Consider the following 57,440-nt stretch of genomic DNA (forward strand, 5'->3'; position numbering starts at 1 on the left):
GCCGCAAAGCGGCGCCCGCCGTCTTGACCTCCTCGTGGAGCTTGTAACCTGTATGTGCCATAGATCTGCCTCCTTTCTTCCATCATAATTCTCTCAAGAATTCCCTGTCGAATCGCCGTTCTCCGACAAATCCTTGACAAAGCTCACGGTGTCCTTTATAATTTCTTTATTGCGCGATGCGATACATCGGCATTTTCGGGGCATGGCTCAGTTTGGTAGAGCACCTGGCTTGGGACCAGGGGGTCGCAGGTTCAAATCCTGCTGCTCCGACCATCGCGTCAGTAGCTCAGTCGGATAGAGCAACGGCCTTCTAAGCCGTGGGTCGGGGGTTCGAATCCCTCCTGTCGCACCATGAACATTGCAGGGCTTGGCATTTTGCCAAGCCCTTTTGTTTACTATGAAAGTCCAAGAAGTCAAGCCCGAAGGGCGCAGACTGATTGGGTAACTTTCATTAAGGGCGGCGCACAATGTCCACAAGGTGGACGTTTGTGCGTGTAGTTTACTCTTCGTGCGCACGCTTTTCCATGTGGCGAACGAGTTCGATGGCGCCGAGTCCGAGGCCCAGTCGTTGAGAAATTTCCTCCGCGCTCATTCCTTGGCGCAGAAAGGCACGGATCTGCTCTTGCTGACGGCTCGGAGGCGCATCCGGCGACGGGCTTTTCACATCGTCCGCCTCGTCCTCTTCCCGCACAGCGGTCAAATCCTCGTGCGAAAACTCCGGCGTCTCTTCCTCGTCCACCGGTTCGTCCTCTTCGTATTCGTCCGCCTCTTCTTCCATCACTGCCCCTTCGTCTTCTTCCTCCGACTCGTCCTCCTCGTACTCATACGCCTCATCGTCCTGCGTTTCATCGTCCTGCGTCTCATCGGGCATTTGCGCCGCCGACAACGCACGGGATGCGGTATCCTCTTGGACGGGAATCTCCCGGCGCATATTCTCCTGCGCCGCCTGAGCGCCATGCGCGATGTTCGCCGCCGTGTCCGTCCCCATTTCCTCAGGCGGCAGCTGCAAATCCACCGCACCGCCAATCGGGCTTCCGGCCATCTGCTTCATCAAGGCTGCCTGAAAGCTCGAAGCCGTCTCTCCCGCACCGGCGGTGGAAGCCACAGCAGGCGCAATGGCTGCAGCGGACGGTGCGGCAACTTCGACGGCAGAAGGGGAGGAAACAGCGGGCGCCGCAGTGACGGGAGAAGCAGTCGGGGGCGCCTGTGTCGCCGTGCGGGGCGCAGAAGACGCGAACTCCATCTGCTGCGGTAAAGCACCGAGCCGTGCGCCGTAGACCTTCTCCCACTGCGCGAGGGCAGCGAGGCGCTCATCCAAAGCCGCCTTCTGCGCGTTCGCCTCCGCCAAAATACGCTCCAATCGTTCGACATGGATCTGCATCCTGCCGATGACGGCGTCACCTGAGCGCTCGATCTCATAGCGCAGACGGCTCGCAGAAACTTCGACCGACTCCTTCTCCTTGGCCTTTCCCTTGCTTAAAAGGCGTCGCATGATGAGGACGAGCACCGCCCCCAAGACAATCAATGCGCCCAGAATTTCCGTGATCACTTCTCGCAGCTCCCCTTATCTCCAGGAATCGCTGACTTCAGCTTTCCCCTCAAAATGGGGCTGTCATATGAGTCGACTACGACTTATGACAGCCCCGTTTCATTACCTACGTAGATATATCGATATTGCGTCCGCGGAACACATCGACGGCGAACCTCTCTGTTGGCGCTTCCTCCTCCTGCTCGGCATGCCTGTCGCCGCCAGAGCCTCGCCGGCCGCGCCCCTGCTTTTTGCGTCGATCGGGATCGTCCTTGATGCGTTCTTCTTCTGCCTGATCCTTCTTCCTGACCTGCGTCTGTTTCAACGCCGTTTCCTGCTTGTCACGCACGGCCTGAAAATCCTGCTGCACAGCCGACTGCTGATTCATGTTATGCTGTACCTGCGTCGCTTCGGAAGTGCGCGGCACGATTGCTTGCAAACTCATCGGGGTTACATCCATGCATCCCACCATCCTTTCCAAGCGCAGTCAAGGGGACACGATCTGCAAGAACGTCGCTCGTATCAATAAGCGCCCGTGCGGATCTGATCGCCTTCCACGCTCAACGTGCAGCGTTTCTCCTCCGAATGAACATTCTTGATGACGTTGTTGATCTTGAGCTTCACGCCTGGATATATCGTATCGGCAGCACGAATACGGCCGCGCTTCATGCTCTGAATTTTCTCCTCAAGTCCGTCCATCTCTTCCAGAAGACTCTCCAACTGGCCCTCTACTTGGAAGCGCACCTTCCCCAACTGTGCGACCATTTCCTGCCTCTCGGGCGGCAGTTTGCTGATATCAACCTTGCCGAGCGTCGCGAGCGTCTTCTTGATCTCATCGAGCTTTTTCTTCGTATCGCCGTACTCCTGGCACACTGCCTTGTACTGACGCTGCACCATCGGATTGACGCCGACTTCAAGTTTCGTCGCGACATTCGCGGGATTGCCGATCTGCGTCGCCTCGATTTCTTCCCCGGCGAACGTCGATCCTCCCATGATCTGCCCGCGCCTGCCGAGCACTGTGACCTTTTTGCCTGCGCGCACCTGTGAATTCAGTACGACGTCGGCAATCGTGACATTATGTCCCGCTTCGATCTCTGCATTTTCTGCAAAAAATGCCATGAGCGTCCCCTTCGCCTTGACGAAGCCGCGATTCATGCCCTGGATACCGCCCTTGACGAGGATATTATTTCCCTCGACCTCGGCGCCCGAAACGATGCCGCCGACCTCGATGTCGCCCGTAGCCTTGACGACGAATCCCGCCTGCACGCTTCCCTGGACAGCGACCGCCCCCGTGAAGTCGATGTTGCCCGTGCCGACACCCACATCCTCCTTGATGACGAGGCGAGGGTCGACGCCGATGACTTTTCCCGTATCAACAATTTGACCGTCGATATCGGCATAGAGGAAATTCTCATCGCGAATCGAAGCGTTTTTCCCCGCCTTGAATACGAGCGGCCTCCCCTTCTTTTGGTTGACCTTGCCACCGAGCACGTTCATGCCCGGCTCTCCGTCCGTCTGCAGAACGCGTTCAGCGAGAAGCTCGCCCTGCTTCACGAGCACGAAGAGGTTCATATTCTTGTAGTCCGCACGATCATATTCGTCGGTCTTGGGGCATCCCTTGACCCCGAGGTCGTAGTTCTTCTTCAGATAGGCATCCTCGCCATGCTGAGGCTCCTTGCCAAGCGCCGCTTCGAAATCCTGGCCATCCTTCGCGCCCTGCTCGATCGCCGCCTCGTCGAGGCCGAATACGACACCCTTGTCCTGGAGCGCCTTCTTGATCATCTCCGCCGTCGGATATGCGTTGGAATCCGTGTGGTCAAACCCGACCGTAGCCACCATCTTGTCCGAACTGACATGGATATTGATCTTGCTGTAGACTGGACGCTCTCCGTCAACCCTTTCCTGTTCGCTCATGCCCTTTTTTGCCTCCTTCTTGCCTCACTCCATGAGGCTTTTTTTCCATCTCGCCAAAAAGCCCCGAAGCCGAAAGACAGCCTTCGTATGGAGCTGAGAAATCCGCGCCTCCGAAAGATGCAGGATGAGGCTGATTTCCTTTAAGGTAAGTTCCTCATAATAATAGAGAGAAACGACCGTGCGCTCCTTCTCCGGAAGCTGGTCGATTGCTTCCGCCAAGGTGTCACGCAATTCGTTTTTCTCGGCATTTTCTTCGGGATCGATCGTCTGTGAGGACGGGGATTCCGTGCGGACATACTCTTCAAGCGGAATGACCGTCGCGATATTCGTCTGCGAAACGAGATCGTGCAGCTCCTTCTTCGATATCTTGAGTTCCGCGGCAAGTTCGTCGTCCGTCGCCGAGCGCCCCAGGCGGCCTTCCAATGTCGTCACCGCCTGCTCATAGCGCCGAATCTTCTGCCTTTTCGATACGGGAATCCAATCCATCGTACGCAAATAGTCAAGCATGGCGCCGCGAATGCGCACGCCGCCATACGTTTCAAATTTGTTGCCGCGCTCGACGTCGTATCGCTCGATTGCGTCAAGCAAACCAAAAAAGCCGCTCGAAACGAGATCGTCCCGATCAACATGTGCGGGCAGGCCGACGACGACACGTCCCGCAATGATATTGACGAGCGGCAAGTACTTTTCGACAATCTTGTCACGAACTTCCGGTGCGCGCGTTTCCCGGTAAAGCGCCCAAAGATCTTGAATTTCTGCGGAGGGGGTCTCTGCCTTTTTCATCAATCAGCCGCCTCCTCGTCTAGTCATTCTCCGCGGGGAACCGCAGCGGCGGGCTCTTCCATGACCTCAAAATCCGCATCCTGCTCTTGACCGTCCGCTTGCGCGTCTGCTGCTTCCCCATCTTCTCCGGCATTTTCCGAGCCTTCCGACTCCTCTTTATCATTCGCCGTCTGCGTCGCTTTTCCCTCTTTCCTCGTTGGAATTTCCTCCGACTGCGCTTGCGCAAAAAGGGCAGGGAACTGCTTTTCTAAAAAAAAGGCAACGAGAAAGATGAGCGCGGTGACGACGAGAAACACCGCAAGGCTTCTCCCCGCTGCAGTAGAAAACCGTGCACCTGCCGAAACGGCCGTCAGAACGGTGAGGAAGGCAGCGAGGACGCCCGTGACGAGTGCTGTTCCAATCTTAAACAAAGTCCATCCCCCGTTAAATAATCTTTTCCCCGCGATCGATCGTCTTGACCTTGTAATCTCCCGTTGCCAAATCGACTTGTACCGTGCGGCCGTACGTGCCGCCCGTATCCTCGGCAACGATGCGTATGCCTTCCTTGGCGAGCGCCTTCTTTGCAGCCTCCGCATTTCTCAGACCCACGCGCATGACGTCGGACGCATTGGCGAACGAGAACATCTGTGCGCCTCCCGCGATCTTCGCGACGAGACGGTTCTTCGCCGCACCGAGTTTCAAGACCTCGCCGAGCAACAAAGGCACGCCCGTATCAGCAAACTTCGCATGATTCTCGTGCGCTCTCGCCTGCGTGCTGTCCGGCAGCATGATGTGCACGAGGCCGCCGACCTTCGTCTGCGGATCGTAGAGGGATATGCCGATGCAGGAGCCAAGACCGTAGCTGATGATCTGCTGCGGAGCCTTACCGACCTTGTAATCCGCGATTCCTACGCGTAACATATCAGCCATGTCATCCAACCCCCACTGCAGAAAGAATCATTTCCATGGAGCCTGGATCCGGTACAAGGAAGAAGTGCCCGCGCAACTCATCATCTTCGGCAAGGAACTCCGTCTCGATGACCATGGCGTGATCGCCCATCTGGCCGAGCTGTACGAGCACGACGTTCAAGATGGCGCCTGCCATATCCATAGCGAGCGCCGGAATCGACGGAATGAGCGAGAGGTTCGTGAAGCTGTAGAGCGCATTGAGGTAAGCTCCTGCCAAGATGTTGCCGATTTCCATCAAGGCGGACTCTGCCATCATGTCGAGATGCGTCGTCTCTCCCGACTCCTTGCCCATGAGGGCATCGACAAGGTAGAAAGCGCTGTCCTTCGGCATGAGGAACAGAATGTTGCTCGGCGCCTTGCCATAGACGCGCAGAAAAACACCGACGACGATCGTCTCCGGCCCGCCGACGAGGTCGGGAACCTCGTCGAGAGGGACGACCGAAACCTTCGGCACATTCATATCAATGCGGCGGTTGATGAGCTGCGACAAGGCCGTCGCAGAGTTCCCCGCACCGACATTTCCTATCTCCCGCAACACATCAAGCTGTACCGGGGAGAGATCGATAATATCTTCCGTCATAACTGCACCTCTAGCATACTGGCATGATCCGATAGAAATATCCATCTCCCGTCCTGCCGGGCAGGAGAAGGAAGCAACTTCTTATTTCATATCTTCCGGCAGGTCAACGATCTCATCGAGATTCAGCATGATGATCAGTCGTGCATCAATGTTGCCGATGCTGCTGACAAAGCGGTTGCTCGTGCTGTCGCTGACGTCCTTCGCCGGATTGATGTCACGTCCGGAGATCGTCAGCACTTCCGTCACAGCGTCGACGATCATGCCAATGGAGAACTCGCCGATCTTCATGATGATGATGCGCGTCGCATCCGTGTAGGGAGCGTCCTCAAGACCGATGCGGCGCTTGAGGTCGATGACGGGAAGGACGCTGCCGCGCAGATTGATGACGCCCTTGATGTAGTCGGGGGCGAAGGGCACGCGCGTGATGTCCGTCAAAACCTTGATTTCCTGCACGTTCAGGATGTTGACGCCGTACTCTTCCTTCAAGAGCTTGAACGCGGCCACCTGAACGTCTTCCATGATTGTCTTCTTTTCCTTAGCCATGTCTAATCCTCCCCCTTACTGCTGCACGACCGTACCGACATCCAAAATCAAGGCGACACGGCCATCTCCGAGCACGGTGGCTCCGGAGAAGAGCTTGAGTCCGGAAAGGAGTTTTCCGAGCGTCTTGATGACGATTTCCTGCTGACCGATAAGGTTGTCTACGACGATACCCGCCTTACGCTCGCCGACATAGACGACGACAACGAAGATGTCGTCGTTGTCCTCGTCCGTCGTGCGCGGCACCTGGAGCGCCGTGCTGAGGTTGATGATCGGGATGATCTGCCCGCGCAGTACGATGACCGCCTGATTCTGCACCGTCTTGATGTCGTCCGGATGAATGTTGATCGTGCTGTCGATCGAGCCGAGAGGAATCGCATACATCTCCTCCTGCACCTTGACGAGGAGAGCCTGGATGATGGCGAGCGTCAGCGGCAATTTGATTTTGAATACCGAGCCTTCATCAATCTTCGTCTCAACATCGACGTGACCGCCCAACGACTCAATCTTGCTGCGCACGACGTCCATGCCCACGCCGCGGCCCGAAATGTCCGTGATGTGATCGGCCGTGGAGAATCCTGGCGCAAAGATGATGCGCACAGCATCCGTATCGGAAAGTGCGTCAGCTTCCTCCTGCGTGTAGAGACCCTTCTCCACAGCTTTTGCGCGAATCTTTTCGGCGTCGATGCCCGCACCGTCGTCCGTGACCATAATGACGACGTTATTTCCCTCGTGACGCGCGATGAGTCCGACCTCGCCCGTGCGCGGCTTGCCCTTTTTCTCACGGTCGTCAGGATGCTCGACACCATGATCGAGCGAATTTCTCAGAAGGTGCATCAATGGATCGCCGATCTCGTCGATGACCGTGCGATCGAGTTCAGTCTCCTCGCCCTCGACCGTGAGGTTGATGTCCTTGTTGAGCTCCTTGGCGATATCGCGCACCATGCGCGGGAAGCGGTTGAACACCTGGCTGACGGGAACCATGCGCACCTTCATGACGACGTTCTGCAAGTCCGTCGTCACGCGATCCATCTGCTCCAACGTCTCCGTCAGTTCCGGCATGCGGTTCGTCGTGCCGATCTGCTCAAGGCGCACCTTGTTGATGACGAGCTCGCCAACGAGGTTCATGAGGTTGTCGAGCTTCTCAATGTCAACGCGCACGGACTGGCTCGCATGATGCTTCTTCTCCGCGGGCGCGTGCTTTGCCGCGGGCTTTGCTGCCGGTTTCGCCGCAGGCTTTGCCGCGGGCTTCGCCGCAGGAGACGCCGCTGCAGGAGCGGGAGCGGCGGCCTGCGCCGGCTCTGTCGCTGCTGCCGGAGCAGGCGCAGGCGCTGCGAGATTGTCGGGGTCGACTTCCTCGATCTTCACCTCTTCCAATTCAGAAACGGGTGCAAGCGCATCGGAAACCGCCTGCGTATCGGATGTCGTTACGAGAACGAGATCGAAATCATGATCGAACTTTTCCGCCTCCAGATCTTCCGCCGGCGGAACCGACTTGATGACGTCGCCGATCTCGTCGAGGGCGTTCATGACCATGTAGGTGCGCGCTGCCTTCAAAAGGCATGTATCGGCGAGACGGATGTGTATGTGAAAGACAGCCATGCCGCCCTGCTTCGCCGCGCGCATCGCATCCTTGTCATCCTCGGTATAATCGAGCGAGGAGGCGGGCGCTGCCTCAGCCGCCGGCGCATCCGCTGCGGCCGGCGCCGCTTGCGCCTCCGGCTGCGGCTCGCCCTTGGAAATGGACGAGAGCTTCTTCACGAGATCAGAAACGTCGACGAGATCCTCGGGGTCGCCGTTGCCGACGTTCTCGATCATCTCCTGCAGGGAGTCAAGGCACTTGAAGATCGTCTCGATGATGTCCTCCGTCACCTTGAGCTGGTTGTTGCGGATGAGGTCGAGGACGTCTTCCATCTCGTGCGTAAGTTCGGCGATCTTGTTGAACCCCATCGTCGCCGACATGCCTTTCAGCGTATGCGCGTTACGAAAGATCTCGTTGACGACGGACACCTCATTCGGGTCATTTTCGAGGCTCAGCAGACCATCGTTCAAGGACTGCAGATGTTCGCGCGACTCGTCCAAAAACATGTCCATGTACTGATTTGTTTCCATTTCAAATCCCCCTGTTTGTTTTCTGCCGCCTCCGGGCGTCTTGCTCATTGCAGTATCTGCGCAAGAGGCACAGCAGCCTGTCAGTTTGCTCCGCAACCTTCGCCAAGAGCCCTGGTACCAGCCAGGCAGAACGCGAATCGCGAATCACTTGCATCATTCTTTAATATTCTTCGCCGTCACCGCTAAAAATCCTGCTTTTATTCCCGAGCGGGACTGTCAGGGTGCAAGGTGAGTTGGCGGCGCAGTTCACTGAAAACGAAGTGAACAATTTTATTCATTGTTCCCCGATCAAGCTCCAGAAAGTGCGCCCCTAGCTGCCAGCCGCGATCGCTCGGCTCAAGCGGTAGGGAACGTACGATGCGAGCCATGACGGACAGCGTGCCGATATTGGGGAAGTTCGTAAACACGATGGACGCACGGCTGTTGACCTTGACGTGACGCGGCACAATGAAGGAAACACCGCCGCCACTGACGTCCGTAGTGTAAAGCTTCATAAGCTCGCTCTCGCGCCCCTCCGTATCGATGATCCGCACCTGAATCGGCAGGCGCACCATTGCACGCACAAAGCTGCGGTTCTGATGGCGCTCGACGACTTCCGGCTTCGTGATCATCCAGACAGGAATCGGATCGCGCGCCTTCCCCTTGAATACGGAAAAAAATCGGTAGCGACATGCCTCGCCCACAGCGAGGCCATAGAGCTGCTCACCCGCCGCCGGTATGATGGGGCGGCGCCTTTCGTCCACGGGCATGGCGACGATCAATCGGTCCGCAGTGATATCTTCTATGCGGCTCGTATATCTTATATCGTCATCTTCCAGGTAAAACTCAACCCTCTGCCCAATTTTCAACACCGTTGCCGCATTCATCAAATCGCCTGCCATGGCAAGGCACCTCCCCATCATCGTGTAAAATCAAGGAAATATTGCAGAAATGATTTCCAACCTTTTTTGATAAAGACCTTTTCCCCATAGAGCATTGCTCGCGCAATCGCCTTGATGCACTTTGCCGCAAGCGCGTCTGGATACGCCTCAAGGATCGGCTTCTGCTGACGCACCGCCTGGATCATCGTGCGATCCTCGTAAATCGCCCCGAGGGATTGGATTTCCATGTGCAGGAAACGCTCCGCCGTCTTCCTGAGCTTTTCCGCCACTTCGAGACCTTCTGCCTCGTCGTAGACACGATTGACGACGAGGCGCATGTTCGGCTTCGCCGCATACATGCTGTACGCCTTCATGACGGCATAAGCGTCGGTCATGGCCGTCGGCTCGGGCGTCGTCACAAGGATCACCTCATCCGCCGCCAAGATAAAATCGAGGACGTTTCTGCCGATGCCTGCACCTGTATCGATGAGGATGACATCGGCTAATTCCCCGCAGCCCGTGAGTTTTTCTTCGAGCAAATCCCGCTCGGCGGGCGTGAACTCGCCCGCCTGTTCCATGCCCGAGCCGCCCGAGATATAGCGAAGCCCATAAGGCCCCTTCAAGATCACGTCGTCGAGCACGACATCCTCATCCAACAGATGCAGAAGATTATATTTCGAAGAGGTTCCCAAAAGGACGTCGACATTCGCCATGCCGAGGTCAGCATCGATGACAAGCGTCTTCTTTCCCTCGGCAAGAAAGGCGAGCGCAAGGTTCACGGTCAGGTTCGACTTGCCAACACCGCCCTTGCCGCTCGTGACGGCAATGATACGTGCACCCTCCTTTGGCACAGGGCGCGCCGCACTCGGCTCTGGCCCCTCCCGGGCAGCGTCCGTGCCGGAATCCGCAGCGGCAGAGTCCTTTTTGTTTTCTACGAGCTTTCGAAGGCTCGCTGCCTGGTCCTGCATAATCTACCTCAAAAAAAGTTCCGCAAGCTTTCCGGCCTCTGCCGGTACAATGTCATCGGGAACGCTCTGTCCGTTCGTCAGATAGGAGAGCCGCATTTCCTTCCTGCGCAAGATGTTCAGAATGATGCCGAGGCTCTTCGTTTCATCCGTCTTCGTGAAGATTACCTTGTCTGGCTTGCAGACGGAGAACTTGTCGATGATGTCTTTCGCATCCTCATTCTTCGTCGTGGCACTGAGGACAAGATACTTCTCAATATTCTGGTTAACGGCAAGAAATTCCTTGAGTTCCGCCATCTGACGACGGTTGTGTTGACTGCGCCCCGCCGTGTCAATGAGAATCAACTGCTTCTGACGAAATTTCTGTATGGCTTCCTTGAGTTCATCAGGCGTATAGACGATGGCGATGGGAAGTCCGAGGATATCGGCATACGTCTTGAGCTGCTCGACCGCCGATATGCGATACGTATCCGCCGTGATGAACGCCGTGCTGATGCCCTTTTCCAAGACGCACTGCGCGGCGATCTTCGCGAGCGTCGTCGTCTTGCCGACGCCCGTCGGCCCCAAGAGAGCCGCGATCTTTCGCTTGCGGCTCTTGAGTTCAAGTCCATCCGCCATCTGCACGTTGTCGGCGAGATACTTCTTCAGCCCTTCTAAGGCAAGCGGCGTATCCCTGTCGGCCAGAATGGCTTCAGCGGGAAGCTGCAGTACGACGTCGTCGATGATGTCCGATTCGACCTCTTGCTGCTTCAACACCTGCTGCAGGGACATCTCGTCCTCGGGCGTCTTCTCCTTGCTGACGACCTGGACGAGCATCGCCTTCATTTGAGCCAGCTCGTTTTGCAATTCCTCGATGGTTTCGCGCTGGCGCTCTTCCTCACTCTTGGAAGACGGCGACTCGTCTTCTCGCCGCTTTTCCTGTGAAGATGCGGCTGCCTCGTCCTCCTCACGCTTCCCCCTGCGCGAAGATGACGCATCTCTTTCCACCTCTACTCCTGCAGTTTCTTTCGCCTCCGCTGCATGCACTTTTCTTCGCTTTGGCTGTGCAGGCTTCCTGCGCCGCGCCTTGCGTACGGGCGGTTCTTGAGGGGCTTCCCCGGCAGACGGCACGAGCGGTTGAAAGGGAGCTTCCGGCGTCTTTCCCGAAGGAAACGATGGTACGAACGGCTCAGCCGAAGCATCACCATGCGCGACGGGCGATGCTGCACGCGCCTGCCTCGCAGCCTCAGCAACCGCAGCTTCCGTGCCTGCCGTTCGGTAGCTTTTGGCCGCGCTCTGCGAAAGCCGAGGCTGCTGCATCGGCTGCTGTGACTCGATCGGCGGAGGCTGCTGCATCGGCTGCTGTGACTGCATAAGCGGCGGCACAGGAGCGACCGGCGAACCTGCAGGAACTGGGACAGGCGCCTGCTGGGCGGGAGCAACAGGCGCCGCTTGCGTCAGTGCAGCCGCATGACCTTGCGGCAGCGGCACCGTGCTCTTCGGCTTCGTTTCTCCGCCTGCTGCCTCAGCCTGCAGTTCGGCAAGCGTCGGCAAACGCTCAGACCGCTTCTTGGGGGGACGCCGCGTCACCTCGTCGAGAGCCGCCGTCACCTCGAAAATCTCTTTTGCACCATAGCCAAGGATGCCGCCCTTCTTTATTTTTTTTGTATGCAGAATCACCGCGTCGTCGCCAAGCTCATCTTTCACCTGAGCCATGGCATCCTTCATTGTGGCGGCCTGAAACACCTTGATGCGCAATTAAATTCTCACCGTCCCAAGAATCTGAAGTTCAACCGTCTGCTCAATTTCCGCATGCGAGAGTACGACGAGCCCCTGTACGGAACGTTCGACAAGCTGTCGGAAGTAGGTGCGCACGGCGGGGCTTGTTAGCACGATCGGTTCGTAGCCCATGTTCGTGAGCTTCGGCAATTCCGCATTGAGCGACGCCAAGAGGCGCTGCATCGCATCGGGATCGAGGCTGACGTAAGAGCCGTGCTCCGTGCGCTGCACTGCACCGGCGATTTTGTTCTCCAATCCCGGGTCGAGCGTGATGCAAGGCAGCACGTTGTTCTGCACATACTGCTGCGAGATCTGCCGCGCGAGTGCATGGCGCACATACTCGGTGAGGATGTCCGTGTCCTTTGTCGCGCGCCCGTAGTCGGAGAGTACTTCGAGAATCGTCTCCATGTCGCGTATGGAAACGCGTTCCGCCAGGAGGTTTGCGAGAACCTTCTGCACCTCGCCAACGACGAGAACCTCGGGCACAACCTCGTCGACAAGCGCCGGATTCGTCTTTTTCAAGTTGTCGAGGAGGTTCTGCGTCTCTTGACGTCCGAGGATCTCCGCAGCATGCATCTTGATGACTTCCGTCAGATGCGTCGCGAGCACAGATACGGCATCAACGACCGTATAGCCGTTGAGCTCTGCCTGCTCACGCTGATCTTCAGCAATCCACAGCGCGGGAAGACCGAAGGCCGGCTCCGTCGTCTCGATGCCCGGTACTTCTTCGAACACCGTACCCGAGTTCATCGCGAGGTAGTGATCGAGCATGAGTTCGCCGCGTGCTGTTTCGATTCCCTTGAGCTTGATGATATAGTTGTTCGGCTTGATCTGTATGTTGTCACGTATGCGAATCGTCGGCACGACGAGTCCGAGTTCCAACGCGCACTGCCGTCGGATCATGACGATACGTTCCAAAAGATCGCCGCCCTGCCCCGTGTCGACGAGCGGTATGAGACTGTAGCCGATCTCAAGCTCCATCGGATCAACCTGCAGCAGATTGACGATGTTCTCAGGCTTCGTGGCGTCCGCCTTAGCCTTCTCCGCCTTCTTCTGCTCGGGCACTTCCTCAACCACCTTTTCCGAGCCCTTGAGGCGGCGAGCCGCGATGAAGCATAGGACGGCAAGCGCCCCGAGTGGGATTCCCGGCATGCCCGGAACGATGGCGAGGAACAGCAGCACGCCGCTGACGATGTAGAAGATGCGGCTGCGGTTGAAGAGCTGCAGCGCCACGTCGAGTCCGAGGTTGCCCTTCGAGGATGCCGAGCGTGTGACGAGTATACCCGTTGCCGTCGAAATCATCAGCGCCGGAATCTGACTGACGAGACCTTCGCCGACCGTCAGCAGCGTGTAACTCTGCAGAGCCTGCAGCGCCGTCATGTTGCGCGTCAGCATGCCGATGACGAAACCGCCCGTGATGTTGATGATGATGATGATGATGGCCGCGATGGCATCGCCCTTGACGAACTTCGAGGCGCCGTCCATCGCGCCGTAGAAATCAGCCTCCTGCTGAATCTTCAAGCGCCTCTTGCTCGCCTCGGCGTCCGTGATGGCGCCCTGGTTCAGATCAGCGTCAATCGCCATCTGCTTGCCCGGCATCGCATCGAGAGTGAAGCGCGCCGACACCTCTGCGACGCGCTCCGCGCCCTTCGTGATGACGATGAACTGAATGATGATGAGGATTACGAAGATGATGAAGCCGACGAGTGCGTTACCGCCGACGACGAAGTTACCGAACGCCATGATGACATCGCCCGCATAGCCGTTCAACAAGATCAGCCTCGTAGCGGATATGTTGAGCGCCAGCCGAAAGAGCGTCGTCACAAGGAGCAGCGATGGAAAGACCGAAAAATCAAGAGCCTCCACATTGTAGATCGTCACCATGACGATGACAAGCGCCAGCGTGATATTCACGCAGATCAACAAATCAAGAAGAGCCGTCGGCAACGGGATGATCATCATGACGACGATCGTGACGATTGCCACAGCTATGAAGATGTCGCTGTATTTCGTTATGAAGCCATTGGAAAGCGTCGGATTTTCTGTCGCCATGCTGTTCTTGCTCCTCTATCCCTGGGAAACTTCTCCTCAAGCAAATTTTTTCTTTTTCAATCGGTAGACGTAAGCGAGCACCTCTGCAACCGCTTGGTAAAGTTCGGGCGGCACGATGCCTCCGACCTCCACCGCCGCATAGAGCGCCCGCGCCAGAGGCTTGTTTTCCACGATCGTCACGCGGTGTTCTCTCGCGATATCCTTGATCTTCTGCGCGACGAGATCCTGCCCTTTGGCAACGACTTCCGGCGCCTTCATGCCCGCCTTGTACTTCAAGGCGACGGCGTAATGCGTCGGGTTCGTCACGATGACGTCGGCTTCCGGCACTTCCTTCATCATGCGATTCATCGCCATCTGCTGCTGCTTCTGGCGGATCTTGCCCTTGATCTGTGGATCGCCTTCCGTCTGCTTGAACTCTTCCTTGATGTCCTGCTTGCTCATCTTGAGATCCTGCGTCGTCTGCCATTTCTGATAGGCAAAATCCGCTGCCGCCATGACGAAGTAGACGATGATGATCTGAAATACGAGTGAGAAAATGATGTCGCCCATACGCGCCATGCTGCTCTTGAGATCGAGATAGATAAACTCCGGCATATGCATGATCTCTCCGGACAAGTAGACGTAGAGAAACGCGCCGATGATCGCGATCTTCAAGAGGGACTTCAGCAGTTCCACGAGCGAGCGCTTCGAGAAGATGCGTCCGAATCCCGTGATGGGATTGAGCTTGTCCAGTTTGAAAGAAAGCGGCTCCGTCGTGAACATGAAACCGACTTGGTAGAAATTGATAGCCAGTCCCATGACGAGAATGGCGATCATCACAGGAAACGCCGTCTTCGCCAGAACGATCATCCCATCGATGATGAGGCGCATGACCGTTTCCGCATCGATCGTCTGGTTCATGTTTGCATAGATATGAATCGTGTACGTCTCGATTTCTGTTAAAATCGTGCTGCCGAGCGCGCGCATCACGAAGAATCCCGCCAAGAGCACGAAGGCGCCGCTGAGCTCCTGGCTTCTCGCGACCTGCCCTTTCTGCCGCGCATCATTGCGCCGTTTCGCCGTAGGCTCTTCCGTCTTCTCTCCGGCAAAGAGCTGAAGGTCGAAGACGAACTCGGTCATTTCGCTATTGTATTGCATGGAGGGCGGTAGTGATCTGCGCATACGTTTCATTGAACAACACATCCAGAAACAAGACGTAGAACGGCATGAGGATCGAGAGAACGAACATGCCGATGACAATTTGAAGTGGCAGGCCGACGACAAAGATGTTGAGCTGCGGCATCGTGCGCGCCAAGATACCAAGACCGACGTTCGTCAAGAGTATGGAGAACGTCACGGGCATCGCCAGCTTCATGCCCGTAACGAAAACGCCGTTGACCAGATTGACAGCAAACCCCGCAAGGTTCGACGAAGGAGAAAGCCCCATCATCGGCACGGATTGAAAGCTCTCAAACAGCGCCGCAATGAGCATATGATGTCCATTGACGACGAGAAAGACGATGATCGCCAAATTATAAAGAAAACTTCCGATAAGCGGAATTTGCTGACCGGAAGTCGGGTCCATCACATTGACCATTGCGAATCCAACCTGCATATCCATGACCTTGCCGGCGAAATGAATGGCCGAAAAAGTCACATATGCCACAAAGCCGATCAACCAGCCAACAAAGAGTTCTCCTGCTGCTGCCGCCGCATAAAGGAAGACATTGTCCGGCGCCGACACAGGGCCGTAGCTGTCCACGATGGGGAACAGCACGAAGGAAAACGCAACAGCAGTCCCCACACGAATATGCGCGGGGATATTCAGACTGCCAAAAAAAGGCGCGATGACGAAAATTCCCGTAACGCGCGTCAGAACGAGCAGATAAGCTGCCGCATGACCCTGGAGCAGGGTGTAAAAATCCACGGCGCATCTCCCCTCGTTATCCGATATAGAGCGGCAAGTTCACGAAAATATTCGTGAAGTATTCCACGAGGATGCTGAGCATCCACGGCCCAAAAATCAAGATGGCGACAAACACCGCAATGATCTTCGGAATAAAAGCAAGCGTAGCCTCCTGAATGGACGTGGTCGCTTGAAAGACGCTCACAAGGAGTCCAACAGCAAGACCGAGGCCAAGCATGGGGGCGGACACCAAGAGCACGATCCAAAGGGCGTTCTGCCCGATCTGTATGATGAGATCGCTGGACATCCGCGTCCCTCCTACCTAAAGCTCATGATGAGCGACTTAATCAGAAGATGCCAGCCGTCGACCATGACAAAGAGCAGGATCTTGAACGGCAGGGAAATCATGACAGGCGGCAACATCATCATGCCCATTGACATCAAGGTGCTCGCCACGATCATGTCGATCACGATGAACGGGATGTAGATCATGAAGCCGATCTGAAACGCTGTCTTGAGTTCGCTGATGACGAAGGCCGGTATCAAGGTCGCCGTCGAGACGTCCGCCTGCGACTGAGGCCGCTCGGCATCGGAAAGATTGACGAAAAGCGCCAAATCCGACTCACGCGTCTGGCGGAACATGAACTCCCTGAGAGGCGCAAGCGTGTTGTCAATCGCCTGCTCCTGTGTGATCTGCCCCGCAAGGTACGGCTGAATTCCCTGCTGATTCGCCTCGCTCCAATACGGCTGCATGATGTAGAACGTCAGAAAGAGCGACAGGGCAAGCACCACCTGATTCGGCGGCACATTCTGCGTCGACATGGCGTTCCTCAAAAAGCCGATGACGACAACGATGCGCACGAACGAGGTCGTCATGACCAAGATCGACGGCACAAGCGAAAGGATCGTCAGAAGCGCCAGAACCTGCAGGGAGGCCGCGACGTCCTGCGGCCCCGCCGCCTCGCCGACACTGACGCTGAAACTTGGAATCAGAGGCGCCGCAAGAGCTTCCTGTGCAATGAGCAGCAAGGAAAAGAAAAGGAAGCTTCCCAGCAAAATCGGCCGCTTCTCCATCAACGCTTCACAACTCCTCTACTTCCGAAATACGTCATTCTTGAATATCGTCGGGATTCTTTCGGCCAGCTTGTCAAGAGAGCCAAACTGCCGCTCAAACCCCGCTGTGCTGGGAAACGGCGTTGGCGACGCCTCCATGCTCTTCTTCAAGATTGCCTCCGCCTCCGCCGCATCCTCAACCTCTCCCAAGAGAGTGATCGTATGTTCCGTCACGCCGAGTAGCAAAATTCTGCCCGCCAACTCAATGACACAAGCAGAGCGGCCAGGGCCAAGTGGAAGATTTTCCAGCAAGCGCCCGCCGCCACCTGACATCGCACGCCCGAAACGTCCACCCAAGATCTTGGAAACGTAATAGGCAAGACCAGCCACGAAGAGAAACACGACAACGAGGCTCGCGACATAGGCGATGGTAGACCACCATGAAACACCTGGTGTACCGTTCGGCGCCGGATCCTGGTTTTCATAGCCCGAAAGATATCCTCCGCCGTCTGCGGCCAAGCCGACGGATGGAAGGACAAGGGTAAAGAAAACCCACAGGAGGAGGCAAAGGAAGTACCCCTTTCTTCCCAACATCAGCCAAGCGCTTTACGCACGGCCTCAAGGACGCGATCCGCTTGGAACGGCTTGACGATGAAATCGCGTGCGCCCGCTTGGATCGCCTCGATGACCATCGCCTGCTGGCCCATAGCGCTGCACATGACAACTTTCGCATTCGGGTCAACCTTCTTGATTTCCTTGACCGCACTGATGCCATCCATCTCAGGCATCGTAATGTCCATCGTCACGAGATCGGGTTTGAGCTCCTGATACTTCTCCAAAGCCTTCATACCATTTTCCGCTTCACCAACGATCTCATAGCCGTTTTTGGACAAGATGTCCTTGACCATCATTCGCATGAATGCCGCATCATCCACCACTAAAACTCTGCTTGCCATAAATATCTCTCCTCATCTGATCTATATGCCTGTTTTCCACGCGCAGATGCCGTTCATGCACATCCGCGTTGGACTGCACAAGAGCCGCCCGCGGCTTTTGGCGCAGCCTGCGATGCAAATCACATCGTATATCCTATTGTATATGAATCACCCGAAAATGTCCAGTGAGGGACACGCTTATTGCAGTTGCTGCGCCCTTTCCGCCGGACTTACGATGTCGGTGATGCGCACGCCGAAGTTTTCGTCAATAACGACGACTTCGCCCTTTGCTAAGAACTTACCGTTGACCATGATGTCAACCGGTTCGCCTGCGAGCTTATCAAGCTCGACAATGGAGCCGTTCGTAAGTTCCAGAATATCCTTGATTGTCTTTCTCGTGCGTCCTAGCTCCACGGTTACCTGAAGCGGCACATCGAGAATCAAGCCGATATTCGCATCATTCACTTGCACGGGAGCTGTCGAAAGCGGTGCAAACATCGCAGGCTGTACGGGCACATTCGACGCCACATGCGGCGTCGGTGGCGCACCGTAGGCCGGAGCGGCGCCCGTCATCGGCGCTGCCGGCGGCGGAGCCGCTGCTGCCGACGTTGGCGTGGGTGCTGCCGGTGCCGGTGTTGGTGCTGGCATTGGCTCTTCCTCCTCTGCTTCGTTGTTCAACAAATATCCCACCATTTCCTTCGCGACAGGAATCGGCAGAATTTGCATAATCTCACTGTCGATCAACCCGTCGACTTCCATGCGAAACGAAATCTTCGCGATTGGGTCATCCGCCGAAACGATCTCCGTGACCTTATCTTCCGATCCAAGATCGATCATATTGACTTTCGGCGGTGAGATATCAATCTTCTTGTTGAACATCGTCGACAACGATGTGGCGACCGATCCCATCATCTGGTTCATTGATTCGCCGACGGCGCTCATATGAATCTCATTGAGTTCCTGCGTCGGGCTGGTGCCGTCGCCGCCCATCATGAGATCGGCAATAATCGATGCGTCCTGCGCCTGGATGGCGAGCACGTTGTTTCCGTCGATGCCGACCGTATAGCCGACCTCCACGATGAGGTAAGGCATCGGGTACTGGTCTTTGATCGAGGCCAGCGTATCCACCGACACTGTCGGTGTCGTGATCGAAACCTTGTGTCCTAAGAGAACCGAGAGCGTCGTCGCCGCGCTCCCCATGGAAATGTTGCCTATTTCTCCGAGCGCGTCGCGCTCCATATCCGTCAGAGCATCCCCTTCTTGAGATGGAGAACCTTCCGCGGGCGCCGGGTTATCCGCCGGGGCATCGGCTGTTGCCGTGCTATCGCCGCCGCCGTTTAATAACGCATCAATTTCCTCTTGCGAAATTAAATCATCACTCATCCGTATCTTCATCCCCTTCAAAGGCTACTTGTGTAATCTGGACTGCCGAACGCTTGCCTTGGGTGCCCGGCCGGCAAAGGAACTTGGGCTTCTGCCCGACGAGGATCTTCAGTTCGTCCTTGACCTTCGTATCGAGCTGCAGCACATCGCCGAAGCCCAAGGTCAGAAATTCGCGAATCGTCATGTTGATGGTGCCGAGTTCCACAATCAAAGGAATCGGCGACTTATGAATCTTCTTCTCAAGTGCACGAATCTTGTCTGGGTTGTTGTCCTTCGCGACGGAAGCCGCCACCCAGAAGGAAGTCGAGAGTTTCGACATGACGGGCTCCAAGACAAGGTACGGTATGCAGAGGGTCATGAAGCCCTCCACCTCACCGATCTTGACCTGCACAGTGACGATGATGACCATGTCGCTCGGCGGCACGATCTGTACGAATCCCGGATTCGCCTCGATTGCCTCAAGGATCGGATTAATCTCAGTCACATTCGACCAAGATTCCTTGAGGAACTCGCTCGCCTTCGCGATAAACTTGCGCATGACCGCTTCTTCAATCTCCGTGAGGATGCGCGGCTTCAGCGTGTTCTCACCCAAGCCTCCAAATACGCGGTCAATGTAGGCAAAGGCAATGCCCGTGTTGACCTCCATGATGATGTTGCCCTTCAAAGGCGGCAACGCCATGACGCCGATGACACTCGGATTGCTCAAAGACTGCAGGAATTCCTGGTAAGTGAGCTGCTCCACGGAAACGACTTCCACGTTGACCATCGTCCGCAAATGGGTAGATAGGTGGGTGTTCAAGAGACGCGCGAAGTTCTCATAGAGCATATTCAGCGTGCGGATCTGGTCTTTCGAGAACTTGTCCGGCCGCTTGAAGTCGTATGTCTTGACCTTCCTCTCTTCCTCCTCCGCCTGCACTTCTTCGGCGGAAACCTCACCGGTCGACAGAGCTGAGAGAAGTTTGTCTATCTCGTTTTGTGACAAGACATCTTCTGCCAATCTTCCTCCTCCTTTCTCCCATGCTCAGATGACCCATCACTGCATGAGGAAGCTCGTGATGTAGACCTCATACACCGACCCTTCACCCAATGCCTTGTTCAAGCTATCGCGCAAGGTCGTCTTCAACTCATCCTGTTTGCCCGCATCGAGTTCCTCCACCTTCAGGGAGCGCAGCGTCTGCAGTGTCACATCCATGACCTTCGTCTCCGCCGGCGCCAGGAGCTTGCCATCGGCAATATTATCCTTCTTGCCAGGGTTCATCTCCAGAACAATGCTCGTCTTCAAGAAGCGCCCCGCTTTGAGGCCACCGACGTTGACGAGTATGCCATCCTTGGGATCGCCGAGCTTGATGAAGACTCCTGGATCGTGGCTCAGCCTCGAGGGGCCGCCGTCACCAGCATTGTTCGCCATCATATGCTGCGTGATGAAAAAGGAAATACCGACTGCCGCGGCCAACGCCACGACGACGATGACAACGATCAGGATGATCGGGGACTTCTTGCTCGGCTCTGGAGCAATGGCCTGCACTTCTTTTTCTTCCGCCATGAAACTTCCTCCTCCTAACTCTTCTCTCTATCATCAATCATCCGAGGAAACCCCGGAATCACAAACCATGCACGCTGCGGCGGTATTCCATGACACGCCGCACGATCTCTTCCATCGATTCTTCCACGATGAGTTTCTTTCCGTTCGTGAGGGTGACGACCGTATCGGGCGTTTCCTCCACCGTCTCTATTATTTCGGCGTTGAGGACGAATTCCCCTTTTTTGTGCGCCTCCGACTTGAATTTTGTCAGTTTGATCATTCGCCCATCCTTTCGCCGTAAGAAGTACGGACAGAAATCCAGCCGTGCTCCTTAAGAATAAGTGCGGGGACAGGGCGAGGGGAAGATCCCCCGCCTCCCTGTCCTTATAAGAGCTGAGATGCCGCGTACACTGCGGCCTCTCAGTTCAGACTGTCATCAACGCTTCATATTGATGACGGTTTCAAGCATCTCATCGCCGACCGTGATGACCTTAGAGTTGGACTGGAAGCCCCTCTGCGTCACGACCATATCAGCGAACTCGTTAGCGATGTCGACATTCGACATCTCAAGCGCCGACGGCGTGAGCGTCAGCCCCAGGGCACTGACCGTCTTGATGTTCGCTGTGCCCGAGTTGTTCGACTCGCTGTAGAGATTCGCCCCTTTCTTCGTAAGGCCCTGTGCATTATCGAACTGCGCGACGGCAACCTGTGCCAGCGAGCGCTTCTCACCATTCGTGTAAGTGCCCGTCAAGATGCCGCTCTGATCGGTGTTAATCTCCTTCAGCGTACCCGCAGGATGTCCATCGTAATCTGCCTTGATCGTATCACTGCCGCTGTACTGTGTGAGATTCGTAAGGTCCACCGACACATTCATCTCGTTAGAGGCACTCGGGCTAAGTGGACCGGAACCTGCGCCATTTTTCAAGGTCAATGTCGGATTGCCCGAGCCATCTCTGTATTTGCCATTTTGATAAAATCTCAGCACTTGCGCCTTCATCGTCACAGTCGTGTTGCCATCAACTTCCTTGATTGTGCACTTGCTGTCCGTAGTGGCCGCCGGGTCTGGATTGTAGGGATCAAGCTTTCCTGCAGCATCCGTTCCCGGACTCAAGGTGACACGCCACTTATCGACGCCCAGCGGCGAAGATGAAGTGTCGGGAATCTTTGTAAATAGGAGTGGCACCTTGTGTTCGTTGCCCAAGCTGTCATAAACCGTCGAAATCGTCGTGATTGGCAGACTCTCACCAACCTTGTAGCGGTAGCTACTCTTTGCCGTAATCGTACGCGTCGTACCGTCTGATAACGTCAAAGTAAGGGATGTGCTGCCCGTTACACCCGTAGGCAAAGAACCGCTGGTAAAATCAGTAGCCTGCGCCACGACTGCCTCTCCCGTGATCGAAGTTCCTGTCTGATCGACAATCTTCGTAATCGTCGGCACCGACGAGTTCATATTACCCTTGTAGGTGACCGTCGTCGTCTTCCGCGCCCCCATGCTGCGCATCGCATCCTTGATCTGGATGCCCTCAGGCGTGCTCTTCGTATCGATGTTGCCGTCTTCATCGGCGTTCCACCCAACGACATGATGCCCCGAGCCAGGGACAACATAGTTGTAATTCGCATCAAAGGAAAACGCTCCTGCGCGCGTATAATACTTGTCTTTGCCACCCTTATCGGTCGAGACAACAAAGAGTCCGTTGCCCGACAAAGCAAGATCCGTATTCTTTCCCGTCGACTGCGTCGAAGCGTCATTGAAGAGCAAGTCAATGCTTGCAACGCCGACGCCGAGGCCGATCTGCTTGGGGTTTGTACCGCCGACAGTATCCGTCGGCGCGGCAGCGCCCGTCTGCGTCTGATAGAGCGTGTCTGCAAACGTCACACGGCTCGATTTGAAACCAATCGTATTGACATTCGCGATGTTGTTGCCTATGACGTCCATGCGTGTCTGGTGGCTCTTAAGCCCCGATACGCCGGAGAAAAGAGAACGCATCATAATGTATCAATCTCCTTTATTTGGTGCAGCTGGAAAGGCGGGCGAATCCGCCTTCCCTAAGCTCGCTTCTGTCAGTCGGCGAGCCAAAGCCTCCCGAAGGACCAGCTCAGAGAATCGCTGCACTGTCGATGTTCGTGAAAATATTGTCCTTGGCGCTCATGCCGTCCATGGCCGTGATGACCGTCCTGTTCCTGATACTCACGACGAGCGCGACGTCGTTCATATAGATCAGGGATTCCCTTGCCCCCTTCGAAGCCATCTTGTTGACGGCGTCGCCAAGCCTTGAAAGTTCTTCATCGCTGAGGTCGATGCCACGCGCTCTCATGCGTTCTGTGGCATGAGCCGAAAAGCTGACCTCGGATTTGGCCTTCTCAAGCTCGGCAGCAAAGGAAGGGGCATTCTTCTGCGATGCCAGCTGTTTTGCAGCAGGCATCTGCGGCAGGAGCGGCTGGGACGGAAGGTAAATTCTTGCGTCAGCCATATTCTCCTCCGTGCTTCATGTTCCCGATGCGGAGGCTTTCTTCGTCGGCGGATCGGCAATCGCTTCAATTTCCGAAACCTCGACCTCATGCAGCTTGCCCTTCGCATCCTGTGCGACGACCATCGGCTTGCCGTTCAAAACCTTGACGCCTCGGACATTTCCTGCAAAGGTTTCCGAATTGGTCTTGGGATTTCCCTCCGCATCCTTCGTCTTCGTCACGTGCGTCCACTGGATGTTCTTGCCGATCATATTGCTCAAAGAGCCGACAAGCACGGAGCTGTCGATGTTCGATACGAGCTTCGAGACGTTTTCAAAGCCTTTGACCATCTGTGTCATCTGCTCGAGCGACGAGAACTGCGCGAGCTGGGCAATGTACTGCGTGTTGTCGTCCGGGCTCAGAGGATCCTGATGTCTGAGCTGCGTCACAAGAAGCTGTAGGAAGGCATCCTTGCCGAGCGAGTCGTTCTTCCTAACCGTCTTTCCCTGCTGCGCCGCTTCATACTTGGCACGATCATACTTCACACCATCGACCGTGATGGTGTTGAGGTTTGTTCCGTTCATATCGTTCTCCTTTCTTCATTATCTTGAAATCATCAAATGCGATAGTCCACGCCGTCCTGTGCGAGCACGCCCTGCTGTGCATTCGCTGCGAGAGCCTGCTGCTCCTCTTCAAAGGATGCAAGAGCCTGCTGAGCGTCACGCCCCTGGCTGCTGCCCTGACCGCTATGCTGTGCATAACGAGCGTTCGCGTCCTGCTGACCGTCCATCAGCGAATTGTCGCCAAGACCTGCATAAACGCCAACATTGTCGACCTTCAATCCCTGCGCCTGCAGCTCGTGTTTGAGTTGGATCATCGAAGTCTCGATGATGGCGCGCACAGAAGCATTGTCCGTGTGGAACGTCGCATTGACCGCGCCGCTTGCGGCGACGGAAACCTTGAGCGTCAGTTCGCCAAGATGCTCTGGCTTCAAGCGGATGACCATCTCTGTCTGTTCGGGCATACGTAGAAGCCTTGCCTGCTCGACGATCTGCCTTGCCACCTCGTAGTCTTTCTGTGGAGCTGCGGATGCTGTCGACTGCACTTCGGCAGTTTCCTGCAATGCGGTCTGGAACGTCACGCCGGGATTCGCCTGGGAAGCATGACCCACCTCCTGGCCTCCTTGCGGAGTCTGTGCGGCTTCTGTAAAAAGCTGCATGGCAGAACTCGCCTTCGGTTTCGCTGCGCTTCCACCCAATGCCTGTGTTGCTGCAGTCTGGAAAAACGCATTGTTTTCCTGCGCCCTGTCATCCTGCGATGCCTGTTGCTCGTTAAAGAACCCGGCAAAGTTCCCATTCGAAGAACTTTGTGTCAGATCTTGCCCCCCTTCTGCCAGATTAGCAGACTGTATCGGAGCGACCTTGGTGTCCACAGTCGAAACAGGCAACGGCGTCGCTTCTCCATTCAGAGTCGAGGAAGCTGCAGTCTGACGCGAACTTTCTACTGTCCCCGTCGTAACCGAAGCCATCGGCTGTCGGGCCAAGGTACGCAAAAGCACATCGGGCAATTCCGCGTCAGCTTCCACCATATTTAGATCCGCCGGCAGAGAAGCCTCTACCGATTCCGCAGTGAAGATGTCTGCTTCTATCTGCGATGGATATTCTGTCGCTGCAAGCACTCCTGCTTGCGACGTCGGCAACAAGGTTCTGTGAGGAAGCGCTCGGAGCAAGTCCTGTTCCGTCCTTTCGCTGCGTGAAAGCAGTGCAGCAAGATGGTTTATATCCGCAGCCTTGTTCTGTGGCACCTCCTGCATCTTCGCAGCGCCGTCACCGGCCTTGTCCTGCGAAACTGCCGCCTTTGTTTCACCCACGGGCATCTCGTCCTGCGGCGAAAGTTCCACGTCCCCTTGTTGTATTGCAGCTTTATCCAACAAAGCGATTGAGGCAGGGTCCGTTGTCTCCTCCACGGAGGCAGGCAACACCACCAAGACGGACGTTTCCGACTGTGCGGCTTCGCCAACAGCAGCGACATTCTTCACCGAGGCATTTTTAACGGCCTCCACGGTTTCCACCGCTTCTGCCGCCGGATTTCCAGTACTGAGATCCGCCTGTTTCGTTTGCTGCGAAGCGGCAAGCGATGCGGCCAAGGGATCCTTTTCCGCGGCTTCCACCGTCCCGGCAAGACTCTGCTTCAGCGTCTTGAGCTTTGCAAGCGTCCTGTCGAACGACGGATTCTTCGCCCCGCGATCAGCCGTCGTCCCCGCCTGACTTGCAGGACGCACAGCCTCGACGGCGTTTGTCTTCATCGTCTTATTTGGTGCCGGTGCAACATTCATGAGATTCACCTGTACATCATTCATCTTTATCACCTCCTTTCAAATAAGCTTATATAGCATCAGGCAGAGCCTGCTGCTTGCCGTTTTCACTGTGCCGTCTCATCTGTCGGCTGGCTTTCATCCGCTGCATTCTGTGGATTCTGTCCTTGACGGTCGAGCGGCGAGATGACCTTCTTCGGCACACCTGTATACATAAGTTTCGTCAAGCGAGCCGACTGGTCGGCATCCATCGCAGCAAGCGTTTTCGCCGCCTGTGATTCATCCATCTTCTGCAGGATGGCGACGGAGAGATCGTCGTCGAGATCTTTCATGACCTCGGCCGCCTGCTGCGGTTTCATCTCGTTGTAAACGCGCGCGAGCTTCGAGACACGCTTCTTTTCCTGCGCCTCGCGCTCCTTCATCTGCTTCTCAATTTCTTCCTTCGTCAGCACTTTGGGTTTCGATGTCCCCTTATCCTTGTCTTTGTCAGGATTCGGCTTGCTGTCCGTCATTTCTTCCTTCGTCTTTCCCACCGCCTCTTCCTTCGGCGTCTCTCCCGTCTCAGGCGCAGGCTTTACGAAGAATTCCCCGATGATAGGCATATCGTATAATTTCAGTTTCTCATTCATCGTACTCGCATCAAAGATCTGCAAGTACACGCCGAGCAGGAAGCCTCCCACGACAAGCACGAGCAGCAATATTGCGGCGAGTGCGATTTTGACCATCTTCTTCATTTCGGGCTTCTGCTCCTTTCGGGACTGCGCAGGACTCTCCCAGCGAAAAGTCCCTCCTTCATTCCCCGCATCTCTTTATCGATAGAGGTCGAGAACCTTATTCACGTAATTCTGCGTCTCAGCGTAAGGCGGCACGCCATCGTAGTCCTTAACCGCCTGAGGGCCTGCATTGTAGGCAGCAATCGCTTTTTTCATGTCGCCGCCGAACGTATCGAGCATCTGCTTGAGGTAATGCGCACCACCCTCGATATTCTGCTTCTCGTCGTAGGGATTGACGCCGAGCGCTGCCGCCGTATCTGGCATCAGTTGCATGACGCCAACGGCTCCGACGTCGGACACCTCACTCTGATTGCCGCTTGACTCCGCTTCTGCGACAGCAGCGACGAGGCGCGAGTCAAGTCCGTACTTCGCCGCGGCTTCCTGGATGAATCGCGTCGTCTCATTCGATGCGCCAGAAAGCTGTGTGGAAGCCTCGGTGGGCGTCATCTTTGCGGCATCCGTCTTTGCTGTCGCTCCCACCCCAGTCGTCTGCGGCGGGGTCGCGCCGTCGTTCTTCTTGAGTTCAGCATCCAATGCTCGCTGGAAGCCAACCGCCGTGCCGGGCACGGGGCCTTCGATGCCGAATCTCCTCTGGATTTCAGATATTCTCGCCTGTATTGCCTCAACGCCCGAGAGTTCCATCACGTTCATTCTCCTTATCCTACATGTTTATGCCCCGCATATAGAGCTGCAAGCCAATCTCATCCAAAAGCTTCTGCTCCTCGAGAAGTGCCTCTTCCTTGTATTGCTGAAGCCGCTTCGCCTTGAGCTGCTCGATGCTCTTAAGCTTGTTCATAATCAGCAGGAGCGCTTTGAGTCTTTTTTGCCGTTCTGCGCGGCTTCTGAGAATCTGCTCCTGTTGATTTTCAATCTGTCCCCTTTTCCATTCGAAGAAACTGTTGAATGTCAAGAGCCGTCCGAGAGAAATCGTATGCCCATCCGTCAATCGATCATAATCCTTCTTGCCTTGCTGCATTTCCGCCAGAAGTTCGCCGAGCTTCTCCTTGTCTGCTTCGAGCCTCCTCGACGCCTCAGCAAACTGCACTTCAGCCTCTTCCTTTTTCGAACGCGTGACCTTCAGCAGGGTTTCCAATTTGAAGCGAAATCTCTTCATCAGGCGCACCCCTCATCAGATTGCTTCCAACGCCTTTTCCGTCTCTTCGTAGGAACTCTGCTCGAAGATCCCTTGGCAGAGAAAGTCGTTAATCGCATCGATCTTCGCGACTGCTGTATCGATCTTTTGGCTCGACCCCTTGACATAGGCACCGATGTGAATGAGATCCTCCGCCTCCTTGTAGACCGCCATCAAGGCACGCAAGTTCTGCGCCGCCTTGAGGTGTGCATCATCGACAACCTCGTTCATGACGCGCGAGACACTTGCGAGCACGTCGATAGCAGGGAAATGGTTCTGTGCGGCAATGGCACGCGACAGGACGATGTGACCATCAAGGATACTGCGCACGGCGTCAGCGATTGGCTCGTTCATGTCATCGCCATCGACGAGCACAGTGTAGATGCCTGTGATCGACCCCTTGCGGCTCGTCCCTGCACGTTCCAAGAGGCGCGGCAGGAGCGCGAACACCGACGGTGTATAACCGCGCGTCGCCGGCGGCTCACCAATTGTCAGACCGACCTCGCGCTGTGCCATGGCGAAGCGCGTGACGGAATCCATCATGAGCACGACGCGCTTGCCCTGGTCCCGGAAGTACTCGGCGATGGCGGTCGCCGTCATCGCGCCCTTGATGCGTACGAGCGCCGGCTTATCCGACGTAGCGACGACGACGACGGAGCGCTTTAACCCCTCCTCGCCGAGGTCGCGTTCAATGAACTCCTTGACCTCGCGCCCGCGCTCGCCGACGAGCGCAATGACGCTGATGTCGGCTTCCGTATTGCGCGCGATCATGGAGAGGAGCGTCGACTTGCCAACGCCCGACCCCGCCATGATACCGATGCGCTGCCCATCGCCGAGTGTGATAAGTCCATCGATAGCACGCACGCCGACGTAGAGCGAGTCTTGTATGCGCGGCCGTTCGAGCGGCGACGGTGGATCGGCCTGCAGCGGATAGTCGCGCTTGCAAAGGAGCGGCCCCTTGCCGTCGATCGGCTCGCCGAGTCCGTCGAGGACGCGGCCCAGAAGTTCCGGGCCAACTTGCACCTGCAGAGTCCTCTGCGCCGAAACAACCTCGCAACCAGGACCGATTCCCTGCATCTCGCCGATGGGCATCAAGAGCACATGTCCATCGCGAAAGCCCACGACCTCTGCCGGTATCGGTTCGACATGCGGGAAGCGTGACTTCACGTAGCAAAGTTCGCCCATGCTCACGTTCGGCCCCGCAGATTCAATAACGAGTCCGATGACCTGCACGATCTTGCCGCTCATTTTGATTGACTCACAGGTACTTACGGCGTCGAGGAACTTTTGCACGTTGATGCGCAGACGCCCATCGCCCGTCAGGACGGCGTCGCCTCCGTCGTCAAAGACGACAGGCTGCACCTCGTCCTCCCATGATGAAGTTTCCCATTCAGAAGTCCCGCGAACTTCCTGCAAGTCATTCATAAACACACTTCCTGTATTGCTTTCTTCACCAATTCAATCTGCGTCGCCAAACGCGCATCGACATTGCCATTCGGTGTCTCAAGCACGCAGTCGCCAGGTTTGAGTCCGGCATCCGACTTGACGAGGAGCACCGCCTGTCCTTCAAGCATCTGCTGAAACTCCGACTGTGCCATAAGCACGAATTCGTAGGAGTCCGGTGCGACGTAGACAACGACTTCCGCCTGATCGCGCACCTTCATCAAGGCCTTGCGCACGAGAGGCAGGACGATCTGCGGCGCATCGATGAAATGCTGCGGCAGAATCTGCTCGACGACATGCATCGCTATACTTGTGACATCCTCTTCTGCCATTTGCAGATAGATTTTGCGAGCCTCAAGCGCCGCGTTCATCAAGGCGCCCGCCTTATCGTTCGCTGCTGCAAGGATGTCCTCGCAGTCTTCTGCGGCCTTCTTCATCCCCGCTTTGTGCCCTTCTTCGAAGCCCTCCGCTTTGCCCGCTTCGTGCGCCTCTTCCTTGATCTCCTCGGCGAGATTGCGCGCATCCGCCTCGCTGCGTTCGCTCGCATACTCGGCATCTTGCACCATCATCGCACACTTCTCGCGCGTCTCCTCAAGCAAGGTATCCGCCTTCAGCTCCTTTTCCCTTACATAGGCAAGGCGCTCAGCAAGCGATTCCTCCGTGACATCCTCTAGTTCCTTGGGGAGCACCTTGGGCTTCGGCGGCGGAGGCGGTGGCTCAACGATGCGAGCTTCTTCCTGCCACATCGTGGTTCTGATTATCCTAGACAATCATCTCGTCACCCTTTCCGCGTGCAACGACGATCTCACCCTTGTCCTCCAAGCTGCGGATGACATTGACAACCTTCTGCTGCGCCTCTTCGACGTCGCGAATCTTGACAGGCCCCATAAACTCGATTTCTTCACGCAGCATATCGGCTGCACGCTTCGACATAGAGCACCATTTGCAGCGAGCGATCGTCGAGTACAACGATGTCCTCGAAAACGAACATGAGGCGTTTGATCTCTTCCGTAAGTTCGGGATTGTCGACCTCGAGTGTTTCTGTGATCGTCTTTTCCGTCGTACGGTCGACGCGATTCAAGATCTCGACGACAGCCTTTACGCCGCCCGCCGAGGTGAAGTCCTGCGTGACGAGCGAGGACAGTTTGCGCTCCAAGACCTTCTCCACCTCTCGTATAATGTCCGGAGACGTACGATCCATCGTCGCGATGCGCTTCGTGACCTCCGCCTGCTTGTCGGGTGGCAGAGATCCCATGAGAATCGCCGCCTGATCGGGATCGAGGTAAGCCATGATCAGAGCGATCGTCTGCGGATGCTCGTTCTGAATGAAATTCAGCAGCTGGCTCGGATCCGTCTTGTGCAGGAAGTCGAAAGGACGTGCCTGCAGACTTGCCGTCAGGCGACTGAGAATGAGCTTCGCCTTCTCTGCACCAAGAGCCTTTTCCAAGATGTTCTGTGCATACTCAAGGCCTCCAGCCGACAAATAGCTCTTCGCCATGAGCATCTGATAGAACTCACTAATGACCGCTTTTTTCTGGTCGGCTGGCACTTTCTTCTGATTCGCAATCTGCAGCGTTACAGACTCTATTTCTTCCTCATTCATATGTTGAAAGAGGAGTGCCGAACTCTCGGCGCCAAGTGCGATGAAGAGGACTGCCGCCTTCTGTCGCCCCGTCAAGGGCGGATTCTTCTGTTCAGCCATATCAATCATCCCCCGCCAGCCACTGCTTGACCAACATAGCCGCGTCTTCCGGTGTATGCATGATCATCTCTTCAATTGCCTGCATCTCATTGAGCTGGCGCTGCTCTTCTTCCGTAAGCTCTTCCTCCGTAACCTCGCCTGCCTCGATCTGCGCAGCACGTTCCTCGGCGAGGCGCTGTCTCTCGAGCTCTTCCTGACGACGCTGCTCTTCGATGGCTTCCTGCTCCAAACGCTTCTTGCGGCGATACATGAGGATGCTACCAACGATCAGCGCGATGACGAGGAGGAAAGCGGCGAGCTGCAGGTAGAACTCGCGATCAAGTCGATCACGTTCCGCCTGTTCGTCGGCAAGCTTCTTGTCACGTGCCTCGGTGCTGAACGGCAGCGGCTCGACGGAGACCGTATCGCCTCGGTCAGGATTGATACCGGCCGCGGAACGCACGGAGCGCAGGATACTCTCCTGCTGTGCTTGCGTCACATCGTCGTTGACGAGGACAGCGACCGTCAAGCGGCGAATTGAGCCGGGCGAAGCGACAATCTTGCGCTTCTCCTCGTTGACCTCGTAATTCGTCGTATTTTCCTTGCGCTCATACTGTGCCTGCGAGTTGTTGTTCTGCTCCACATAGCCAGGCACATTGGACTGTGTGCCGGCAGGGCCGCCGGGCTGCGTCGATGTGCCCGCATAGCTCTCGCTCGTGGTCTGCTGACTGCGTACGATGCCCGACTCATCTACGACAGGCGTGTAAGTTTGCGAATCCGTCGTCTTCTGATCGAAGTCAAGCTCGACGCTGATGCGCACGAACGACTTGCCTTCGCCGAGCGATGCGTCGAGGAGGCTCTGGACATTCTTTTGCAGATTGTCCTGAACCTTCTTCGTCATCTCCATCTGCGTCAGCGTCTTCTGTCCCACGCCATCATCATTGTTTTCATCGGGGTCATTCAAGATCTTCCCCGACTCATCGACGATCGTGATATTTTCGGGCGTCAGTCCCTGCACGCTGTGCGCAGCAAGATTCACAATACCCTTGACCTCTTTCTTGGACAGCTGCATGTTCGCCTTGAGCTTCAACATGATGGATGCCGTCGCCGGCTTTTCATTTTTCTTGTAAAGGCTGTCCTCCGGCAGGACAATGTGTACACGCGCCTTCTCAACCGCGTCGATCTGTTCGATCGTGCGCGTAAGTTCACCTTGCAGCGCCTGCAGGTAATTAACCTTGTTTTGGAACTCCGTCACGCCGAGCTTACTGTCATCAAAAAGTTCGAAGCCCTTATTACCTCTGGGCAGACCTTCGGCAGCCAAATCCAGGCGCGTGCTGTCAACGCTCTTCGCAGGAACGAGGATTGTCGTACCCTGCCCGCCTTCCTGTATCTCGTAATTCACCTTGTTCTCTTTGAGCTTCGCCGCGACTTCGCCGGCATCCTTCGCTTCCATATTTGTGAACAAGGGCACCATGTCCGGCTTACCGCCATAGATGATGCTGCCGGCAACAATGGCAATGAATACGAGAGCTGCGGCGCCGATGATCATGTATCGCTGCCGCTTGCTGTAATTATTCCAGAGCTCCAGGTAGCGCTCTTTCCACTCTGCCATTTCCTCAATCCCTTCGCCTCAATATGCTTGCCGAAGCCCTGCCTGGCTTTGGCTGATCGTTCCTGCCCAAGGCTCAGACCTGCATGCGCATAATTTCCTGATAGGCCTCAACCGCACGATTCCGCACCTGCATCGTGAGCTGCGTGGCAATGCCCGCTTTCTCACTCGCAATGACGACTTCGGACACATCGGTGATGCGTCCTGCCGCAAGTTCCATATTGAGTCGTTCGGACTCCTTGATCAGTCCGTTGACCTCGCCAAGGGAATCCGTAAGGAACTCATGAAAAGGCTTCACTTCTCTCTGTTCGGTCTCCCCCAGATGACTTTGTCCAGTCATCTGCACTGGCGTCATTTGCAGCGCTTCCACCTGCATGTTCTTTCCACCTCAATCCGTAACCGCTTACTGTTTTCGGCGCACACGTCGTGCAGCCTTCTCTTTACTTGCCGATGTTCAGCGCATTCTGCGCCATGCCCTTGGCGGCGTTGATCGCCGTCACATTCGCCTCGTAGGCACGCGAAGCCGTGATCATATCCACCATCTCTTGCACGATGTTGATGTTCGGGCGCTCGACATAACCGTCCGCATTCGCATCAGGATGACCAGGATCGTAAACCAGTGGCCCCTGCGACCGATCTTCTTCAATTTTCATGGCACGCACACCATTTCCTGCCTGATTATCGAGCTTCTGGCGCAAGGTAGAAGCGAAGTCCTCCTTACCCCTCTCACGCGGCTGAAAAACGACATAACGCCTGTGATATGGGCCGCCCTCAATTGAACGTGTCGTATTCGCATTCGCGATATTGTTTGAAATCACGTCCATGCGCAGACGCTCCGCCGTAAGTCCGGAAGCGGAAGCATCGATTCCTCCAAACATGCTCATTTTTCTACTCTCCTTGCATCATCCGAAATCTCGCATCACACCCCCGGCGAATCACTGCCCGGTAATGACGCTTCTCATCTGAGAGAACCCGGCTCCGACCTGCCTGGCCAAAGCGTTGAAATACAGACTGTTCTTGGCCAAAGACGCCATCTCGACATCAATATCCACATTGTTCTTGTCGTAACGCATGGAAGACGACTGGTCCAGTTCAATCTTCGCCAAAGCCCTACCCCGGAAAGGAATGGGCATGTGGCGATCATGCGTACGCACGATCTTGAGCCCGCCCTCAGCATCGAGATCAAGCTCCTTCGCAAGAAGATCCTCGAACACGACGTTGCTCTTCTTGAAATTCGGCGTGTTAACATTGGCGATGTTGTGGCTGATGACCTCCTGTCGAAGGTTCGCCGCCCCCATACCGCGCTGCATAACGTCGAGCGCCCTGTTGCCTACGATTTGCTCCAGCATTGCGGTGTTCCACATCCTTTCCCTATAACTCTCTCTAAAGTTCGACGAAATGAGAAAAAATCCTTTCCCGCCGAACTTCTTTTTTCAAAAAGGCGAAGCAAAAAGCAAATGTGCTTCGCATACAGGCTGAAAATCATTGCCCAAATCCATACATCATGATTAACAAATTTATCCATCGTGATTTTGCACTTTCTATTCTACCATAAAATCGGAAATGATTCACTCCATTTCTCAGTTTTTTTTAACGACTGTAAAATAGTCCTATAAGGGACAAGAAAAAAGGGGCGGGTTCATGCCTCGGCATGTCCCAGTCCCCTTCCTTGCTTCTTCAGTTTTCCACCCGTTGAAGTTCTTCGAGCAAATAAGGATTGAGCACCTTGATGTGCGTTCCCTTCATGCCGAGCGACTTCGATTGAATGAGCCCCGCCGACTCGAATTTTCTCAGCGCATTGACGATGACGGAGCGCGTGATCTTCGCGCGATCCGCAATCTTCGAGGCGACGAGCAGTCCCTCGGATCCTTCCAGTTCGCCAAAGATGCTCTTCGCCGCCTTGACCTCCGAGAAGGAGAGTGTCGCCAGAGCGATCTGCACTGTCGCCTTCTTGCGTGCCTCGATCTCGATCTGCTGCGTGCGGTCACGCAGCATCTCCATGCCGACGACCGTCGCACCGTACTCGGCAAGGATCAGATCGGCTTCCGTAAAGTCCGTATCATACTTCGCGATGATCAATGTGCCGATGCGGTCACCTACACCATAGATCGGCACGATCGTGGTATTCTTTCCCTCAAATCGACAGTCCGTATCCTCCGTGAAGGCACAGATTCCCGTCTTCGACTTCAAGTTCGGCGAAGTCTCGTCCATCTTCAGCAGCCAGCTCACATACCTCTTGGGAAAGCTTCCTTGCTGCACGACGTTTGCAAGCATCAGGTCGCACTCGAAATCATCGATGAAGGCATGTCCGAAGATCTTGCCCGCCTTGTTCACAATATAGACATTCGCATCGATCACCGCACTCAAGACGCGCGATATGCTGTCGTACTCGACGCTTTCCGCGCGCTGCAGCAGACGGTTGATTTTCCTCGTTTTCTCCAGTAATGTCGCCATGCAAACTCCATTCCTTTCTCCACGGCAATACGACTTCCAAATTCAGGCTATTGCCTACACCTTCATTTTAACACATTTTTCTAAATAATCAAAGATGCGGGAAAGAAATGTTGAATTTTTCTTGATTTTTTCGTCAATAGCACGAGAGAAGGCCCACACTTTCATGTCAGGCCGACCATCACCTCGCGAAACACCTCACCCAAGGAATCGTGAATCACGAGATCCGCCCTTTCGTCCGCCTTCGTCGCCGTCTTGTTGACGAGCACGAGATGCCTGCCTTTGAAACAGCGCAGAAGTCCCGCCGCCGGATAGACGACGAGCGATGTACCGCCGACAATGAGGAGATCCGCCGCAGCAATCGCGCGTACGGCAGCATCGAGCACATCGGCGTCGAGGCTTTCCTCATAGAGCACGACATCCGGCTTCACGATACCACCGCACTTCGTGCAATGCGGTACACCCTCGCTCGCCTGCAGAAATCTTTCATCATAAAACGCACGGCAGTCCATGCAGTAACTGCGCCGGATCGATCCATGCAGTTCCAGCACGCGCGAAGAGCCGGCTTCCTGGTGCAGTCCGTCGATGTTCTGCGTGACGACGGCCTTGAGCTTTCCCATGCGCTCAAGCGCGGCGAGCGCCTTGTGGCAATCGTTCGGTTTCGCTTCCATATAAACGAGGCGCTTGCGGTAAAAATCGAAAAACTCCTCAGGGCAGCGCTCGAAAAACGTATGCGAGACAAGCTCTTCGGGAGAAACGTGCTGTGCGAGCATCTTGCTGTAGATTCCCGTGGCGCTGCGAAAATCGGGAATGCCCGATTCCGTCGAGACGCCGGCGCCGCCAAAGAATACGATATTGTCACTTTCCTTCAATAAATCATGAAACACGGCGATCTTTTCATCCTTCATTGCTTTCGCCCCCTCTTCTGCCATTTTCCGTGCATCCTGCAAATTCAAACGTCCTCAGCAATCTCGCGGTATATATCTTCCAAGTCCTTCATATAGCCCTTCGCATCCATCAGTGGCGAGGCTTCCATGCGCGCGCGCAGGTCGCGATGCAGGCGGCGCAGGATGTCGGGCGCGTCCGCAAGCTCCACGGCTTTTCGCACGTATTCCATATCGCCTCGTGCCACGAGCTGTGAAAGCCCCGCATTTTCCAAGATGCTTGTCGAAAAGCGCGAGCCGTGCGTGCCGCCCGCTTTTGTGATGACGGGCACGCCCATGTAGAGCGCCTCGCACGTCGTGACGCCGCCCGTATAAGGGAAGGTGTCGAGCACGATGTCGATGTCCGTGTACTGCTCAAGATAATCGGGGCTGTACGGGCGAAGCTCGACCTGTGCGAGCGGTATGCCGAAGCGCTGCAGACGCTCCTTCACGATCTTCCTGCCCGCCGCAATGCTGCAGATCTTGCTCTTGACGACGAGCCGCGCCCCCTTCATGCGCTCAAGCACGCCGCGCCACAAGGCGAGCATATCGTCCGACACCTTGGAGAAGTTGTTGAAACTGCCAAACGTGATATAGCCGTTCTTCACAAACGGCGCCTCCCCGCCGCTCTTCGGCATATCGCGCAGCACGGGCGCATAACAGAGGTGGCTGTGCGGCATGCGCAGCACCTTCTCTGAAAAGCCGCGCGCGCCCATGTCCCACGGCGAGCAATAGATGTCGGAAAGGAAATAGTCGACCGCACGAAGCCCCGTCGTCGCCATGTAGCCGATCGCCGTCATCTGCACGGGCGCAGGCCGCCGGGCGAGCACGGGCAGACCGCTTCCCTGCGTGTGCCCGGCAAGATCGACGAGGATGTCGATGCCGTCCCTCTCGATGAGGCGCGCCGCATCCCTAGCCGAGAGGCGCGAGACATCCTTCCACTGTACTCTTTTCTGGCGAAAGAGCGAGGTCACACGGTCGCGCTTGCCCCGCGCATAGCAGGTGACCTCGAACGAAGCGGCGTCAAAATCGCGCACGAGCGGCATGAAGAAATACGCCGCTGCATGAAGGCGGAAATCGGGCGAGATGTAGCCAATGCGCAATTTGCGACTGAAGGTACGCGTGCGTTTCTCTCCCACAGGCGGCGCCGTCGGCTGGATGCGGAAAGCCGCCATTTGAGCTCTCGGCACCGGAGACGGCGAAAGGTGTGTGTTACCGCCAAAAAGCGAGGCAACGCGCGCCTCTCGCCGCGTCTTGCTTCTTCGCTCCTCTTCCAATTCTTTCTTGAATGCCTCGTACTCCTTTTCCTCTTCCATGCGCCTTTGATTTGCCCGCGCTTCCCATGCCCAGAGGCGAAGTGAATCCTCATACTGCGGCTTCGGCAAGGCCTTCTGCACGAGACGCGAAAGAGGCTCGCGTTCCTGCTTCGCCTGCTGTGCCACAAGCGCCGCACCGCGCCGCTCGCGATTGGCTTCCGCTCTGGCCGCCGCCATGGCCTCCCCGACGGAAAGCGTCGCCTTCGGCTGCAATGCCCCCGCCTCTGCCGCCTCGGTGCGATACGGATGACAGATCTTGACGCCTTCGAAAAATTTTTCGTAGCCGCGATGGAGACGCAGGGATTCGGCGGGCGTCCTCGTGCGGTAATTCGAGCAGAAGAGCGCCTTGCTGTAGCACTCCGCCGCCTCCTCGCCCGTCAGCATATCACTCGCTGCCAGAAGCGTGTTCATGGCAAACTCCGGCTCCGCCGCGAGAAGCCACGCGTCAGAGAGCCATGCAAGCGCCTTGAAGCGCACGTAGCGAAGCGACTGCGTCCAAAGCGATTCAGCGACCTTCTCCGTCGCCTGCACGATGGAGAGAAGCTCCTTGATTTCCTCCTCCAAGGCGAAGTCCGCGGAGAAGAATGCGGCGCGTACGAGACGCGCACGCAAGTTCCCTGGCTCGCGCTCTTCGGCACGCGCCATGTACTCCTTCGCCTGCTCGCGCTCATCCATATAGAAAGACGCCTCTGCCATGATGGCATAGGCGTCCGCGTCCTCCTGCACGATCTGCAAAATCTCCTTCGCCGAAGCGCGCATGCCGCGAAAATCGCCCTGGTTTGCAAATCGGTTGGCTATTCCGATCCAATTCTCTTTGTCGTCCATAAAGCACACGCTCCAACAAGTATAGTCTAAACCTCCGGGCACAATTCCGCGCCGTACTCTCGGAGAAAGATCTTCTGATACTCCTTATAGCTTTTGGCGAGCGGCTTCTCCACGGGACAGTGGATGCACCAAAATCCCGCCTCCTGATTCGGCACGACCGTCCGAAACCCTCGCCTGGAGAATTCCTTGCACTGCGACGTGTCGTAGAGATGCCAGCCCGTGAAAAGATCTTCGCGCCAGAGCACGTCGTACTGCGTCGCAAGGAAGAGTCCGTCCGCCGCTTCGACATCGATGCTCTCGCCGTCCGGCTCCTTCATGTGCGTGTCGACGATGCTCTCCGCCTCGCACGCATGAAGCACGCGTCCATAGCAGCGAAACCCATCCCACCACACGCCGCTTGCGGGCAGCGAACGGCAGCCGATGACGCCGATCATGCCGATGCTCTCATCTGCAAAGATATTCAACATCGCCCGTGGAAAATCCTTGTTGACGAGCAAGGTGTCCTGATGCAGATAGACCTTGTAGCGCGCCCGCGACCTCGCCATACCCTCGTTGTACCCCGCCGCCATCGACGCGGCGCCGCGCACGGCGATATACTCGGCGCGAAAGCCTTCGGGCAAACGCAGATGGCGCAGGTAGAGCAGACACTCTGCGTACCATGCCTCATCGTTGACGCAGGTGATGAAGGCGATCGCCCTCTCATCCTTCATCTTCCGCCGCTCCTTTCACACTTTCCGCCGCAAGTTCCTGCAAGGCCTCCCGCACCTCGCCGCACGGAAGCCTGCGTCGTGCCGCCTCGGCAAGCTCTCGCGCCAGCTGCGGCTCTGCCGTCTGCAGGAGCGCGCGCAAGAGATCCTTCTGATGCACGATGGTCTGCGCGGCAAAGTCCACGAGGTATTCGAGGAAGATCCCTTCCTCACGGCAGAGCTGCCAGAGCGCCGCTGCATTTTCTTCTGCCTCTATGCCGTACTCAAGGCGGCGCAGGAGCGTCACAAGAGTTCGGCGCACAGCGGGCGTGAAGCACTCCTTCAGAGGTGCGACCTCGTCCGATGTGCGCCGCGCACGGCAGAGCCAAAACTTCGCTTCCAAGTCGCGCCCCGAATTTTCAAATTCCGCTGCTTCCAACCGCTCGATCACGCCCTGCGGCGCTTCACGCCATACAGGAAGAAAAGAAACCTCCTTATAAAAGGACGCCGCGAGCAGCGTCTCCATCTCAGGGCGAGCGAAGAGACGACGCACGATCGCATAGAAATGCCCGCCGCGCAGATCCTCGATGACACTCCAATGGCGTACGTTCAAGAAGCTCGTCAGGAGATAGCCCGTCGGTCGCAGGAAGAGGCCGAACCCTGCAGCAATGTCCTGCGGATTTCCCGCCGTTTCCAAACAGCGGTCGGCGAGGATATAATCGAAGCTCTCTCTCTCAAACGGCAAAGGTGTATCGCGGTAGTCCAAGAAGGACCAGGAGACATCCAGTCCCTGCAGTTCGGGTGCATCGGCATCATCCAGTTCCGCCGTCACGGCGAAGAGCGCGGCAGCGGGCATCATCTCGCGCAGTTTCGGCAGATAAGCGAGGCTTTCCACGACGAGCACGGAGAGCGCGGAGCGTGTCGGCGCAAGAAAGTGCAGCAAGCCGCCGCCGTATTCCATGAGATCGCCTCGCTCTTCACCCGCGTCCCTCAATGCATCTTGCGCGCCATCTCGCGCGCATTCTCCTTGAGTTCATCCGGTGTATGACCCTTGAGCCGCCACAGGCGTGTCGTCGCGTGCAGAGCGATCACGAGTTTCGTCATCTCCTCTTCTGCCGCCTCATCGTCAAGCTTGCCCAACGTTTCCAAAAACGCGGCGACGTCCTTCATGCTGCCGCCGTTCTGGAAGAGCAGGAGAATCTTTCCGACGGCTTCCGCTGCCTGCAGAACCTCCATCGAGAGCTTCGCCATGAAGAACTGCGCGAGCTTCTTGTAGGCGAGCGTCGCCTCGATATAGCCCTCTTCTCCCGCATCGTAAACCTTGCCGTAAGGAATCTCGGCAAAAGGAAGATCCTCCTTCTCCTTCTGCTCTCTTTCGAGCCACGGTGCACTCAAAAGCGTATGATACGCCAAGCCTCGCTCCGTGCCAACGACTTCCTTGTGCCAGCAGGAGCCGTTAAGCATCACGCCCATGAAGGCGGCGAAGTCAAGGCGCTGTCCCTCTTCGAGATAAGCGTTGACCATGGCGAAAAGCTTATCGTAGTCGAGGAAGCCATAGTAGAAGAGAAGTCCTGTCGCAAGGCGCATGATCTCCGTATTGAGACGCACGGCATCCTCATAAGCTGCGGAATCGAGCTTCTTAAAGATTTCGGCCATCTCCTCGGGCATGTACCAATAGAGCTTGCCCTCATCCGCACCGACCGCCATGATGCCAAGTCCGCACAGGTAGTCGATGCGCACATCGTCCTCGCGGAAGTCATCGGCAAGCCCGCCCTTGTCCTGTATATGGCGAAACGCCTGGTACTGCTCCTCAAACGCCGACGGCAGCCAGCGCTCGGCAAACTGCACGGCGGCAGGCAAAAGAGTGTCGATGAGCGCAGGAAGCGTCATGTCATCCGTCTCCTCCAGGCAGAGGTTGTACGCCAAGTCGTCCAGTTCTTCGCGCGACAGGCAGCCCAGAGCCTCTTTGAGCGTGCGGTTTTCGGGCAGTGCACGGCGATAAAAGCGCTTCCTGCGCTCCTCCTCGCCCATCAGGATTCCATCCAATCTCGCCTTCTTCTCCATGAAATCTTCCTTTCTCAACGTGGCTTTCCCACCGCAGCGGGTGCATCCCATCTCATTGGAAATACTCGGCAATTCCTGCCGCGATGCCCTGCGCGGCATTCTCCACGCCTTCCTCCGAATTCATCATCTGCTCCTCGCGCGGATTGGAAACGAAGGCCGTCTCCAAGAGCATCGCGGGCATATCCGTATGACGGCACACATAGAAGGCGCACGGCTTCGTGCCGCGATCGAGCGTACCGAGACGGCGCAGCACGCCGCGCTTGACGCAGTCGGCAAGACGCGTGCTGTCAGCCGATCCCATCTCGTAATAGTAGCCCGTCGTGCCGTGCGCTTCAGGTCCGGAGAAAGCATCGAGATGTATGCTGAGGAAGATGTCCGCCGAGTTTTGATTCGCGATGTCGCAGCGAGCCTGCAGTTCCTCCACATCCGTCGCCTTCGCCTTCTTCGGCGAAACCTCCGTGTCCTCCGTGCGCGTCAGAATGACCTCTGCACCCTCGGCTTCCAAGAGCGTCTTGAGTCTTTTCGCGATGCGGAGCGCGATGCTTTTTTCCGTCACACCCGTCGGCCCGATGGCGCCCGTGTCGCTGCCGCCGTGCCCGGGATCGAGAACGATGCGTTTGCCGTCAATGCCTGGCGCTGCGCTGCTCTGGCTTCTCGAACGCGTCATCCCCGAAGAAGATTGTCCGCCGTCCGAGGAACTGCCTGAATCATCGGACGAACCTGTCTCATGGCCGAAGTCGATGTTCGAACCGCCCGAAGAAGTTCCCCCTGCGGAGGACGCGCTGCTGCCCGCACTGCCCGAAAGATTGCCGAAGTCCATGACCACGCGGTACGGCACAGGGCCGCCTTCCAGAGAGAACACGTCGTAATTGCTGCTGCTCTTGTACATCTCCGTCTCCACGACGATACGCACCGTAGTCGAATCGAACTGCCCGAGGCGCACCTTCGTCGCGAACTGACTCTCAATCTTCTGGCTCTTGGCAACGGAAGGCGAGAGGCGTGCGCCTGAGAGGTCAACGACGACACGCCCGGGCGAGGCGAGCGTCATCGACTTGTAGTCAACCTCGCCGTCCGCATCGACGACGATGCGGACCTTCTCCTTGTCCGCATGGACGCGCACGTTCTTGATCTGAGCCAAAGGCGCCGCCTGCGCTGTCGGAAATGCCGGGAAGCTCAAGAAAAAAACGACCGCAGCGAAAACGAAAAAGAAAAGCCAACGAAACGACACGTTCATGCGAACCCCTCCTGTCAAACCTCAAAGCATGTTGCGCAGGAACGCCTGCGTACGCTCTTCCTGCGGCTGTTGGAAAAGGTCTCGGGGCTTCCCCTGCTCCACGATCGTACCGTCCGCCATGAACACCACTTGCTGCGAAACCTCACGCGCGAACGCCATCTCATGCGTCACGACGACCATCGTCATGTGCTCTGCCGCCAGCTCACGCATCGTCTTCAAGACCTCGCCCGTGAGTTCAGGATCGAGCGCCGATGTCGGCTCATCGAACAGCATGATCTCAGGACGCATGGCAAGCGCACGCGCGATGGCGACACGCTGCTGCTGCCCACCCGACAGGCGCGCAGGATAGGCGTCTCGCTTGTCAAAAAGTCCGACCTTTCGGAGAAGTTCCTCCGCCGTCGGCAGGATTTCCTCGCGCTTCATGCCCTTGACCTCGAGAGGCGCCTCCAATAGATTCTGCAGCACCGTCATGTGCGGGAAGAGGTTGAACTGCTGAAAGACCATGCCCATCTTCAACAAAAGTGTGCGGCACTTCCCGCTCGAAGCGTACTCCGTATGACCGGCCTCGTTCTCTGCAGCGAGGAAATCCCCATCGATCTCGATCGAACCCTTGTCGATGTCCTCGAGCCGATTGATGCAGCGCAGCAGCGTCGACTTGCCCGAACCTGAAGGCCCGATGATGGAAAGCGTCTCGCCGCGTTTCGCCACGAGGTCGATGCCGCGCAGTACCTCGTTTGCCCCGAAGCTCTTACGGATGCCGTGCATGCGAATTGCCGGCTCATTCATCGTACTTGCCATAGTACGCCTCCAATTTCTTGAATCCCCAAGTCAGAACGAACGTCATCGCGAGATAGAAGACAGCCGCCACGAAGAACGGCGTCATGTCAAACTCACGCTGCACGATCGTACGCGCCACGCGCAGGAGATCGTTCATCGCCAAAATGTAGATGAGCGACGTATCCTTGACGAGGTTGATCGTCTCGTTGCTCACGGGCGGCAGGACGTGGCGGATCATCTGCGGAACGATGATGCGCCGCATCGTCTGCGTGTACGTCATGCCGAGCGACTTCGCCGCTTCATACTGCCCGCGCCCGATCGACTGGATGCCCGCGCGAAAGATTTCCGCGAAGTACGCCGCATAGTTGAGCGTAAACGCGAGGAGCGCCGCCGCGATGTCGGGCAGGCGTATGCCAACCATCGGCAGGGCGAAGTAGACGAAGAGAAGCTGCAGCATCAGCGGCGTGCCGCGCATGAGCCAGATGTAGAACTCCATCAGAAGGCGCAAAGGCCCGAGCTTCGATATGCGGCAGAGCGCGACGAGAAGCCCCAAGGGCAGTGACAAGAGGAGCGTCACGCAGAAGATTTCCAGCGTGATTTGTGCGCCCTCCATCATCAAGAGCGCCGTCCCCATGATTTGTTCCATAGATTTCTCTCCTTATTTTCGGAAGCATCGCTTTTTGCGCCGCTCCGACGATTGCCCTTCTATCTTATCACAAATTTTCCCTTTCGCCCATATTTTTAGGAGAAAATAGATATACAGCATAGGAAAACGCACGAAGTGCCCGCCGTCCGCATGGGCTGTCGCAAGTATGTCCATGCGCACATTTTATCGCCAAGACATATCATCTGCGGACATATCCCAAGCCGTCGACACAGCAATCGTCCCACCTCTTCTTCTCTGATGGATGAAATATTTTTACAAAAGCAACATTTTCTTTTGACCTATATGCGCATAATATGTATAATATAAATAGGAGGAGTGACCGCGATGAGATTCAAGGAACTTGAACGGATCATCAAAAAGGACAGTTGGTATTTCGACAGCTCCAATGGCTCGCACATGCACTACAAGCATCCAGAGAAGAAGGGAAAGATCACGATACCGAATCACCCCGGCGACCTCGACCCAAAAACCGTTAAATCTGTCTTGCGGATGGCAGGCTTACAATAACAGCCCGTCTCCGAAAGGAGGCTTCTATATGAACCTGGTATATCCCGCCGTATTTTATCCCTGCGAAGTGAATCCCGGCTTTACCGTCGTCGTCCCCGACCTGCCCGGCTGCATAAGCGAGGGCGGTTCTCTCTCCGACGCCATTGCCATGGGCGAGGATGCCGCCTCGGGATGGATTCTCGGCGAGCTTGAGGATGGCAACGAAGTGCCGCCCGCAAGCAATATCGCGGACATTCATCCCGATCCCGAGATTGGTGAAGGCTTCGTCAGCCTACTCTCGCTCGACATGGATGCCTACGCCGCCAAGTACGGCAGCAAATCCGTCCGCAAAAATCTCACGATTCCCGCATGGCTCAACACCTTCGCCGAAGCCGAGCAGCTCAACATCTCCAAAGTCCTGCAAGACGCGCTCACTGACCTGTACGAGAAGAAAACCGCCATCTGAGTGCGGCGAGAGGAGGGGATGTCGCACATAAATCAAACGCTCGGCATCATATCGCTCAACTCATGCAACAACCCCGTTTCTATTCCTAGAAAAAAGAAGCCGCCCCGCAGGACGGCTTCTTTTTTTAGGAAGTGCAGCAAGCCGCATCTTCCAACACTATCACATATAATCGACCGGCGTCTTCTTCTTCGCCTGCTTGAGCATGCCGAGCTTCGCGGCAATCCACTCCACGATGACGTAGAACACAGGGATCAGGAACACGCCGAGAATCGTCGCAAACAGCATGCCGCCGACGACGGCAACGCCCATGCCGTTTCTCGCAGAAGCGCCCGCACCCGTGGCAAAGGCCAGCGGCAGGCAGCCAATGATGAACGCGAAGCTCGTCATGAGGATCGGGCGCAGGCGCAGACCCGCCGCCTCGATCGCCGCCTTGACCGGCTCCATGCCTCGGTCGACGCGCACCTTCGCGAATTCGACGATGAGGATCGCGTTCTTCGCCGCCAGACCGATGATCATGATGATGCCGATCTGCATGTAGATGCTGTCCTGCAGCCCCGAATTCATGTGGTGGAACAGGATCATGCCGCCCATGCCGAGCACGTACTCGGAAAGGAGTGCGCCCAGAATGCCCGTAGGCACTGTTAAAAGCACGGCAAACGGCACGCTCCAGCTCTCGTAGAGAGCCGCGAGGCAAAGGAATACGAATACAAAGCACAAGGCGAGCACGCGCAGCGTCGAGCTTCCCGCCGTCTTCTCCTCGCGGCTCTGACCCGACCACTCGACGTTGAAGCCTGCAGGCGCGACCTCGGCGACCACCTCTTCCGCCGCACGCATCGCCTCGCCCGAGCTGTAGCCCGAAGCTGCGTTGCCCTGGATCTGCACGGCACGCGCCGAATTGAAGCGCGAGATAATCGGTGCGCCCGTGCCGCGCTTCGGCTTCAGGAGCGTATCGAGCGGCACCATCGTGCCCGCGCTCGACTTGACGAAGATGAAGCGCGTCGCCTCGACTTCCGAGCGATACGGCATATCCGCCTGCATCATGACCTTGTAGGTGCGGCCGAACTGGTTGAAGTCATTGACCTGATAGCCGCCGAAGTTGACCTGCAGAGCCGTGAACACGTCGCTCAGCTGCACGCCGAGCTGCTTGACCCTCTCACGGTCAATTTCGAAATTATAGATTGGCGCATCGGTACTGTACGTCGTCCGCACGCCCTGCAGCTCGGGACGCTGGTTCATCGCCTGCAAGACCTGCTTCGTGATTGCATCAAGCTCCTCTTCCGTATGTCCTGACATATCCTGCAGCTGCATCGTCCAGCCGCCGACCATGCCGAGTCCCGGCAGAGCCGGCATATTGAACGCGATGACCTGCGCCTCGGGCGCGACTTTCGCGCCGATGCCGAAGGTCTTGCCGATGAGCATGTTGAGGTTCGTCTCGATCGTCGTGCGCTCACTCCACGGATCGAGTCCGACGAAGATCGTGCCCGCGCTCGACTTCGCGCCGAAGGACAGGATATCGAAACCGTTGATGGCCATGACCATATCGACGCCGGGCAGCTCCTTGAGAGAGGCCTGCACTTTATCTATGCTCTCCTGCGTGACGTTGGTCGACGTGCCGGGCGGCAGACTTACGGAAACGATGTAAAAGCCTTGATCTTCATCCGGTACGAAGGTCGACGGCATGTTCTTGTAAACGATCGCCGTAAGGGCGCAGACGAGCACCATGAAGAGAATGGCGAAACGCGACTTGCGAATCATCTTGGCGACAATGCCCAAGTAGCCGCTCTTCGTCTTGTCAAACCATCTATTGAAGCCAGCGAAGAAGCGGTCGAGAATGCCCTTCTTGTCTGCCTTGTCCTTCGCGTGCGGCTTCAAGATCAAAGCGCAAAGAGCCGGCGTCAAGGACAGGGCGACAAAGGCCGAAATTGCCATGGAAATGGCGATGGTCAGGGCGAACTGCTTGTAGAGCACGCCCATCATGCCGCCGAGGAAAGCAACGGGGACGAAGACGGCGGCGAGCACGAAGGCGATCGCCACGACAGGTCCCTGCACCTCGTCCATCGCGCGCTCCGTCGCGTCGATGACGTTCAGCCCCTCCTCCATGTGATGCTCGACATTCTCGATGACCACGATGGCGTCGTCGACGACGAGACCGATGGCGAGAACCATCGCGAAGAGCGTCAACGTGTTGATGCTGAAGTCAAGCGCGATGAACGCGATGAACGTGCCGATCAAGGATACGGGCACGGCTAGGAGCGGAATCAGCGTCGCGCGCCAGCTCTGCAGGAACACGAAGATGACGAGCACGACGAGGAGAAGCGCCTCGACGAAGGTGTGCACGACCTCCGTGATAGACTCACGGATATAGTTCGTGCTGTCCACGATCGTATCGCAGCGCATCTCGGGCGGGAAGTTCGGCCGCGCCTCGTCGATGACCTGTTTGACGGCAGCGACCGTCTGCATGGCATTGGCGTCGCTCGTGAGCTGGACGCCCATGGCAAGCGCCGGATGTCCGTTCGCTTTGGCAACGATGTTGTTCGTCTTCGCGCCTGTCTCCACGCGCGCGACATCCTTGAGGCGCACGAAGCTGCCGTCGCCCGAAGCGCGCACGATGATATTGCCGAACTGCTCGGGCGTCACGAGACGACCGTTGACCTTGCCGGTCGCCTGCTTTTCCTGCATCTCGGGCACGGGCATCGCACCGATTGTACCCGCCGGCGCCTGCACGTTCTGCTCCTTGATCGCGGCTGCAACATCGGAGACCGTGAGTCCGAGTTCTGCGAGCTTGTCGGGATTGAGCCAGACGCGCATCGAATAGTCCGAGCCGAAGATCTGGACGTCGCCGACGCCATGCACGCGCTTAATCTTATCGAGGAGATAGATCGTCGCGTAATTCTTGAGGAACGTACTGTCGTAGAGGTCGCTGTTCGAATAGATGGAGACCATCATCGCCATGTCATTCGACGCCTTCTTCGTCGTGACGCCGACCGTCTTGACGTCGTCGGGCAGGCTCGCCGTCGCCACGGCGACATTGTTCTGCACCTTGACCGAATCCATGTCGCCGTCCGATCCGGTCTCGAACGTGACCGTCAGACTGTAGAGCCCCGTGTCATCCGAGTTGGAGCTCATGTAGTCCATGCCCTGCGTGCCGTTGACCTGATCTTCAATGATCTGCGCGACCGTCTGATTGACGACGCTCGCGCTCGCTCCCGTATACATCGTACCGACGGTGACCGTCGGCGGCGAGATCTGCGGGTACTGCGCAATCGGCAGCTGAAGCCCCGCGATGACGCCGCAGATGACGATCAAAAGCGCGATGACGATGGCAAAAATCGGCCGATGGATAAAAAACTTAGACAAGTTCATGCCCTCCTATGCCTATTTGCCCAACGTGCTCACACTGGAGTCAAATGCCTTCATATCGTTTTCGAGCGAGAAGCCCATGTCGGCTGCCGTGACCTCCGTCGGAGAAAGCTCGACGCCCTCCTGCAGGTTCGTCAGACCTTCGACGACGACGAGATCATTCGCCGAAATACCGTCCTTGACGATGTAGAAGCTGCCCACCTTGTCGCCGAGCGTCACGGTGCGCGCTTTCGACTTGCCATCCTCCATGACCATCACGAAGGACTTGTCGAGAAGCTGCTGCACGGCGCGCTCGGGCACGAGAATGGCGTTCGGCACCGTCTGTCCCGAGATCTTCACGCGTGCAAACATGCCGGGCAGCAGAAGGCCGCCAGGATTGTCGAAGAGCGCCTTGATCTTCAAGGTTCCCGTATTGTCCTTCAAGGCGCGATCCGTCTCGACGATGCGCCCGTCGATCGGATATGCCGTGCCGTCCGCAAGCGTCAGCGACACACGCGCCGAAGGAGCGCCTTCGCCGCGCATGGCGGCGCCCATGAACTTCAAGTAATCCGTCTCGCTGATGCTGAACGTCGCGTAGACGGGATCGTTCGTGCCGACCGTCACGAGCGTCGTATTGCCCGCCGTGACGAACGTGCCGACGGCAACATCGTCGACGGCGAGCTGCCCCGTCATCGGCGCGTAGATCGTCGTGTCGGCAAGATCCTGCTGCGCGCGGCGAAGAAGCGCTGCATTCGCCTCAGCTGCCGACTCATAGGCGCTGACGTTCGCACGTTGCGTCGCCACTGTCTGCTCTGGAATCGCTGCCGCCTCGTAAAGAGCCTCATAGCGCGAGAGATCGACGCGCGCGTTGCTCAGCGTCGCCTCCGTCTGCGCGAGCGCCGCCTGCGCCTGCCAGACAGCGGACTCATACTGACGCGAGTCGATGCGATAGAGCGGCTGCCCCGCTGTGACGAAGTCGCCGCCCTTCACATACTTCTCGACGACGGCACCCGAAACCTTCGACTGCACCTTGACCTCGTCCTTGCCCGCAATCTGACCCGCATACTCGCTCGTGATCGGCGCATCCTGCTGCATGGCCTTCATGACCTTGACCTGCGCCGGTCCCTTCTGCATGCCCTGCTGTCCACCACAGCCGCTCAAGAACACGGCGAAAGAGAGAACGGCTGCCGCCAAAAGCATGGAAAAACCGCCCGTTTTCTTCTGTAGGAAAAACAAGATTCCTCTGCCCCCTTCTTCCCCTCGCCTGCTTTCCGAGACTGCGGGGCGCTTCAAATTTTTTTACCTTTCGGAAGGGCAAAACCGCCCTTATAACTTTCAATAGTATATGAAAGAAATGGAAAAGTCAAGAAAAAGAAAGGCAGGGCAAGCCGTGAAACGACTGCACCCTGCCCTGAGGAAGCGCGAAGAAATTCCGTGCCAATCGGACGGGCTTCATTCTATCCGCACCGCCCCGAAAATCCTTATTTCTCCTCGATTTTCCGCTCTTCCATCATCTTTTGAAGACGCCGCATGTCTTCCATCGTCGGCATGCCCTGGATGCCGACTTCCTTAGCGAACTCCTTGAGCACTTTCAAGGACGGCATACCGCCCTTCGCCATTTTCTGCATGCGCTGCATCATCTCGATGGACGGCACGCCGTTCATACCGACGCCGTGCATCTTTTCCTTCGCTTCGCCATGCTTCTTATCCTGCGCCGCGATGCGCTCAACGCTCATCTCGTTCTCGCCCGTCAGCAGGTACTGTATGCACTCGACCGTCGTCTGCGCGATATTGACCTCCCAGAACTTGCCCGCGACCGTCAGCTCGTACTGCACGCCGTTGAAGTCGACGAGTCCGCGCTCTGCCCAAAGCTCATAGAGCCAGCGCAGGTCTTCGAGACGCTCGTCCATCGCCGTGAGGCGTGAGACGTCCATCCAGCCCTTCTCCAACATGTTGACGGCGCAGTTGGAAAACGGCTGGATCTCCGACTGCCTGACGAGACCCATGATGGGCTTCTGATTGCTCGCCACGAGCATGGCGTAGGGCTGCAGCACGCGATGCAGCATGACGGCGTAGCCTTCGAGGAAGCCGCCTGCACTGCTGCCGAAGGGGAACATCGGCACGCCCTTCTTCGCAAGCGCGTTGTAGAGACTGCGCTCGCGGTTGCTGCTCGCCCAGTGGCACATGCTGAGCTGACGCCAGCCGCGCTTCTTCATGTAGTCGTGCGCAAAGGCGTACATCTTCGCCTGTTCCTTCGTCGTCGCAGCAGGAGCGAGCTTGCCTTCGGCGATGCGCTTGTTGAGGTCGCTTCCTTCAAAGACGTTGAGCTGATAGAAGTCCGCGCCGTCGATCCCCGAGGCGATGAGGTCATCAAGATCATGCTGCCAGACCTCCATCGACTGGCCGGGCAGACCATAGATGAGGTCGAGGACGACCGAGCACTGCTCATAAGACTTCAGAAGCTTGAGACGCTCCAGAACTTCCTCGCGCGTCTCGATTCTGCCCTGCGACTGGCGCACCTTCGTATCGAAAGACTGCACGCCGAGCGAGATGCGGTTGACGCCGTTCGCGAGCCACGCCTCGATCTTCTCTGGCACGAGGTCATGGATGCGGCCTTCGAGCGTCAGCTCGTAATCATTTGCCAAGGGCAGGACGCGGCAGAGCGTCGAGAGGACACGCGCGGCATTTTCCGCCGAAAGCGACGTCGGCGTGCCGCCGCCGATGAAGACGGCGTGTATGAGACCGCCCTTGAGGCGCGGCGCGTCCGCAGACGCCTCGATCTCCTCGATCAGAGCCTCGACGTAGTCATCCTCCGCCGACTGATGCGCGGCATTTTGGAAAAAGCCGCAGTAGAGGCACTTCGTCTTGCAGAACGGAATGTGGATGTATGCCGCCTGCACCTCGCCCTTCTTCGCTGGCGTATTCATGATACGCAGCCACGTCTCCTGCGCCTCAGCGGGCGGCACGACCTCACCACGCACGCCTGCATGAACGACGCGCTTTCTCGGAAAAGCTTCCGTCAGCGGGTCATTCGCCGCCCTGCCGAACTGCAGCTCGCGCTGTTCCTCACTGTCGGCAGCGAACATATCTTTCAATTTATAAGCCATTACGCTTCACCTCATGAAATCTTCGCCATCGTCTCCTCAGCGAACTTCTTCGCCGCCGCCAAATCGGCCTCGTCAGGATGCGTCGCCGCCTGGGCATGAAGCGCGTCGCGCTCGGGCGACTGCCCATGGGCATGCCCCTTCGGATACATCTTGTACATCATCTCGATAACTTTGGGATCGACGGCGCCCTGGCAGATGAACTTGCCGACAGGTGTCTTGCCCTCGGGCAGAAGCTCTGCCGCCTTGTCCAGGCTCTCAGCTGCATGAGGCGACTTCGGATTTGCACCGAGCGTCGCGAAGAGCGCTACATGCTTGTTCCTCAGTTTCGGCAAAAGCTCTGCCGTCGCCTGATCCGCCGTGCCGCGGTCAACCCAGAAGCCGACGAATACGCAGTCATAGTCGGCAAGATTGGCGGGCACGTCCTTGACGGGAACCGCCTCTGTTCCTGCAGGCAGACCACTCGCAATCGCCTCACCGACCTTCTTTGTGTTTCCTGTAAGGGACGAATAAATTACTATTGTACGCATGTAGACATCTCCTTTTCTGTTCCATTCTGTAAAATCTCTTTGATCTCCAGGGCATATGTTCAGCCATCATACGAAGCGGCATGACGCACTTTTTCGCCCATTTCCCATGACAACGCCATATATACTGCTTTCAGCACACGGAAAAATCCGCTCGCTTCTCATGTTCTAATTCAAATTAAATCGTACGGGAACTGTAATCGGAACATCGTGACCAGTGGGATTCGGATAACTCCCGACAGCTCGTACAGCTGCAACGGCTGCATCATCAAGCATATCATACCCCGATGAAGCGTTTAGAAAAACGCCGACAACACTTCCACCAGTCGTCACGGTGCATCCTACCGAAGCAGACCCTTCCAAATGTCGTTTTATTGCCATATACGGATATTCTTTGTTTGCATCCACTGCAGCCCAGAAGCCAGATTCATCAAAGGGCGCAGTCCCCGTCCCAGCGACATTAGCGTCACCGCTGCCCTGTCCGTTGCCCGAGCCATTGCCCGTACCATGTCCCGAGCCGGTTCCGTCACCGCTGCCTGAACCGCTGCCCGTACCATCGCCCGAGCCGCTGCCGGAGCCGCTGCCCGTACCGGAGCCGCTTCCATCACCACCGCCGGAGACAGCGCTCGAACCCGCCGAAGCAGCTGTGCTGGACGTATTTGCCGCTGGCGTCGCATCGGAAGCCGAAGTCGTCGCCGGCGGAGGCATCTGCACAGCTTCCGGCTTGGTCACGGCTTCCGCTTCGGCAGCAAACGTCTGCGCCTGCTGCACAGTTTCCACACGTTTCGTCATCTCTTCTTCCTTCAGAGGCTCTGGGAAGGCCGCAAGGGAGCCACCTCCTCCGCCACCCTCATGTCCACTGCCCTGGCTGAAATCCGATGTGGCAAGATCGACGACATAGGTTTGCTGCTCCTTTTCTGCAACGACTTGCGCCAACCCCAAGGCAAAGAACAGAGCAATCACGATGTGAAGCAAGATGGAAACACCATACGCTTTTATCCATGAAAGATTTTGCTCCATATTCCATCCCTTCCGTCATTTCTGTTCTGCAGCGATCGACAGGCGTTTTACTCCCGCTTGCTTCAGCATATCCATGACAACTACGACCTGCCCATGCGCCGTGCGCTTGTCTGCCTGTAAAACGACAGCCGCATTCGCATTTTCCTGCATATGCCGTTTCATAATATTCGAGGATTCCTGAATGCTCACGGGCTTATTGTCGATCGTGATGTGACCTTCCTCGTCGAGCGTCATAATGATCGGCATTTGTGCCGGCGCCGACGCGCTCTGCGCCTGAGGCAGCTGCACGGCAAGCGCCTTCTGCGCGACCGTCTGCAGGCTGTTCATCATGAAGAACACGAGCAGGAAGAAGATGATGTCAATCATCGGGATGATCATAAAGACCGGCTTTTTTCCCTTACGATGCTTGCTGAAGTTCATGCCTCATCCCAACTTTCTTTTTTCGCCCCGAGGACCGTCGAGCAAAGGCGCTCCGTGTCCGTGACGAGCGTATCGAGCTGATGATCGAAGTACGTATAGAAGCAGAAGGCGATGATCGCCACGCAAAGTCCGCTCGCCGTCGCAACAAGCGCCTCGCCGACGCCGCCCGTGATCGCTCCCGCACCACCGCCGTTATCCAGCACACTGAAGGTTTGAATCATACCTGTGACCGTGCCCAAAAGCCCCAAAAGAGGCGCGATCGTGACGATGGCGCTGAGATAGTCAAGGTAGCGATGGAAGCTGATCGACTCCATCGACATACGATCCTCAAACGCACTCTTCATCGCTGCTTCCGACTGATCATGCGCCATGCCCTGTCCGATGACGCGGCTCAAAGCCGATGGGAACTCCGAACAAAGCTGGCGCACGACATCCCAATCCTTCGCCGCAGCCGCATGATAGACGCCGTGGAAGAAGGTCTTCGATCCCTTGCGATTATTGCGGAAATAATAGAACCTCTCGATCGCAATCGCTAATGTGATCAGCGAGAGGATGAGCAACGGATACATGACGAAACCACCACTATTAAAAAGATGAATAAAATTTTCCATTTCTCAACCACTCCTTAAAAATCAAAAATATTCTTGGCCGCTGCATGAAGTCAAGCTTCGCTGTAAATCATGCAGCGCCCCTTGCCAACTTAAAACATCAGAAAATCATTCTCATCCCGAGACGATAGATGCGCCCGCCCAGACCGAGATAGGGATCATACGTGTTGAAAACATTCGTGATGCCCGCATAGACCGTCGCGTTCTTCGTGACGTCCTTTTCGACCATCAGATTCCAAACACCGTAGTTCTTTTCTCGGGCAAGCTTCTCGCGCGTGAAGTCGTGCTGAATCCCGCCCTTCACATGGGTATCTGCCTCAGTTTCCGTGGGGAAAAGATGATACACTTCGCCCGTATTGGGATCCTTAAATGTATAATGAGGCGTCTCCGTGATTGTATTGCCATTTGCATCCAGCAGCCGTCCCGTAATGATGCGGTCACGAATATCAAGGTAGTTTCGCGTATAGTCGCCCCAGAAAGTAGCACGCCAACCGTTCTTGCGGTCGTTGTAGTTCAGAGCGAGGTTGAACATGTGGCGGCCACGCCCTTCAAGGCGCTTTCCCGACTGACGATCATAAGCGTCGAGATAGGTATAGCCCGCCTTGATACTAAAATTGCTCGAAAACTCGTGTGTCACCTCCGCTTCAATGCCTTGCGTACGTGCCTTGGAGATATTCTTATAGGTATAAACATCGTCGGTAGCAGGAACCCTTTTCACAAAATCTACTTCAGCCTCATCATAGGTATCATTATCATTAAATATACGATCTTTGATATAATCCCAGTCAGGGGCATTTTCGATTTCATTTATTATATCAGAATAATTAAGCGTCCCATAGATATTGGGAAACAGGACATGTTTGTCAAAATAGGTGCGGCCATAGAGGTTCTTGCTCTGCTCCTCTCCTATATACATGATCTGCATATAGTCCTTATAATCATTGCGGAAGAGCGTGAGCTTCGCGCTCGTCTTCTTGCCGAAATCCTTTTCGACGGAAACATCCATATTGACCGCCTTTTCCGGCTTGAGTTCCGGATTGCCCTTAAAAAGCCAGCCATTGCGAATCGGCGGCGTCGCATTGAGCGACGGCTCGTACATCTCCCAGTCGTGGTAAAGCTCGGCGATGCCTCCTGTCGCGAAGCTCGTGCCGATGTTCGCCTTGACGCGCAGGTCAGGACGAACCTTGTACGTCGCACCGATGGACGGAGAGAGATTCACGCCGAAATGACTGTGATTCGTATAGCGCAGCGAGGGAACGACGAGAAGGTTCTTCCCTACCTGCCAACTGTCCATGACGTAAGCGCTGTAGTAGTTCAATGAAGTTTCATAAATATTGCCAGTATAGGATCGCTTGTTCGGATTGGAAGGATCCGATGGGTTCGGGAAAGTATATATGCGCTTCTCTTGGCGTGGTGTCTGCCCAGGCACTGTAATGCGCGTACCCTCACCGCTTTCATCATGATATTCCGCACCGACGGTCATATAATGCTTGTCATGCGGCATCAATCCGACCGACGCCTCCAAGACATTGTCCTTGCGATTGAAATTATCGAAATAGAAATGACGATAAGGTACTCCTTTGCCGAAAACATGATAATTTACGTCAGAGTCATGTTCGGTTTGATAGAAGCGCACGCGATAGTCTGCAAGGCTTGTCTGCTTCTTCCAGTCAATGCTGAAATTGTTGCGCCACGCATCTTCTGATGCTATCATGGCTATCCCTTTTCCACCCCTAAACGCTCCAAGGGTCGTATCCTTCTGCAGGTCCTCCGTCTGACGATCCGCGGCGAGTGTGAGTGACTCCCCCTTGCCAATCGTAAACTCCACGCGCCCGCTCATCGGCATGCGTTCGCCGTAGTACTGCATCGACGTTCCATCATTGTCGTAGAGGAACGGCGCCGTCTTGTTCCTGCCGAGGGAGAAGTCCATATAAATGCCCTTGCCGATTTCTCCCGTTGCAAAATTTACGCTGTGATTGTACTGGCTGCCGCCCTCACCGATCCACGAGCCTTCCGTCGTCAGGGTGCCGCCCATTTTATGCGGCATCTTCGTGACGATGTTGATGACGCCGCCGATGGCGTCGGCGCCATAGCGTGCCGTGCCCGAGCCGCGGATAACCTCGATGTGATCGATATTGTCGACACCGATGCGGTTTGCCTCGTCCGTCGCACCGTAATACTTGCTGAGGCCGCCTGCAAGCCGCCTGCCGTCGACGAGGATCAGCGTATGCCGCGCTTCCGCGCCGCGAATCGCGATCGTCTTGCGCCCCATGTTGTCCGTGCCCATCTGAATGTCCTGCTCGGCAGCCAGCGCGTCGGAGAGGGTGCGCGCCCCCTTGCGGTCGAGATCCTCTCGCGTGATAATGGTCTTCGTCTCTGGTTCCTCCTTGAGAAGTTCCTTCTCATAGTTCGCCTCGACATCAACTGTTTTCGTCGTCACATGTTCAGAAGAAGAACTATTATCCCCTTCCGCTGCACAAAGCGCTGAAGATCCCCAAAGCATCCATATCGCTGCACCAAGTGCCGCATACCTGCGCTTTCTCAGCCTGTTCCTCATTCTCATTCCATTGCCTCCATTCGCAAAAGTGAACGGCGTACATCCTTGAACGCCATTCATTATTATAAATATCATTAATGATATGCTGTAATTCTAACAATATAGAAAAAGATTGTCAATATCTTTATTTCACTTTTTTAGAATAATTTTCGTCGTATTTAAAAATTATAATAAATGATAAAATCCCTATTTCTCTTGCAGCATAGAGATATGAGATCAATTATATAAGAAGCGCTGAAAATATATTTATTTCAAATTCCAATTATAAAAATAAACCTATTTCATTTATGAATAAATTTCATTTATGTATACCTATTATCTTGTTTCAATGCAAACAAAAAAGCTGCACACAGGTCTTTCCAGACCCATGCACAGCCCCTTCCTTCAGATATTTATAGACTTTTCAAAGCTTCTTCATCTTGCGCAGCGCTTCTCGCGCAGCGCCTTGCTCGGCTTCCTTCTTGTTGCGACCCTTGCCCGTGCCGTAGACCGCATCGTTAATGCGCACGGCAAACTCAAAAGTCTTGTCGTGGTCGGGTCCCGTTTCCGTCAGAAGCTCGTAGGCGATCTTGCTGTCGACGTGCTTCTGCACGACTTCCTGCAAGGTCGTCTTGTAGTCTTTCATGTTCTCGCCGCTGTCGATGGTCAGAAGTTCATCGTGCAGCTGCTTGAGGACGTAGTCGTATGCTGTTTGCCAGCCGCAGTCGAGGTAAATCGCACCGATGACCGCCTCGAAGGCGTCGGCGAGCATCGACGGGCGATGTCCGCCGCCCATCGACGCCTCGCCGTGACCGAGCAGCAGATATTCGCCGAGCTTGAGCTCTGCCGCGCGCCTTGAGAGCGTCGCCTCGCGCACGATGGAGGCGCGCGCCTTCGTCAGCTCGCCTTCGGGACGGTTGGGAAAGCGCTCGAAGAGGTAGGTGCTCGTCGCCAGTTCCAGAACGGCATCGCCCAGAAACTCCAGGCGCTCGTTGTGCACGACGCCCTTGTTCTTCGCCTCGTTTGCGTAGGAGGTATGCGTGAGCGCTTCATGCAGCAGCACGATGTTCTGAAACTCAATGCCGAGATGGTCGGAAAGCTCTATGAGAGCTTCCCGGCGCGTTTTGGACAAAACCTCCGCCACCTTTTTCATGCCTGGAACTTCTTGAGTACGAGGCAGGCGTTATGACCGCCGAAGCCGAAGGAGTTGGAGATCGCCGCGCGCACGGTCTTCTGCTTCGCCTTGTTCGGCACATAGTCGAGGTCAAGCCCCTCGTCGGGAGTTTCGTAATTGATCGTCGGCGGCAGCATGTCGTTTTCAACAGCGAGCGCCGTCGCAATGCACTCGACGCCGCCGGCAGCACCGAGGAGATGACCCGTCATGGACTTGATGGAACTGACGGAAACGTCCTTCGCCGCTGCGCCGAACGTCGTTTTGATCGCCTCCGTCTCGCCCTGGTCGTTCATATGCGTCGACGTGCCGTGCGCATTGACGTAGTCGATGTCCGCAGGAGAGAGTCCCGCATCCTCTATGGCACGCGCCATGCACTTCGCCTGATATTCGCCGTGCGGCGCAGGGCTTGTGACGTGGTAGGCATCGGCGTTCGCGCCGTAGCCGACAAGTTCGGCGTAGATGTGCGCACCGCGCTTTTCGGCATGCTCCAGGCTTTCCAGGACGACGAGACCCGCGCCCTCGCCCATGACGAAGCCGCTGCGGTTCTTGTCGAAGGGGCGCGAGGCGCGCGCTGGATCGTCGTTGTGATCGGCGCAAAG

At 56.3% G+C, this 57,440-nt stretch carries 57 protein-coding genes, 2 tRNA genes and 1 pseudogene (1 of these 60 running past the window's edge); 4 read left to right on the forward strand and 56 right to left on the reverse strand.

Annotation, left to right across the window (positions count from 1 at the left end; all coding sequences use genetic code 11):
* The first annotated feature begins 196 nt into the window (after positions 1-196).
* Positions 197-273 (forward strand) — tRNA-Pro (locus HMPREF1153_RS00155).
* 2 nt (positions 274-275) lie between these two features.
* Positions 276-352: transfer RNA gene (locus HMPREF1153_RS00160), tRNA-Arg, on the forward strand.
* 147 nt (positions 353-499) lie between these two features.
* On the opposite strand, the gene HMPREF1153_RS00165 is transcribed toward HMPREF1153_RS00160, so the two are convergent.
* The 46 genes and pseudogenes from HMPREF1153_RS00165 to HMPREF1153_RS00390 form a co-directional block, all read right to left on the reverse strand.
* Positions 500-1,549 (reverse strand): hypothetical protein, encoded by a 1,050-nt coding sequence (locus HMPREF1153_RS00165; RefSeq protein ID WP_009644992.1) that lies wholly within the window; start codon positions 1,547-1,549, stop codon positions 500-502.
* Between the two features lie 106 nt (positions 1,550-1,655).
* Complete coding sequence (locus HMPREF1153_RS00170; RefSeq protein WP_009644907.1) at positions 1,656-1,973, reverse strand: hypothetical protein; 318 nt, start codon at positions 1,971-1,973, stop codon at positions 1,656-1,658.
* A gap of 77 nt (positions 1,974-2,050) precedes the next feature.
* Positions 2,051-3,442, reverse strand: coding sequence for a DUF342 domain-containing protein (locus HMPREF1153_RS00175; protein WP_009644994.1), 1,392 nt, complete (start codon positions 3,440-3,442; stop codon positions 2,051-2,053).
* A 24-nt stretch (positions 3,443-3,466) separates the two neighbouring features.
* Positions 3,467-4,225, reverse strand: a complete 759-nt coding sequence (locus HMPREF1153_RS00180) for a FliA/WhiG family RNA polymerase sigma factor (protein WP_009644937.1) — start codon at positions 4,223-4,225, stop codon at positions 3,467-3,469.
* A 23-nt stretch (positions 4,226-4,248) separates the two neighbouring features.
* A complete protein-coding gene (locus tag HMPREF1153_RS00185; protein WP_009644942.1) occupies positions 4,249-4,635 on the reverse strand; it encodes a hypothetical protein in 387 nt (128 codons plus the stop codon).
* Between the two features lie 13 nt (positions 4,636-4,648).
* Positions 4,649-5,134, reverse strand: a complete 486-nt coding sequence (locus HMPREF1153_RS00190) for a chemotaxis protein CheD (protein ID WP_009644990.1) — start codon at positions 5,132-5,134, stop codon at positions 4,649-4,651.
* A gap of 1 nt (position 5,135) precedes the next feature.
* A complete protein-coding gene (locus tag HMPREF1153_RS00195) occupies positions 5,136-5,753 on the reverse strand; it encodes a chemotaxis protein CheC (protein WP_006191336.1) in 618 nt (205 codons plus the stop codon).
* A gap of 81 nt (positions 5,754-5,834) precedes the next feature.
* Complete coding sequence (locus HMPREF1153_RS00200; protein ID WP_009644993.1) at positions 5,835-6,296, reverse strand: chemotaxis protein CheW; 462 nt, start codon at positions 6,294-6,296, stop codon at positions 5,835-5,837.
* A 15-nt stretch (positions 6,297-6,311) separates the two neighbouring features.
* Entirely contained in the window at positions 6,312-8,405 is a 2,094-nt protein-coding gene (locus tag HMPREF1153_RS00205) for a chemotaxis protein CheA (RefSeq protein WP_009645025.1), read from the reverse strand.
* A 197-nt stretch (positions 8,406-8,602) separates the two neighbouring features.
* A complete protein-coding gene (locus HMPREF1153_RS00210) occupies positions 8,603-9,286 on the reverse strand; it encodes a flagellar brake protein (RefSeq protein WP_009644924.1) in 684 nt (227 codons plus the stop codon).
* 17 nt (positions 9,287-9,303) lie between these two features.
* The gene (locus HMPREF1153_RS00215; protein ID WP_009644997.1) at positions 9,304-10,233 is read right to left on the reverse strand and encodes a MinD/ParA family protein; all 930 of its coding nucleotides are present in this window, start codon (positions 10,231-10,233) and stop codon (positions 9,304-9,306) included.
* A 3-nt stretch (positions 10,234-10,236) separates the two neighbouring features.
* Positions 10,237-11,925, reverse strand: a complete 1,689-nt coding sequence (gene flhF / locus HMPREF1153_RS00220; RefSeq protein ID WP_232208137.1) for a flagellar biosynthesis protein FlhF — start codon at positions 11,923-11,925, stop codon at positions 10,237-10,239.
* Between the two features lie 42 nt (positions 11,926-11,967).
* Positions 11,968-14,040, reverse strand: a complete 2,073-nt coding sequence (gene flhA, locus HMPREF1153_RS00225; RefSeq protein WP_009644973.1) for a flagellar biosynthesis protein FlhA — start codon at positions 14,038-14,040, stop codon at positions 11,968-11,970.
* Between the two features lie 36 nt (positions 14,041-14,076).
* The gene (gene flhB, locus HMPREF1153_RS00230) at positions 14,077-15,177 is read right to left on the reverse strand and encodes a flagellar biosynthesis protein FlhB (protein ID WP_037369271.1); all 1,101 of its coding nucleotides are present in this window, start codon (positions 15,175-15,177) and stop codon (positions 14,077-14,079) included.
* A complete protein-coding gene (fliR, locus tag HMPREF1153_RS00235; protein WP_009644969.1) occupies positions 15,164-15,946 on the reverse strand; it encodes a flagellar biosynthetic protein FliR in 783 nt (260 codons plus the stop codon). The genes flhB and fliR overlap by 14 nt, the downstream gene beginning before the upstream one ends.
* A 16-nt stretch (positions 15,947-15,962) precedes the next feature.
* Positions 15,963-16,232, reverse strand: a complete 270-nt coding sequence (gene fliQ / locus HMPREF1153_RS00240) for a flagellar biosynthesis protein FliQ (protein WP_006191321.1) — start codon at positions 16,230-16,232, stop codon at positions 15,963-15,965.
* An 11-nt stretch (positions 16,233-16,243) separates the two neighbouring features.
* A complete protein-coding gene (gene fliP / locus HMPREF1153_RS00245; protein ID WP_037369275.1) occupies positions 16,244-16,999 on the reverse strand; it encodes a flagellar type III secretion system pore protein FliP in 756 nt (251 codons plus the stop codon).
* A gap of 18 nt (positions 17,000-17,017) precedes the next feature.
* The gene (gene fliO, locus HMPREF1153_RS00250; RefSeq protein WP_037369277.1) at positions 17,018-17,572 is read right to left on the reverse strand and encodes a flagellar biosynthetic protein FliO; all 555 of its coding nucleotides are present in this window, start codon (positions 17,570-17,572) and stop codon (positions 17,018-17,020) included.
* Entirely contained in the window at positions 17,572-17,934 is a 363-nt protein-coding gene (locus HMPREF1153_RS00255; RefSeq protein ID WP_006191318.1) for a response regulator, read from the reverse strand. Before HMPREF1153_RS00255 ends, fliO begins: the two co-directional genes overlap by 1 nt.
* 177 nt (positions 17,935-18,111) lie before the next feature.
* Positions 18,112-19,296: a flagellar motor switch phosphatase FliY gene (gene fliY / locus HMPREF1153_RS00260; protein WP_009644903.1), complete on the reverse strand. Its 1,185-nt coding sequence runs from the start codon at positions 19,294-19,296 to the stop codon at positions 18,112-18,114.
* Positions 19,289-20,293: a flagellar motor switch protein FliM gene (gene fliM / locus HMPREF1153_RS00265; protein ID WP_009644962.1), complete on the reverse strand. Its 1,005-nt coding sequence runs from the start codon at positions 20,291-20,293 to the stop codon at positions 19,289-19,291. The genes fliY and fliM overlap by 8 nt, the downstream gene beginning before the upstream one ends.
* 36 nt (positions 20,294-20,329) lie before the next feature.
* Positions 20,330-20,839, reverse strand: a complete 510-nt coding sequence (locus HMPREF1153_RS00270) for a flagellar basal body-associated FliL family protein (RefSeq protein ID WP_006191312.1) — start codon at positions 20,837-20,839, stop codon at positions 20,330-20,332.
* Positions 20,840-20,897: 58 nt separating this feature from the next.
* Positions 20,898-21,098, reverse strand: coding sequence for a flagellar FlbD family protein (locus HMPREF1153_RS00275; protein WP_009644977.1), 201 nt, complete (start codon positions 21,096-21,098; stop codon positions 20,898-20,900).
* Between the two features lie 156 nt (positions 21,099-21,254).
* Positions 21,255-22,808, reverse strand: a complete 1,554-nt coding sequence (locus HMPREF1153_RS00280; protein ID WP_009644948.1) for a flagellar hook protein FlgE — start codon at positions 22,806-22,808, stop codon at positions 21,255-21,257.
* A gap of 106 nt (positions 22,809-22,914) precedes the next feature.
* Positions 22,915-23,289, reverse strand: coding sequence for a TIGR02530 family flagellar biosynthesis protein (locus HMPREF1153_RS00285; protein ID WP_009645022.1), 375 nt, complete (start codon positions 23,287-23,289; stop codon positions 22,915-22,917).
* 15 nt (positions 23,290-23,304) lie between these two features.
* Positions 23,305-23,850: a flagellar hook capping FlgD N-terminal domain-containing protein gene (locus tag HMPREF1153_RS00290; protein WP_009645013.1), complete on the reverse strand. Its 546-nt coding sequence runs from the start codon at positions 23,848-23,850 to the stop codon at positions 23,305-23,307.
* Between the two features lie 32 nt (positions 23,851-23,882).
* The gene (locus HMPREF1153_RS00295) at positions 23,883-25,625 is read right to left on the reverse strand and encodes a flagellar hook-length control protein FliK (protein WP_009644952.1); all 1,743 of its coding nucleotides are present in this window, start codon (positions 25,623-25,625) and stop codon (positions 23,883-23,885) included.
* 62 nt (positions 25,626-25,687) lie between these two features.
* A complete protein-coding gene (locus HMPREF1153_RS00300; RefSeq protein WP_232208138.1) occupies positions 25,688-26,305 on the reverse strand; it encodes a MotE family protein in 618 nt (205 codons plus the stop codon).
* Between the two features lie 84 nt (positions 26,306-26,389).
* Positions 26,390-26,995, reverse strand: a complete 606-nt coding sequence (locus tag HMPREF1153_RS00305) for a lytic transglycosylase domain-containing protein (protein ID WP_009644908.1) — start codon at positions 26,993-26,995, stop codon at positions 26,390-26,392.
* 19 nt (positions 26,996-27,014) lie between these two features.
* On the reverse strand, positions 27,015-27,467 hold the full coding sequence (fliJ, locus tag HMPREF1153_RS00310) for a flagellar export protein FliJ (protein WP_009644960.1): 453 nt from the start codon (positions 27,465-27,467) through the stop codon (positions 27,015-27,017).
* 15 nt (positions 27,468-27,482) lie between these two features.
* Entirely contained in the window at positions 27,483-28,910 is a 1,428-nt protein-coding gene (gene fliI / locus HMPREF1153_RS00315) for a flagellar protein export ATPase FliI (RefSeq protein ID WP_009644896.1), read from the reverse strand.
* Positions 28,907-29,674 (reverse strand): FliH/SctL family protein, encoded by a 768-nt coding sequence (locus HMPREF1153_RS00320; protein ID WP_009644986.1) that lies wholly within the window; start codon positions 29,672-29,674, stop codon positions 28,907-28,909. Before HMPREF1153_RS00320 ends, fliI begins: the two co-directional genes overlap by 4 nt.
* A gap of 16 nt (positions 29,675-29,690) precedes the next feature.
* Positions 29,691-30,639 (reverse strand): annotated as a pseudogene (gene fliG / locus HMPREF1153_RS00325) (flagellar motor switch protein FliG).
* Complete coding sequence (fliF, locus tag HMPREF1153_RS00330; RefSeq protein ID WP_009645016.1) at positions 30,632-32,221, reverse strand: flagellar basal-body MS-ring/collar protein FliF; 1,590 nt, start codon at positions 32,219-32,221, stop codon at positions 30,632-30,634. The pseudogene fliG and the gene fliF overlap by 8 nt, the downstream one beginning before the upstream one ends.
* A gap of 73 nt (positions 32,222-32,294) precedes the next feature.
* Positions 32,295-32,594: a flagellar hook-basal body complex protein FliE gene (fliE, locus tag HMPREF1153_RS00335; RefSeq protein ID WP_006191290.1), complete on the reverse strand. Its 300-nt coding sequence runs from the start codon at positions 32,592-32,594 to the stop codon at positions 32,295-32,297.
* Between the two features lie 64 nt (positions 32,595-32,658).
* Entirely contained in the window at positions 32,659-33,102 is a 444-nt protein-coding gene (gene flgC, locus HMPREF1153_RS00340) for a flagellar basal body rod protein FlgC (protein WP_009645004.1), read from the reverse strand.
* Between the two features lie 51 nt (positions 33,103-33,153).
* Complete coding sequence (gene flgB, locus HMPREF1153_RS00345; RefSeq protein WP_009644944.1) at positions 33,154-33,567, reverse strand: flagellar basal body rod protein FlgB; 414 nt, start codon at positions 33,565-33,567, stop codon at positions 33,154-33,156.
* Positions 33,568-33,895: 328 nt separating this feature from the next.
* Positions 33,896-34,672: a GTP-sensing pleiotropic transcriptional regulator CodY gene (gene codY / locus HMPREF1153_RS00350; RefSeq protein ID WP_009644954.1), complete on the reverse strand. Its 777-nt coding sequence runs from the start codon at positions 34,670-34,672 to the stop codon at positions 33,896-33,898.
* A gap of 161 nt (positions 34,673-34,833) precedes the next feature.
* Positions 34,834-35,577 carry an NAD-dependent protein deacylase gene (locus HMPREF1153_RS00355; protein WP_037369321.1) on the reverse strand — a complete coding sequence of 248 codons (744 nt, stop codon included), beginning with the start codon at positions 35,575-35,577 and terminating at the stop codon, positions 34,834-34,836.
* Positions 35,578-35,621: 44 nt separating this feature from the next.
* Entirely contained in the window at positions 35,622-37,733 is a 2,112-nt protein-coding gene (locus HMPREF1153_RS00360; RefSeq protein WP_009644912.1) for an O-linked N-acetylglucosamine transferase, SPINDLY family protein, read from the reverse strand.
* A gap of 26 nt (positions 37,734-37,759) precedes the next feature.
* A complete protein-coding gene (locus tag HMPREF1153_RS00365) occupies positions 37,760-38,443 on the reverse strand; it encodes a glycosyltransferase family protein (protein ID WP_009644991.1) in 684 nt (227 codons plus the stop codon).
* On the reverse strand, positions 38,433-39,413 hold the full coding sequence (locus tag HMPREF1153_RS00370) for a hypothetical protein (protein ID WP_232208140.1): 981 nt from the start codon (positions 39,411-39,413) through the stop codon (positions 38,433-38,435). Before HMPREF1153_RS00370 ends, HMPREF1153_RS00365 begins: the two co-directional genes overlap by 11 nt.
* Positions 39,410-40,501 (reverse strand): hypothetical protein, encoded by a 1,092-nt coding sequence (locus HMPREF1153_RS00375; RefSeq protein WP_156810519.1) that lies wholly within the window; start codon positions 40,499-40,501, stop codon positions 39,410-39,412. The genes HMPREF1153_RS00370 and HMPREF1153_RS00375 overlap by 4 nt, the downstream gene beginning before the upstream one ends.
* Before the next feature lie 34 nt (positions 40,502-40,535).
* Positions 40,536-41,717, reverse strand: a complete 1,182-nt coding sequence (locus HMPREF1153_RS00380; RefSeq protein WP_009644968.1) for an N-acetylmuramoyl-L-alanine amidase — start codon at positions 41,715-41,717, stop codon at positions 40,536-40,538.
* A gap of 21 nt (positions 41,718-41,738) precedes the next feature.
* Positions 41,739-42,515 carry an amino acid ABC transporter ATP-binding protein gene (locus tag HMPREF1153_RS00385; protein ID WP_009644892.1) on the reverse strand — a complete coding sequence of 259 codons (777 nt, stop codon included), beginning with the start codon at positions 42,513-42,515 and terminating at the stop codon, positions 41,739-41,741.
* On the reverse strand, positions 42,496-43,140 hold the full coding sequence (locus HMPREF1153_RS00390) for an amino acid ABC transporter permease (RefSeq protein WP_009644920.1): 645 nt from the start codon (positions 43,138-43,140) through the stop codon (positions 42,496-42,498). Before HMPREF1153_RS00390 ends, HMPREF1153_RS00385 begins: the two co-directional genes overlap by 20 nt.
* A 345-nt stretch (positions 43,141-43,485) precedes the next feature.
* Between HMPREF1153_RS00390 and HMPREF1153_RS00395 the strand changes: the two genes are divergently transcribed.
* Both HMPREF1153_RS00395 and HMPREF1153_RS00400 read left to right on the forward strand, forming a co-directional pair.
* Positions 43,486-43,668: a type II toxin-antitoxin system HicA family toxin gene (locus HMPREF1153_RS00395; RefSeq protein WP_009644918.1), complete on the forward strand. Its 183-nt coding sequence runs from the start codon at positions 43,486-43,488 to the stop codon at positions 43,666-43,668.
* A gap of 28 nt (positions 43,669-43,696) precedes the next feature.
* Complete coding sequence (locus HMPREF1153_RS00400; protein ID WP_009644963.1) at positions 43,697-44,113, forward strand: type II toxin-antitoxin system HicB family antitoxin; 417 nt, start codon at positions 43,697-43,699, stop codon at positions 44,111-44,113.
* A gap of 159 nt (positions 44,114-44,272) precedes the next feature.
* Here HMPREF1153_RS00400 and HMPREF1153_RS00405 read toward each other — a convergent pair whose 3' ends face one another.
* From HMPREF1153_RS00405 to fabF, 10 genes are all read right to left on the reverse strand, one after another.
* Positions 44,273-47,470 (reverse strand): efflux RND transporter permease subunit, encoded by a 3,198-nt coding sequence (locus tag HMPREF1153_RS00405; protein ID WP_009645005.1) that lies wholly within the window; start codon positions 47,468-47,470, stop codon positions 44,273-44,275.
* Positions 47,471-47,488: 18 nt separating this feature from the next.
* Entirely contained in the window at positions 47,489-48,652 is a 1,164-nt protein-coding gene (locus HMPREF1153_RS00410) for an efflux RND transporter periplasmic adaptor subunit (RefSeq protein ID WP_156810521.1), read from the reverse strand.
* 281 nt (positions 48,653-48,933) lie between these two features.
* Positions 48,934-50,559: a heme anaerobic degradation radical SAM methyltransferase ChuW/HutW gene (gene hutW / locus HMPREF1153_RS00415; protein WP_009645002.1), complete on the reverse strand. Its 1,626-nt coding sequence runs from the start codon at positions 50,557-50,559 to the stop codon at positions 48,934-48,936.
* An 11-nt stretch (positions 50,560-50,570) separates the two neighbouring features.
* Positions 50,571-51,086 (reverse strand): flavodoxin family protein, encoded by a 516-nt coding sequence (locus HMPREF1153_RS00420; protein ID WP_009644957.1) that lies wholly within the window; start codon positions 51,084-51,086, stop codon positions 50,571-50,573.
* Between the two features lie 165 nt (positions 51,087-51,251).
* Positions 51,252-52,103, reverse strand: coding sequence for a TonB family protein (locus HMPREF1153_RS00425; protein WP_009645001.1), 852 nt, complete (start codon positions 52,101-52,103; stop codon positions 51,252-51,254).
* Positions 52,104-52,118: 15 nt separating this feature from the next.
* Positions 52,119-52,523: an ExbD/TolR family protein gene (locus HMPREF1153_RS00430; protein ID WP_009644927.1), complete on the reverse strand. Its 405-nt coding sequence runs from the start codon at positions 52,521-52,523 to the stop codon at positions 52,119-52,121.
* Positions 52,520-53,134, reverse strand: coding sequence for a MotA/TolQ/ExbB proton channel family protein (locus HMPREF1153_RS00435; protein WP_009644946.1), 615 nt, complete (start codon positions 53,132-53,134; stop codon positions 52,520-52,522). The genes HMPREF1153_RS00430 and HMPREF1153_RS00435 overlap by 4 nt, the downstream gene beginning before the upstream one ends.
* Before the next feature lie 97 nt (positions 53,135-53,231).
* Positions 53,232-55,694, reverse strand: coding sequence for a TonB-dependent receptor plug domain-containing protein (locus HMPREF1153_RS00440; protein ID WP_037369291.1), 2,463 nt, complete (start codon positions 55,692-55,694; stop codon positions 53,232-53,234).
* Positions 55,695-56,091: 397 nt separating this feature from the next.
* A complete protein-coding gene (gene rnc / locus HMPREF1153_RS00445) occupies positions 56,092-56,820 on the reverse strand; it encodes a ribonuclease III (RefSeq protein ID WP_009644974.1) in 729 nt (242 codons plus the stop codon).
* On the reverse strand, positions 56,817-57,440 hold the 3' portion of the coding sequence (gene fabF / locus HMPREF1153_RS00450; RefSeq protein ID WP_009645024.1) for a beta-ketoacyl-ACP synthase II. Its footprint extends 621 nt past the window's final position; the window shows 624 of its 1,245 coding nt (coding positions 622-1,245); its start codon lies beyond the right edge, outside the window; it ends in the stop codon at positions 56,817-56,819. Before fabF ends, rnc begins: the two co-directional genes overlap by 4 nt.

It is taken from the genome of Selenomonas sp. CM52 (assembly GCF_000292955.1).
GTDB lineage: Bacteria > Bacillota > Negativicutes > Selenomonadales > Selenomonadaceae > Selenomonas.

Coding starts and splice junctions, on each gene's coding strand:
- fliF (WP_009645016.1), bottom strand. CDS start 32,221: ATGGCAGAGTGGAAAGAGCGCTACCTGGAGCTCTGGAATAATTACAGC.
- hutW (WP_009645002.1), bottom strand. CDS start 50,559: ATGGCTTATAAATTGAAAGATATGTTCGCTGCCGACAGTGAGGAACAG.
- fliO (WP_037369277.1), bottom strand. CDS start 17,572: ATGTTGGGAAGAAAGGGGTACTTCCTTTGCCTCCTCCTGTGGGTTTTC.
- HMPREF1153_RS00200 (WP_009644993.1), bottom strand. CDS start 6,296: ATGGCTAAGGAAAAGAAGACAATCATGGAAGACGTTCAGGTGGCCGCG.
- HMPREF1153_RS00270 (WP_006191312.1), bottom strand. CDS start 20,839: ATGGCGGAAGAAAAAGAAGTGCAGGCCATTGCTCCAGAGCCGAGCAAG.
- flgC (WP_009645004.1), bottom strand. CDS start 33,102: ATGAGCATGTTTGGAGGAATCGATGCTTCCGCTTCCGGACTTACGGCG.
- HMPREF1153_RS00435 (WP_009644946.1), bottom strand. CDS start 53,134: ATGGAAAATTTTATTCATCTTTTTAATAGTGGTGGTTTCGTCATGTAT.
- HMPREF1153_RS00390 (WP_009644920.1), bottom strand. CDS start 43,140: ATGGAACAAATCATGGGGACGGCGCTCTTGATGATGGAGGGCGCACAA.
- HMPREF1153_RS00300 (WP_232208138.1), bottom strand. CDS start 26,305: ATGGTCAAAATCGCACTCGCCGCAATATTGCTGCTCGTGCTTGTCGTG.
- HMPREF1153_RS00255 (WP_006191318.1), bottom strand. CDS start 17,934: ATGGCAAGCAGAGTTTTAGTGGTGGATGATGCGGCATTCATGCGAATG.
- codY (WP_009644954.1), bottom strand. CDS start 34,672: ATGGCGACATTACTGGAGAAAACGAGGAAAATCAACCGTCTGCTGCAG.
- HMPREF1153_RS00430 (WP_009644927.1), bottom strand. CDS start 52,523: ATGAACTTCAGCAAGCATCGTAAGGGAAAAAAGCCGGTCTTTATGATC.
- HMPREF1153_RS00420 (WP_009644957.1), bottom strand. CDS start 51,086: ATGCGTACAATAGTAATTTATTCGTCCCTTACAGGAAACACAAAGAAG.
- HMPREF1153_RS00380 (WP_009644968.1), bottom strand. CDS start 41,717: ATGAACGTGTCGTTTCGTTGGCTTTTCTTTTTCGTTTTCGCTGCGGTC.
- HMPREF1153_RS00215 (WP_009644997.1), bottom strand. CDS start 10,233: ATGCAGGACCAGGCAGCGAGCCTTCGAAAGCTCGTAGAAAACAAAAAG.
- HMPREF1153_RS00320 (WP_009644986.1), bottom strand. CDS start 29,674: ATGTGGCAGGAAGAAGCTCGCATCGTTGAGCCACCGCCTCCGCCGCCG.
- fliP (WP_037369275.1), bottom strand. CDS start 16,999: ATGGAGAAGCGGCCGATTTTGCTGGGAAGCTTCCTTTTCTTTTCCTTG.
- HMPREF1153_RS00280 (WP_009644948.1), bottom strand. CDS start 22,808: ATGATGCGTTCTCTTTTCTCCGGCGTATCGGGGCTTAAGAGCCACCAG.
- HMPREF1153_RS00440 (WP_037369291.1), bottom strand. CDS start 55,694: ATGAGAATGAGGAACAGGCTGAGAAAGCGCAGGTATGCGGCACTTGGT.
- HMPREF1153_RS00180 (WP_009644937.1), bottom strand. CDS start 4,225: ATGAAAAAGGCAGAGACCCCCTCCGCAGAAATTCAAGATCTTTGGGCG.
- fliQ (WP_006191321.1), bottom strand. CDS start 16,232: ATGTCCAGCGATCTCATCATACAGATCGGGCAGAACGCCCTTTGGATC.
- HMPREF1153_RS00285 (WP_009645022.1), bottom strand. CDS start 23,289: ATGGCTGACGCAAGAATTTACCTTCCGTCCCAGCCGCTCCTGCCGCAG.
- rnc (WP_009644974.1), bottom strand. CDS start 56,820: ATGAAAAAGGTGGCGGAGGTTTTGTCCAAAACGCGCCGGGAAGCTCTC.
- HMPREF1153_RS00305 (WP_009644908.1), bottom strand. CDS start 26,995: ATGGAACTCTCGGGCGTTGAGGCAATACAGGCGAGAATATCTGAAATC.
- HMPREF1153_RS00170 (WP_009644907.1), bottom strand. CDS start 1,973: ATGAGTTTGCAAGCAATCGTGCCGCGCACTTCCGAAGCGACGCAGGTA.
- HMPREF1153_RS00400 (WP_009644963.1), top strand. CDS start 43,697: ATGAACCTGGTATATCCCGCCGTATTTTATCCCTGCGAAGTGAATCCC.
- HMPREF1153_RS00385 (WP_009644892.1), bottom strand. CDS start 42,515: ATGGCAAGTACGATGAATGAGCCGGCAATTCGCATGCACGGCATCCGT.
- HMPREF1153_RS00275 (WP_009644977.1), bottom strand. CDS start 21,098: ATGATCAAACTGACAAAATTCAAGTCGGAGGCGCACAAAAAAGGGGAA.
- flgB (WP_009644944.1), bottom strand. CDS start 33,567: ATGCTGGAGCAAATCGTAGGCAACAGGGCGCTCGACGTTATGCAGCGC.
- flhB (WP_037369271.1), bottom strand. CDS start 15,177: ATGCAATACAATAGCGAAATGACCGAGTTCGTCTTCGACCTTCAGCTC.
- HMPREF1153_RS00205 (WP_009645025.1), bottom strand. CDS start 8,405: ATGGAAACAAATCAGTACATGGACATGTTTTTGGACGAGTCGCGCGAA.
- HMPREF1153_RS00355 (WP_037369321.1), bottom strand. CDS start 35,577: ATGAAGGATGAAAAGATCGCCGTGTTTCATGATTTATTGAAGGAAAGT.
- HMPREF1153_RS00360 (WP_009644912.1), bottom strand. CDS start 37,733: ATGGACGACAAAGAGAATTGGATCGGAATAGCCAACCGATTTGCAAAC.
- HMPREF1153_RS00195 (WP_006191336.1), bottom strand. CDS start 5,753: ATGACGGAAGATATTATCGATCTCTCCCCGGTACAGCTTGATGTGTTG.
- fliJ (WP_009644960.1), bottom strand. CDS start 27,467: ATGAAGAGATTTCGCTTCAAATTGGAAACCCTGCTGAAGGTCACGCGT.
- flhF (WP_232208137.1), bottom strand. CDS start 11,925: ATGGCTCAGGTGAAAGATGAGCTTGGCGACGACGCGGTGATTCTGCAT.
- HMPREF1153_RS00425 (WP_009645001.1), bottom strand. CDS start 52,103: ATGGAGCAAAATCTTTCATGGATAAAAGCGTATGGTGTTTCCATCTTG.
- flhA (WP_009644973.1), bottom strand. CDS start 14,040: ATGGCGACAGAAAATCCGACGCTTTCCAATGGCTTCATAACGAAATAC.
- HMPREF1153_RS00365 (WP_009644991.1), bottom strand. CDS start 38,443: ATGAAGGATGAGAGGGCGATCGCCTTCATCACCTGCGTCAACGATGAG.
- HMPREF1153_RS00395 (WP_009644918.1), top strand. CDS start 43,486: ATGAGATTCAAGGAACTTGAACGGATCATCAAAAAGGACAGTTGGTAT.
- HMPREF1153_RS00410 (WP_156810521.1), bottom strand. CDS start 48,652: ATGCTTTTGGCGGCAGCCGTTCTCTCTTTCGCCGTGTTCTTGAGCGGC.
- fliI (WP_009644896.1), bottom strand. CDS start 28,910: ATGAATGACTTGCAGGAAGTTCGCGGGACTTCTGAATGGGAAACTTCA.
- HMPREF1153_RS00190 (WP_009644990.1), bottom strand. CDS start 5,134: ATGGCTGATATGTTACGCGTAGGAATCGCGGATTACAAGGTCGGTAAG.
- fliY (WP_009644903.1), bottom strand. CDS start 19,296: ATGAGTGATGATTTAATTTCGCAAGAGGAAATTGATGCGTTATTAAAC.
- fliE (WP_006191290.1), bottom strand. CDS start 32,594: ATGCAGGTGGAAGCGCTGCAAATGACGCCAGTGCAGATGACTGGACAA.
- HMPREF1153_RS00295 (WP_009644952.1), bottom strand. CDS start 25,625: ATGAATGATGTACAGGTGAATCTCATGAATGTTGCACCGGCACCAAAT.
- HMPREF1153_RS00175 (WP_009644994.1), bottom strand. CDS start 3,442: ATGAGCGAACAGGAAAGGGTTGACGGAGAGCGTCCAGTCTACAGCAAG.
- HMPREF1153_RS00290 (WP_009645013.1), bottom strand. CDS start 23,850: ATGAACGGAACAAACCTCAACACCATCACGGTCGATGGTGTGAAGTAT.
- HMPREF1153_RS00210 (WP_009644924.1), bottom strand. CDS start 9,286: ATGGCAGGCGATTTGATGAATGCGGCAACGGTGTTGAAAATTGGGCAG.